The sequence below is a fragment of the Alteromonas sp. ALT199 genome, from assembly GCF_018619335.1.
GTDB lineage: Bacteria > Pseudomonadota > Gammaproteobacteria > Enterobacterales > Alteromonadaceae > Alteromonas.
In genome coordinates, this window is the sequence record NZ_JAHHDX010000161.1 from 1 (window position 1) to 52,122 (window position 52,122).

The 52,122-nt window shown below is 43.0% G+C and carries 44 protein-coding genes; 18 read left to right on the forward strand and 26 right to left on the reverse strand.

What is annotated here, in order from left to right:
- Positions 1-399: 399 nt before the first annotated feature.
- From KL866_RS18285 to KL866_RS18295, 3 genes are all read left to right on the forward strand, one after another.
- Complete coding sequence (locus KL866_RS18285) at positions 400-1,044, forward strand: TetR/AcrR family transcriptional regulator (protein ID WP_025254837.1); 645 nt, start codon at positions 400-402, stop codon at positions 1,042-1,044.
- Position 1,045: 1 nt separating this feature from the next.
- Entirely contained in the window at positions 1,046-1,975 is a 930-nt protein-coding gene (puuE, locus tag KL866_RS18290) for an allantoinase PuuE (protein ID WP_025254838.1), read from the forward strand.
- A gap of 451 nt (positions 1,976-2,426) precedes the next feature.
- A complete protein-coding gene (locus KL866_RS18295; RefSeq protein ID WP_251140156.1) occupies positions 2,427-2,594 on the forward strand; it encodes a hypothetical protein in 168 nt (55 codons plus the stop codon).
- A gap of 111 nt (positions 2,595-2,705) precedes the next feature.
- Here the strand turns inward: KL866_RS18295 and KL866_RS18300 are convergent, their stop codons facing one another.
- Complete coding sequence (locus KL866_RS18300; RefSeq protein ID WP_214996344.1) at positions 2,706-4,037, reverse strand: NCS2 family permease; 1,332 nt, start codon at positions 4,035-4,037, stop codon at positions 2,706-2,708.
- 325 nt (positions 4,038-4,362) lie between these two features.
- Here KL866_RS18300 and KL866_RS18305 point away from each other — a divergent pair, with 325 nt between their 5' ends.
- A complete protein-coding gene (locus KL866_RS18305) occupies positions 4,363-5,364 on the forward strand; it encodes an adenosine deaminase (protein WP_214996346.1) in 1,002 nt (333 codons plus the stop codon).
- A 72-nt stretch (positions 5,365-5,436) separates the two neighbouring features.
- Here KL866_RS18305 and KL866_RS18310 read toward each other — a convergent pair whose 3' ends face one another.
- Positions 5,437-5,799: an Hpt domain-containing protein gene (locus KL866_RS18310; protein ID WP_025254842.1), complete on the reverse strand. Its 363-nt coding sequence runs from the start codon at positions 5,797-5,799 to the stop codon at positions 5,437-5,439.
- Between the two features lie 187 nt (positions 5,800-5,986).
- On the opposite strand from KL866_RS18310, the gene KL866_RS18315 reads away from it, so the two are divergent.
- The 3 genes from KL866_RS18315 to KL866_RS18325 all read left to right on the forward strand — a co-directional run bounded on the left by KL866_RS18315 (position 5,987) and on the right by KL866_RS18325 (position 11,386).
- Entirely contained in the window at positions 5,987-8,092 is a 2,106-nt protein-coding gene (locus KL866_RS18315; protein WP_214996348.1) for an EAL domain-containing protein, read from the forward strand.
- 201 nt (positions 8,093-8,293) lie between these two features.
- The gene (locus tag KL866_RS18320) at positions 8,294-9,214 is read left to right on the forward strand and encodes a diguanylate cyclase (RefSeq protein WP_214996351.1); all 921 of its coding nucleotides are present in this window, start codon (positions 8,294-8,296) and stop codon (positions 9,212-9,214) included.
- Positions 9,215-9,382: 168 nt separating this feature from the next.
- Entirely contained in the window at positions 9,383-11,386 is a 2,004-nt protein-coding gene (locus KL866_RS18325; protein WP_214996354.1) for a hybrid sensor histidine kinase/response regulator, read from the forward strand.
- Positions 11,387-11,526: 140 nt separating this feature from the next.
- On the opposite strand, the gene KL866_RS18330 is transcribed toward KL866_RS18325, so the two are convergent.
- The 12 genes from KL866_RS18330 to KL866_RS18385 form a co-directional block, all read right to left on the reverse strand.
- Positions 11,527-12,579: a purine nucleoside permease gene (locus KL866_RS18330; protein WP_214996407.1), complete on the reverse strand. Its 1,053-nt coding sequence runs from the start codon at positions 12,577-12,579 to the stop codon at positions 11,527-11,529.
- A 243-nt stretch (positions 12,580-12,822) separates the two neighbouring features.
- Positions 12,823-15,237: a TonB-dependent siderophore receptor gene (locus KL866_RS18335; RefSeq protein ID WP_025254847.1), complete on the reverse strand. Its 2,415-nt coding sequence runs from the start codon at positions 15,235-15,237 to the stop codon at positions 12,823-12,825.
- A gap of 457 nt (positions 15,238-15,694) precedes the next feature.
- On the reverse strand, positions 15,695-17,053 hold the full coding sequence (locus KL866_RS18340) for a uracil-xanthine permease family protein (protein WP_214996356.1): 1,359 nt from the start codon (positions 17,051-17,053) through the stop codon (positions 15,695-15,697).
- A gap of 10 nt (positions 17,054-17,063) precedes the next feature.
- A complete protein-coding gene (locus KL866_RS18345) occupies positions 17,064-18,509 on the reverse strand; it encodes an adenosine deaminase (RefSeq protein WP_214996358.1) in 1,446 nt (481 codons plus the stop codon).
- 215 nt (positions 18,510-18,724) lie between these two features.
- Positions 18,725-19,090, reverse strand: a complete 366-nt coding sequence (locus KL866_RS18350) for an AraC family ligand binding domain-containing protein (protein WP_025254849.1) — start codon at positions 19,088-19,090, stop codon at positions 18,725-18,727.
- A 36-nt stretch (positions 19,091-19,126) separates the two neighbouring features.
- Positions 19,127-20,371, reverse strand: a complete 1,245-nt coding sequence (locus KL866_RS18355) for an allantoate amidohydrolase (RefSeq protein ID WP_214996360.1) — start codon at positions 20,369-20,371, stop codon at positions 19,127-19,129.
- Positions 20,364-21,632 (reverse strand): alanine--glyoxylate aminotransferase family protein, encoded by a 1,269-nt coding sequence (locus KL866_RS18360; RefSeq protein ID WP_214996362.1) that lies wholly within the window; start codon positions 21,630-21,632, stop codon positions 20,364-20,366. Before KL866_RS18360 ends, KL866_RS18355 begins: the two co-directional genes overlap by 8 nt.
- A gap of 10 nt (positions 21,633-21,642) precedes the next feature.
- Positions 21,643-22,461 carry a sulfite exporter TauE/SafE family protein gene (locus KL866_RS18365; protein ID WP_214996365.1) on the reverse strand — a complete coding sequence of 273 codons (819 nt, stop codon included), beginning with the start codon at positions 22,459-22,461 and terminating at the stop codon, positions 21,643-21,645.
- Between the two features lie 197 nt (positions 22,462-22,658).
- Positions 22,659-24,236 carry a gamma-glutamyltransferase family protein gene (locus tag KL866_RS18370; RefSeq protein WP_214996367.1) on the reverse strand — a complete coding sequence of 526 codons (1,578 nt, stop codon included), beginning with the start codon at positions 24,234-24,236 and terminating at the stop codon, positions 22,659-22,661.
- Positions 24,237-24,407: 171 nt separating this feature from the next.
- Complete coding sequence (locus tag KL866_RS18375) at positions 24,408-25,703, reverse strand: amidase (protein WP_214996369.1); 1,296 nt, start codon at positions 25,701-25,703, stop codon at positions 24,408-24,410.
- A gap of 214 nt (positions 25,704-25,917) precedes the next feature.
- The gene (locus KL866_RS18380) at positions 25,918-26,481 is read right to left on the reverse strand and encodes a DUF924 family protein (protein WP_214996371.1); all 564 of its coding nucleotides are present in this window, start codon (positions 26,479-26,481) and stop codon (positions 25,918-25,920) included.
- A gap of 154 nt (positions 26,482-26,635) precedes the next feature.
- A complete protein-coding gene (locus KL866_RS18385; RefSeq protein WP_214996373.1) occupies positions 26,636-27,469 on the reverse strand; it encodes a MurR/RpiR family transcriptional regulator in 834 nt (277 codons plus the stop codon).
- A 426-nt stretch (positions 27,470-27,895) separates the two neighbouring features.
- Between KL866_RS18385 and KL866_RS18390 the strand changes: the two genes are divergently transcribed.
- Together KL866_RS18390 and KL866_RS18395 are read left to right on the forward strand one after the other, a co-directional pair.
- Positions 27,896-28,522, forward strand: coding sequence for a CPBP family intramembrane glutamic endopeptidase (locus KL866_RS18390; protein ID WP_214996375.1), 627 nt, complete (start codon positions 27,896-27,898; stop codon positions 28,520-28,522).
- A gap of 47 nt (positions 28,523-28,569) precedes the next feature.
- Complete coding sequence (locus KL866_RS18395; protein ID WP_311236163.1) at positions 28,570-30,039, forward strand: mechanosensitive ion channel family protein; 1,470 nt, start codon at positions 28,570-28,572, stop codon at positions 30,037-30,039.
- 12 nt (positions 30,040-30,051) lie between these two features.
- Here KL866_RS18395 and KL866_RS18400 read toward each other — a convergent pair whose 3' ends face one another.
- The 4 genes from KL866_RS18400 to KL866_RS20405 all read right to left on the reverse strand — a co-directional run bounded on the left by KL866_RS18400 (position 30,052) and on the right by KL866_RS20405 (position 33,257).
- Positions 30,052-31,404, reverse strand: coding sequence for a DUF3080 family protein (locus KL866_RS18400; protein ID WP_214996377.1), 1,353 nt, complete (start codon positions 31,402-31,404; stop codon positions 30,052-30,054).
- Complete coding sequence (locus KL866_RS18405) at positions 31,401-32,162, reverse strand: pteridine reductase (RefSeq protein ID WP_214996379.1); 762 nt, start codon at positions 32,160-32,162, stop codon at positions 31,401-31,403. Before KL866_RS18405 ends, KL866_RS18400 begins: the two co-directional genes overlap by 4 nt.
- A gap of 211 nt (positions 32,163-32,373) precedes the next feature.
- Positions 32,374-32,691 (reverse strand): fructosamine kinase family protein, encoded by a 318-nt coding sequence (locus KL866_RS20400; RefSeq protein WP_251140158.1) that lies wholly within the window; start codon positions 32,689-32,691, stop codon positions 32,374-32,376.
- Between the two features lie 14 nt (positions 32,692-32,705).
- On the reverse strand, positions 32,706-33,257 hold the full coding sequence (locus KL866_RS20405; RefSeq protein ID WP_251140159.1) for a fructosamine kinase family protein: 552 nt from the start codon (positions 33,255-33,257) through the stop codon (positions 32,706-32,708).
- A 446-nt stretch (positions 33,258-33,703) separates the two neighbouring features.
- On the opposite strand from KL866_RS20405, the gene thrS reads away from it, so the two are divergent.
- The 4 genes from thrS to rplT all read left to right on the forward strand — a co-directional run bounded on the left by thrS (position 33,704) and on the right by rplT (position 36,963).
- Complete coding sequence (gene thrS, locus KL866_RS18415; protein ID WP_214996381.1) at positions 33,704-35,620, forward strand: threonine--tRNA ligase; 1,917 nt, start codon at positions 33,704-33,706, stop codon at positions 35,618-35,620.
- A 112-nt stretch (positions 35,621-35,732) separates the two neighbouring features.
- Positions 35,733-36,272: a translation initiation factor IF-3 gene (gene infC / locus KL866_RS18420; protein WP_081765825.1), complete on the forward strand. Its 540-nt coding sequence runs from the start codon at positions 35,733-35,735 to the stop codon at positions 36,270-36,272.
- 118 nt (positions 36,273-36,390) lie between these two features.
- Positions 36,391-36,588, forward strand: coding sequence for a 50S ribosomal protein L35 (gene rpmI / locus KL866_RS18425; RefSeq protein ID WP_012518091.1), 198 nt, complete (start codon positions 36,391-36,393; stop codon positions 36,586-36,588).
- An 18-nt stretch (positions 36,589-36,606) separates the two neighbouring features.
- On the forward strand, positions 36,607-36,963 hold the full coding sequence (gene rplT / locus KL866_RS18430; protein ID WP_012518092.1) for a 50S ribosomal protein L20: 357 nt from the start codon (positions 36,607-36,609) through the stop codon (positions 36,961-36,963).
- A gap of 173 nt (positions 36,964-37,136) precedes the next feature.
- Here rplT and KL866_RS18435 read toward each other — a convergent pair whose 3' ends face one another.
- From KL866_RS18435 to KL866_RS18445, 3 genes are all read right to left on the reverse strand, one after another.
- Positions 37,137-37,508, reverse strand: coding sequence for a glutathione S-transferase N-terminal domain-containing protein (locus KL866_RS18435; RefSeq protein WP_214996383.1), 372 nt, complete (start codon positions 37,506-37,508; stop codon positions 37,137-37,139).
- A 319-nt stretch (positions 37,509-37,827) separates the two neighbouring features.
- Complete coding sequence (locus KL866_RS18440; protein ID WP_214996385.1) at positions 37,828-39,237, reverse strand: mannose-1-phosphate guanylyltransferase/mannose-6-phosphate isomerase; 1,410 nt, start codon at positions 39,235-39,237, stop codon at positions 37,828-37,830.
- Positions 39,238-39,266: 29 nt separating this feature from the next.
- Positions 39,267-40,721 (reverse strand): undecaprenyl-phosphate glucose phosphotransferase, encoded by a 1,455-nt coding sequence (locus KL866_RS18445; protein ID WP_214996387.1) that lies wholly within the window; start codon positions 40,719-40,721, stop codon positions 39,267-39,269.
- Between the two features lie 602 nt (positions 40,722-41,323).
- Between KL866_RS18445 and KL866_RS18450 the strand changes: the two genes are divergently transcribed.
- From KL866_RS18450 to KL866_RS18470, 5 genes are read left to right on the forward strand one after another with little or no spacing between them, the layout of a single operon-like run.
- Positions 41,324-42,529, forward strand: coding sequence for an outer membrane beta-barrel protein (locus KL866_RS18450; protein ID WP_214996390.1), 1,206 nt, complete (start codon positions 41,324-41,326; stop codon positions 42,527-42,529).
- Between the two features lie 17 nt (positions 42,530-42,546).
- The gene (locus tag KL866_RS18455) at positions 42,547-43,074 is read left to right on the forward strand and encodes a polysaccharide biosynthesis/export family protein (RefSeq protein ID WP_409173995.1); all 528 of its coding nucleotides are present in this window, start codon (positions 42,547-42,549) and stop codon (positions 43,072-43,074) included.
- Between the two features lie 28 nt (positions 43,075-43,102).
- On the forward strand, positions 43,103-45,295 hold the full coding sequence (locus KL866_RS18460; protein ID WP_214996394.1) for a polysaccharide biosynthesis tyrosine autokinase: 2,193 nt from the start codon (positions 43,103-43,105) through the stop codon (positions 45,293-45,295).
- Between the two features lie 8 nt (positions 45,296-45,303).
- On the forward strand, positions 45,304-46,035 hold the full coding sequence (locus KL866_RS18465; protein ID WP_214996395.1) for a tyrosine-protein phosphatase: 732 nt from the start codon (positions 45,304-45,306) through the stop codon (positions 46,033-46,035).
- Positions 46,025-46,780, forward strand: a complete 756-nt coding sequence (locus KL866_RS18470; RefSeq protein ID WP_214996397.1) for a VpsP family polysaccharide biosynthesis protein — start codon at positions 46,025-46,027, stop codon at positions 46,778-46,780. The genes KL866_RS18465 and KL866_RS18470 overlap by 11 nt, the downstream gene beginning before the upstream one ends.
- Positions 46,781-46,797: 17 nt before the next feature.
- On the opposite strand, the gene KL866_RS18475 is transcribed toward KL866_RS18470, so the two are convergent.
- The 5 genes from KL866_RS18475 to KL866_RS18495 all read right to left on the reverse strand — a co-directional run bounded on the left by KL866_RS18475 (position 46,798) and on the right by KL866_RS18495 (position 51,952).
- Positions 46,798-47,208 (reverse strand): 3-phosphoshikimate 1-carboxyvinyltransferase, encoded by a 411-nt coding sequence (locus tag KL866_RS18475; RefSeq protein ID WP_214996399.1) that lies wholly within the window; start codon positions 47,206-47,208, stop codon positions 46,798-46,800.
- Between the two features lie 33 nt (positions 47,209-47,241).
- Positions 47,242-48,648, reverse strand: a complete 1,407-nt coding sequence (locus KL866_RS18480) for an O-antigen ligase (protein WP_214996409.1) — start codon at positions 48,646-48,648, stop codon at positions 47,242-47,244.
- 44 nt (positions 48,649-48,692) lie between these two features.
- A complete protein-coding gene (locus tag KL866_RS18485; RefSeq protein ID WP_214996401.1) occupies positions 48,693-49,262 on the reverse strand; it encodes a hypothetical protein in 570 nt (189 codons plus the stop codon).
- A gap of 132 nt (positions 49,263-49,394) precedes the next feature.
- Positions 49,395-51,332, reverse strand: coding sequence for an EAL domain-containing protein (locus KL866_RS18490; RefSeq protein WP_214996403.1), 1,938 nt, complete (start codon positions 51,330-51,332; stop codon positions 49,395-49,397).
- Positions 51,332-51,952: a transglutaminase-like cysteine peptidase gene (locus tag KL866_RS18495; protein WP_251140161.1), complete on the reverse strand. Its 621-nt coding sequence runs from the start codon at positions 51,950-51,952 to the stop codon at positions 51,332-51,334. Before KL866_RS18495 ends, KL866_RS18490 begins: the two co-directional genes overlap by 1 nt.
- Between the last annotated feature and the right edge of the window lie 170 nt (positions 51,953-52,122).

Here is a 52,122-nt window from a genome sequence, read left to right on the forward strand (position 1 = left end):
TTCTTGTATTCATTAATATAGCTGTATTTTTCTAAGAAAAGTAGACCATTTGGTCAATTTATTGCTTATAAAAAATGGCCGAGTTATAAAAGGCCATGATTTTGTGCAAATTTAACTGTAAAAAATAGAAGCTAAACCTTTTCAGTTTTTTGCGATGCAAAGCATTACATCAGTTTGTTAATAAAGATTGAGGCAAGATTCGTGCAAGGTTTTAGTTAATCACATAATTTGTATTTTGCTTTGGTTAACACCCTCTTTAAGAGACATGTATGATGAATAACTATGGGCTATAAGGGCATAGCAACAGGTTGGCAATCAATGCTAATCTATCGAAAAGGCATGCAGCATTTATCCTGCCTGCGCGCTTGCAAAGAAGATTGCAAAGGAATTTAAATTATAATGATGAAGGTAAAAAGTGCTGACGCTGGCGTTGGCGCTATGAACAGAAGAAAAATACTCCAAGCCGCTGAAAAGTGTTTTGCGCAGTTCGGATTCAAAGGCACGGCAGTACAGAAGATTGCTGATGAAGCTGGGCTCCCCAAAACTAACGTTTTATATTACTTCAAAACTAAACAAGAGCTTTATGTCGCGGTATTAGAAGAAACCCTTTCATTGTGGAATTCTCGTTTTGATAAAGCGACAGTGGAAGACGACCCTGCAGAAGTACTTGCTAACTATATAGCGGAAAAAATGGAAGTGTCGCGAACGCACCCAATGGCCTCAAAAATTTTTGCCATGGAAATTATCAATGGTGCGCAGAATTTAAATGGGTATTTTGATGAAGAGCACGCGCTTTGGATGAAAGGGCGACTTGCTGTTATCGAAGCATGGGTAAATGCAGGTAAGCTTCCGCCAGTTGAAGGCGAATACTTGCTTTACACCATATGGGCAAGCACCCAGCACTACGCTGACTTCTCAGCGCAAATTACCCGTCTGCGCGGCAAGAAAATGACGAAAGCAGATTTTGAAGACGCGACAAGTCAAGTGGTCAAGCTTGTACTTGGCGGTTGTGGGCTCTCTGTGCCTGAAAGTATTGAGGTGTAGTATGACAGAATCAGTCTATCCTCGTGATCTCGTTGGATACGGTGAGCATGTACCGCACGCGAACTGGCCAAACAACGCCAAAATAGCTGTTCAGTTCGTATTGAACTACGAAGAAGGTGGCGAGAATTGTGTGCTTCATGGTGATGAAGCATCCGAAATATTTTTATCTGAGATTATCGGCGCGCAGGCTTACAAAGATCGTCACTTGAGTATGGAGTCAATTTACGAATACGGCAGTCGCGCAGGTTTTTGGCGTTTGCACCGCCTACTCAATAAGTACGACATTCCTGTAACTGTATTTGGCGTTACTATGGCCATGCAGCGTCACCCAGACGCGGTAAAAGCCATGATAGATTCAGGTTGGGAAATAGCCAGCCATGCCATGCGATGGGTACACTACCAGGATATGAGTGAAGATGACGAGCGCAAACAAATCGATGAGGCGATTATTCTTCACGAGCAGTTAACGGGTAAAAAACCCGTAGGTTGGTACACAGGAAGAACAAGCCCTAATACGCTTAAACTAATAGCAGAGCGTGACGATATTTTATATTGTGCTGATTCTTACGCTGACGATTTGCCATACTACGACTGCCATTACAGCAAGCCGCTATTGATGGTGCCATATACGTTAGACACAAACGATATGCGCTTTGCCACACCACAAGGGTTTAACAGTGGTGAACAGTTCTTTACCTATTTAAAAGACGCGTTTGACGTACTGTACGAGGAAGGGGAAGATGCGCCTAAAATGCTTTCAATTGGTCTTCACAATCGCATTATAGGTCGACCTGCAAGGCTTGCTGCGCTTACGCGTTTTATCGAGTACGTGAAATCACATGACAAAGTGTGGTTAGCCACGCGAGAACAGATTGCGCGTCACTGGTTAGACACTCATCCTAAAGACGGTAGTGACAAGGCGCGTTCTTAGCGTTTACAGTACGCCCATTGTAATTGATATAAAGCAAAGTGAAAGATAAGGGAAGCCAAGTAGGTTGCCTTTACTTTTACTTAGATAAAGGACAAAACCATGAAAACAAAACTAGCCATTATTGCTCTTGGGGCACTAGCCCTGACCGCATGCTCGAAGCTGACTAAAGAAAACTACGATAAGTAAGGGGCTATTAACCTTTTCTATGCAGTTTTGGTCTAAATGGAAGCCTTTTAATCGCGAAACAGTCCTGCAGGCCTAGTGGGCTAAGTTAAAGGGCTGTGACAAAGAGTAAAAGGCTTCCATGACGACCCCTCCGGGCAGCGCCTGTATGTCATCTATACTGCGTTGAATGTTTTCGATTTAGCCCACTAGACCTTCAAACATCCGCCTTGTCTAGACGACATACAGACGCTGCAAAAATGCACAGAAAAGGTTAACAGCCCCTACAATGGGAATGTCTCAGGGTGAAGTTGAAGCTATTTTAGGTTCTGCCGACAACTGCGGTAAAACAATGGGTACCATGGCGTGTACATGGGGCGCTGAAGACAGTAAACATGTGAAAATCGTATTTATGGGTGATAAAGCAGTTACCTTCACATACGACGGATTAAAGTAAACCAATAGCTTGTTTACATTGCTGAATAAAACAAAAAGGTGGCATTTAAGCCACCTTTTTTGTATCTAATCCAAGGCTTTGCGCGCAATATCAGTTACACGCACTGATAGATTATTTTAAATCTAGTAAGTATCTAAGTAAGAAAACGATAGCTAATGCATAAGTAAGTGGGGTCACTTCCTTAAACTTACCCGTACCCACCTTAATACCCACATAGGTAATGAAGCCAAGGGCAATGCCTTCACTAATACTGAAGGTAAGTGGCATAGCAATAAGTGCCACAGATGCAGTAGCCAAGGCGCCTAAGTCGTCGAAATCGACCTGCCGAATTGATTCCATCATTAAAATGCCTACCATCAATAGTGCTGGCGTAGTGGCCATTAGTGGAATCACTTTCATCAAGGGAGTAAGGAAAAGTGATAACAGGAAGCAAACAGACACTACTACGGCGGTAAGCCCCGTTCTTCCTCCAGCCGATACGCCCGTAGCTGATTCAACATAGCTGGTCACTGGCGATGTACCCACGAAAGCGCCAGCAATACTCGCCGATGCATCTGCCGTCATTGCTGAGCCAATTTTGGGTAGTTTACCTTCAGGCGTTAGCAAATTAGCTTTGCGAGAGACGCCAATTAACGTACCTATAGTGTCGAACATGTTCACAAACATAAGTGCGAATATGAGGTCCCACGTCTCAGCAAGGTGATCGATAGGATACCAAAAGTCCATTGCCATAAAAGTGTTCGACATAGATTCAGGCATGCCTACAACCGCAGACGGTGTGGCAGTTAACATTCCGTTTTCAGTGGGGACAAAAGCACCAATTAAGGTGAGTGTTACGATAGAGATTAAGATAGCGCCCGTAACGCGTTTCACCATAAGAACGATAGTAAAAATAATGCCAATGAGCGCTAACATTACTGCGGGCTCTGAAAGGTCACCAAGCTGAACAAAGGTTGCGGGGTTATCAACAATAAGCCCTGCATTTTTAAGGCCGATAAAGGCAATAAATAAACCTATTCCACACTGGACGCCTATTTTGAGCGAAGGAGGTATCGACTCGGCTATCTTGGTTCGTACGCCGGTAAGTGAAAGAATTAAGAAAAGAATGCCGTTCCAAAAAACAATACTAAGAGCAGCTTCCCACGGAATTTCACGCCCAAGACAGATAGTGAAAGCAAAAAAAGCGTTTAACCCCATACCTGGTGCTAATGCAATAGGGTAGTTAGTCATTAACGCCATCATTAATGTGCCGATGCAGGCCGCGACTGCTGTCACTGTAATTAGACCCTCTACCGGCATGCCACTAAGGCCCAAAATACCTGGGTTCACCACGAGGATATAAGACATAGCAGCGAATGTAGTAAGACCTGCAATGATTTCAGTTTTTACAGTGGTTCCGTGTGCCTGTAGCTTAAATAGCCGTTCAATTACATTGTTGGACATCAAGAGTTCTCTGTTTGTGTTTTATGTAGTGTTTTGTGCGTTTGAAAGCAATAAGCTGACCAATTAGTCAACTTGTTGGTGTGTTTTGTGCTAACTTACATTTCAGTATAATGATTAGATAACAATCATTGCGTGACTCAAGGTCACTAGCCAGGCAGCACCATGCAAGCCAAACGGTAAGTAAACAACCTTAGATGATGTTAAAAAAACCGCAAACAAAAATCTAAACGAGCAATAGAACTCGTTTACAGATAGCATTAAAGATAAACTAATACGCACCAATAAAATGCTAATGCATTATTGTGGTGCAAATAAGTGAGGGGCCATGTCGCTGTCATCAATAATTAAAAACATTCCAAAGGCCGAACTGCATCTGCATATAGAAGGTAGCTTAACGCCTGAACTCATGTGGCGCCTAGCTGAAAAGCACAGTGTATCACTTCCTTACGCAAGCGTGGAAGAGATTGAAGCCGCTTATAATTTCAAAGATTTGCAAAGTTTCCTTGACCTTTATTACGCAGGGGCAGGGGTATTAAGAGATGAAGAAGATTTCTTTACATTAATGTGGGAATACTTATCTCGGTGCGCTGAAGAAAATGTCGTTCATACCGAAATCATGTTTGACCCCCAAACCCATACTGAACGGGGTATAGGCTTTAATGTGTTTATGCCTGGCTTTTTACGTGCTATACAAAAAGCAGAAAGTGAATTTGGCATAAGTAGCTACCTTATAATGTCTTTCCTAAGACATTTGCCCGAAAGTGAAGCCTTCGAAACACTAGAAGCAGCAGAGCCTTACTATAAGTATATTACGGCAGTGGGCCTTGATAGTTCGGAACTAGGGCACCCCCCGTCTAAATTCGAGCGGGTTTTCAAAAAAGCGAAGTCTCTTGGCTTTAAGATTGTTGCCCATGCAGGGGAAGAAGGGCCTGCATCTTATATTTGGGAAGCGATTGAACTGCTTGGCGTGGACCGCATTGATCACGGCGTACGCTGCCAGGAAGACCAAGCGCTCATGGCGCTTTTAAAAGAAAAGCAAATACCGCTTACCGTGTGCCCACTAAGTAATTTAAAGCTATGCGTAATTGACGATATGAAAGAGCACAATATCGTGCAACTGTTAGATGCTGGCTTATTAGTGACGGTTAATTCTGACGACCCGACCTATTTTGGTGGTTTCTTAAATGAGAACTTTGAAGCGCTTCACGCGTCGCTTAACATTGATGAAAAGACAATTCGAGTGCTGGCTGCAAACAGTTTTAAGGCAAGTTTCTTACCAGAAGAAAAGAAAAACGCTCTTATTAAGCAAGTAACAGAGACTATATAAGCGATACGCAAAAGCAAAGTATAAAAACTAGCGCGAGCTTATCAATGTAGATATCGGTAAGCGCGCTTCACCTTAAGATTGCATAACAACAAGAGTTTGCTCGATTAAACTGTTTAGTTCTTCTAGATCTTGAGCTATTTCAGTTAGATTACCTTGCTTTGCTTTATTCTCAATAGACGATGCTTTTTCTCGAATAGCGTCAGCCCCAACATCTCCTGATACACCTTTCATAGCATGGCTTGTAAACTTTACTGCATCAGTGTCTGACTCAGTTGCAGCCTTTTGTAAGGCTTCTTTTTTCTGTGTTATTTGAACTAAAAACATTTCAACAATGCGATTCAATAACCCTTCGTTACCACCAAGCCTACTTATAGCAGCTTCTTTATTCCATAATTGGCTTTTTGAAAGCGTGTAATGAGTATTTAACGTATCCATTCTTATCACCAAGCAGTAAAAACACGGTTTAATCGTATATCAATTGTGCGTTACCAAAAGCACTTGAGTCAATGAGTTACCTTTTTAAATACGCTTTTATTAACCAAAATAGACTAAAGGTTAATGTCTTTTCGCGTATGTCGGACGATACTACAAAAAGGACTTATAATGTAGTGTGGTAAATCTCATGGAAAATGAGACACAGAAAGTGGTCATCATTGACGATGAACCAACAACACTCTTGCTACTGGAAAATGCGGTAGAATCTTTAGCAGACGTTATTACAGTGTCGCGAAGTGCAACCGCATTCTCTGTAATACAGGCGCAGCAGCCTGATTTGGTTGTCTTGGATATCAGCATGCCAGAGCTTTCAGGCTTTGATGTATGTGAGCAACTTAAATCCTGTTCAAGTACTGCTTCTATCCCAGTAATTTTCGTTACTTCTCACAGTGATTCTGAAAATGAACATAGCGCACTGTCGCTAGGCGCAATAGATTTCATCTCAAAACCTATCGATACAGAGATGTGTCGAATGAGGGTGAGAAACCATCTCACGCTCCAGTCTCAAAAAGCTCTATTGAAGAAAGTTAACCAAGAACTTGAGGCTGAAAAAAAGCAACTTGCTATTACTTTAAGATCGATAGCGGACGGCGTTATTTCAATTAATGCGGCTGGCGAAGTGACGTTTATTAACCCTGTTGCGCAAAGACTGACCGGCTATAGTGGGCAAGATGCATTGGGAAAACCTATCGATGAGATAATGTACCTGCGCGATGCCTCAAGCCACGAGCCATTGTTAAATCCCGCCCTTTATGCGCTTGAGGTAAAACGCCCCGTAGCTATGTCTTATAACGCAACCCTCGTTAGTAGGCACAACCAGATTTTTAGGGTTGAGGATACTGCATCACCGATTATCGACGATGAGGGCAAAATAAACGGAGCCGTCATGGTGTTTCAGGATGTATCTGAGGCCGAAGAGATGGCGGTGAAGATGACTCATCTGACTCACCATGACCAACTAACAGGTTTGCCAAACCGTGTGTTGCTTCACGATCGCGTTGTTCAAGCAATAGCGCGAAGCTTCATAAGCAAACAAAGTATCGCGCTACTGTTAATTGATATTGATAATTTTAAATATCTTAACGATAGTTTGGGACATCAAGTGGGCGATTTTGTCATTTCAACTGTAGCAAAGCGACTCGCAGACACGCTAGGGCAAGATACCACTCTCGCTAGAGTTGGTGGTGACGAATTTGCTTGTCTTTTACCTGATATAGGTTCTGGATTTAGTGCAGATAGCATTGCTATGGCTTGCCTTCAGGCGGGAAGGCAACCAATAGAGATAGACGGAAAGGCACACCAATTGAGTCTAAGTATAGGGATAAGCTTGTACCCACAAGATGCAGTGAATGCAGAAGAGATGATGCGTCATGCAGATTCAGCGATGTATCGCTCTAAATCGAAAGGCAAAAACACCTTTAGTTTCTTTTCGAAAGACTTGCAGCACGCCATGCATCACAGGGTCGAGATGGAGATTAAGCTAAGACAAGCTATTGAAAAAAACAGTTTAGCTATCTATCTTCAGCCAAAATACGATTTTAATAGTGATGAAGTCATCAGCGCTGAAAGTTTGGTTAGAATGTTTGATGAAAACGGTAATATTATAGGGCCTGATGAATTCATTCCACTTGCTGAAGAAACCGGATTAATACATCAGCTCGGTAAACAGGTACTCCAGAAAAGCTGTGAATTCATTGCGCGTTGTAACGAACGAGGAAAGCAGTTTAAAGTCGCGGTTAATGTCGCAGCCAAACAACTAACAAACCCAGGGTTTGCAAATGAAGTTGCAGAAATCATCCTTTCAACGGGTATTGAAGCATCTTCAATAGAACTTGAGGTGACGGAGTCGGCGCTAATGCACGATTTTGAGCAGACTCGTGATATCCTCAACGCGTTATCTTCACTAGGCGTTACTATAGCCCTTGACGATTTCGGTACTGGCTATTCAAGTTTATCTTATCTGCGCCAATTTCCGCTTAATGTGTTAAAAATTGATCGGTCGTTTGTTATTGATATGGATAAAGAGCAACAAGCTCATGATATTGTTACCGCAATTGTGCACTTAGCTCTAAGTTTGGAGCTAACCATAGTTGCCGAAGGAATCGAAACCCGATCACATTTTAACGGATTAAAAGAGCTAGGTTGCCATTTAGGTCAAGGCTATTTTATGTGTCGGCCCATAGCTATGAACGATTTTTTTGCACAGTTTATAAGTAATGAAGAAGTCGCCTGATTCAAGGCGGCTATCTCATCCACTTAATCTCCTCTCGCTATAGGTGTTTGTTTTATACCCATAGCGTGTTCAAAGTTAGCCTTTTCAATATACATATTCCTTGTAGATGTTAAACTGCGTAGTAACGCTAAAAACATAAAAAAATCCCTATATTACAATGCGAGAGCTCTTGTACTGCTAGTAGCTCACGTTAGAAAAACAATGGACGGAAATCAAATTAAACCCTTCTCACAGTGCAATATACTTATTGTCGATGACGAACCTATTAGCCGATTGCTTTTGGAATCGATACTCGAAGTCGAATTTCACTGTACGACGGTCGATTCTGGAAGCGATGCCATTTCTTATTGTGCCGAAGCGCTACCAGATTTGGTTTTACTCGATATGAATATGCCTGATATCGGCGGTCTTGACGTGTGTACAGCATTAAAAGATTCCCCCGAAACTGAAGATATTCCTGTAATATTCGTGACATCAACCATGGATATTGAAAGTGAAAACGCATGCTGGGAGGTGGGGGCATCTGATTTCGTTATGAAGCCGGTTAACGCATCAACACTAATACATAGAGTGAAAACACACCTTCAAAATAAGTTGCGCACCGAATATCTTGAGAATATGACATTTCATGATCAGCTTACCGGTCTTTACAATAGAATGTACCTAACTAAGGAAATCCCCCTATTGATAAAGCAGGTGGCTAGAGATAAAGGCTCTCTGGGCGTAATAATGCTTGATATCGATTACTTCAAACTTTTTAACGATACCTACGGCCATCTTGAAGGTGACTTGTGTCTTCAGAAGGTAGCAAAGATCGTGTCCGAAACAGTCAAGCGACCTAAAGACGCTGTTATACGTTTTGGCGGCGAAGAGTTTTTAATTATTCTTCCTTACATTGATCGCATTGGAACAAAGCTTGTGGCAAATCAGTTGGTAGAAGCGGTCACTGAAGCAAAAATACCACACGAAAAGGGTATCGGAAATTGCGTTTCCGTTAGCGCCGGCTTTGCGGTTTGGAATGCTACTGAAGTTGTAGAAGACGACCTAATCTCTCTAATTGAAGATGCAGATATTTCGCTATTTGAAGCAAAGGAATTAGGTAGGAACCAAGCAAAAGGCTAGCTATTTAAAAAAGATTAGCGGCTATTTTACCCACGCTAAACTATCCTATTGTTTAATGTCACAAGAGCTAATACCACGCTACTATTGAAGTAACGACTTACTATTCTAAAATTTTCAAAGGCAGTGAATAGTGAGCTTTTTTTAGATTTGAAGCTTGGGTAGCAAACAGTGGTTTATTTTGACGATCAATCTAGCTTAAATGTAAAGCTAGAAGAGCAGCTGCAAGTATCGCTTACTCGTTTATTACAGCGTGGTTGTGACTCTCTTGGTATTTTTCAGGGGCTGCTTTTGCATCTTGAGGACGATACCGTCAACATCCTTGTTAAAGCCTCATCTGCTTATCCGCCTAGCTTTAAATCTATTCCCTCGTTTGCAAGTTGCTCGCCTGTCGATAATTGTTTTCCGGTAAACAGTGCTAAATGTTCCTCTGCATTTAATCAGTGGTTTACAACTTATTTCAACGCGGAAAAATACGTTAGAGGGCCGGTTCACAAGCTCGACGGGGGACATGTTTGTTTATTGTTTATCAATGCATGCCCTGAGCAACCTAATAACCTGGACAAAGTGGCGCTAATCGATGAATGGTTGTCGGCTACCTTGGACAAATTTCACGTTGAAAAAGCCGAGACTAAGCAAAACACGCTTTACGAAAAACTGCAGAATGTGGCGAATATAGGGACATGGGAAATAGACCTTGTTACCAATGAACTTACGTGGTCTTCTCAGACCCGACGTATTCACGAAGTAGAAGATAGCTACACGCCTACACTAGATACGGCAATCAACTTCTACAAAGAAGGGTTCGATAGAAATGAAATAGGCCGTATTGTTTCAAACACTATCCAGACCGGTGAGTCGTGGAGCGCCACACTGGAACTTGTTACCGCTAAAGGTAATTCCGTTTGGATTGAAACCCACGGAATGGCAGAAATGGTACAGAGTAAGTGTATCCGTTTGTTTGGAACGTGCCAGAATGTAAATAAATCGGTTCAGCTCAGATTAGAGCTAGATGCGCGACGCAAAGAGGCAGAAGCCGCGTCGAAAGAGCGTGGAATGTTACTATCAAGAATTAGCCACGAGCTTAAAACACCGCTTAATGGTATTACCGGTATGCTTCAAGCCATAAAGTTCGAAACGAAAGACAACGTAAGAATTAGAAAGGCTGATATTGCTTTGCACAGCGCAGACCGTTTGCTATCTCTCATTAATGATGTTCTTGATTACACGTCCATAATTAATGGTGAATTTGCCCTGAAGCATACCGATTTTTGTTTGCGCTCATTATGCGAAGACATCGTAGACGAGTTTAAAGCAAAGTGTGCGGAAAAAGGCGTGCGACTTTACGCCGTGCTGTCTTTTGATGAAAGAACTTATGTACATGGCGATGCTGTAAGGATAAGCCAAGTAATAACGAACTTGTTGTCTAACGCTTTGAAGTTTACTGCTAAAGGCTATATTTCAGTGCAGGTTACGCTAAAACAACAAGTCGATGTTCCCATTATTCTGGCTTCTGTCGAAGACACGGGAGTGGGTATGAGTGACGATCTCTTGTCAAAGGTTTTTAGTCCTTTTCAAAGTAACACCGGTAGTGCTTCAGAAGAGCTAAACGGAAATGGACTTGGCCTTTCGATAGTTAACCAGTTAGTTGAAAAGATGAATGGTGAGCTTGAAGTGCGCTCAAATGTAGGTAAAGGAACCTGCTTTGATATTGCGATCCCTATTGTAATGGCAGCGCTAGATGAAAAAGCAAAAGTGGATGTAGAACTTTCTTCAGAGCTTTTGAGTGTGCCTTTAAACATATTAGTTGTAGATGATAACGACATAAACCGCTTGGTTTTGGCTTCCATGCTAGAGAAGTTTAATTACCAGCCTGATGAAGCAGAAAATGGCGAAGTAGCGGTACAAATGGCGAGAGCCAAGAAGTACGATCTGATCTTTATGGATTGTGCTATGCCTGTATTAGACGGCACAAGTGCAACAAAAATTATTCTTCAAGAAGGCTCGATGCTTAACCACGGACGTATCATTGCCGTTACAGCCAACACAACGGCCGAAGATAAAGCAAGTTGTAGCGAGGCGGGTATGGATGACTTTTTGGCCAAACCCGTTGTGCAAAACGACGTGACCTTACAGCTTAAGTTGGCGTTAGAAGCAAAATCTGTAAAAGCCTAGGGGGGTAACTTGCATTTAAGCGCAGTAGCTTCCCCCTTAGATACGAAAACGCACTATTAAAGGTCTTAGTTTAGAAGTAAGTGTAGCCTTCTTTAACTTCTATTAAAAAAGCCCCCCAAACAACATATAACGTATCGCTCTCACTCAGTTCCTGGAATAGTTTTTTCTACCAAGTCCCAATTTTTAATAATATAGTCGGTAACTTGAGATCCAACGTTATATGCAGCTTCTATTGCTGCTCCCATTGCGGCATAGCCGTCACCTGAACTTTCAAGTTTCAAATTCTGTGCAGCGCTTAGTGAAGGTGGCTGCATAGTGAAATTGCTCGCGGTTCTCAAAATCATCACCCGATTTTTATCTACCAAGCCTGCGTTATCCAAATACGTTAAACTTTGAAGCGTAGCCGAGTCTTCCATTCCCGAGGTAACGAAGTTTCCTTTGCCCTTCGTCCAATATGCCACCCAGTCGTTTGCCCATGTATTTAGTTTTTCTCCGTGCCAGAAGGTAGAGGCAGATAGATGTGCGCCCATAGAAACATTTGGAAGCGCGTTGGCATGAGGGGAGTTTGTATACTTCGCTCGAAGGGCATCCATTGCTTCATTGTTGAATAGCTTTGTGTTCTTTGTCAGTGAATAAGCCCATTTCGCTAAAGGCAGGTTGAGCGCGTAAACCTCACCATTGGGACTATTATTCACCTCTACCAATTTTGCATTTTCATAAGGCGCATGGGTAAAAAGGGGAAAGTAACCCGTTGTCCATTGTGAAGGAATTTCTCGTGCATCTATTTGATGTGCTAGGTCGCCATCTACGACGTAATCAGTCCAAATCGCGCTACCAATGGTATTATCAGCGGGGTCAACTCCCGCAATGCCTGCAACCAACCAATAGGCTTTCGATAAATCGAAGCGAGGGTCGAGCCCTAGTGCCATTATTGCTGCTGAAGCACGCGCAATACCCATACCGGTAACTATACCAATTACACCGGTTTCAGGGTTTGCATAAACATCGTGAAAGCCGTGAGGAAGCGGATATTCCGTTGTAAGCTTCTGACGGGCTTTCCATAGTTGAAATTCACCCGGTGCATCGCCTGCATCATCACCAATTTCAAACATGCTCACCACAACTACTTTAACTTCCATGGGATGCTTTTCGTCATCAGCGAGCGCATTCGCAGATAAAGCACTCAATGCCATACCAACGAGCACGGCCAGCGCGAATGGCTTACTAGTAGAAGAATTGGGACTGTGGTTAGCAGTAGGCAAAAGAGTTAGTTTTTTTGACAGTGCAATGAGAAGAGAACGGTACATAAAATACTCCTAAAAAAAGAGCCCAAGTTTTGAAGAAAACTGAGCTCTTTAGTGAATGTGTTGCAGTGAATTAGATTGTCGAACTTCTACGTTTTATAGAAGTGCGACAACACCACAAACTACGCGTAATTAGAACGAGTAAGTAAATTTAGCATTCCAGTGACGCGGTAGTTCAGGAAGAACAACTTGGCTACCAAACAGATCTGGGAAGTTAGAACGGAAATAACGTTCATCAGTTAGGTTTTTAACGGTTAAGTTAAATGACCAGTCTTCAGCCTGATAAGATAACCCAGCATTAACTAGCGTGTAAGCCGGTAGCGTTACAGCAGCAGAGAAACCTGATGCTACTTCTTCAACATCTACAACACTAACGTTAGCGGCATAACCATTTTGGAAATCGTAAGTTGCTGTTACTGTGTACACGTTTTCAGGAATACCTGCTTTACGTGCATCTGTGTTAGCGAAGCCTTCACCAATTAAGTTCAAGCCAATCACGTTACCACCAAATACCAACGAAGGATCGGTAAGGCTAGATAAGTCTTCAGCGCCTAAGAAACCAAACTGGTTTCCATTTTCACGTGCAGTAAGATTGATAACCTTAATATTAGTGTAGCCCGCAGACACAACTAAGTTTTCGTTCACAACCCAACGAAGTTCAAATTCAGTTCCTTTGTTGTTCGTGGTGTTGTTCGTTACGGTGTTCTGACTGCTAAAATCAGTTCTTTCCATTTCGAACGATGAAAGTGCAAAGTAGAGCGTGTCATCTAACAGTGAACCTTTCACACCAAACTCAAATAGGTCAGACGTATCAAACGCGCCGTCTGCTAATTGATCAACACCAATTTCAGCGCCTTGGCCCGCAATAATAGTCGCTTGCTCAGCGGCTGTGATGTAAGGAATTAAGCCAAACGGTAATTCATAAGAAATACTGGCATTCCAAGACCATCCACCTACAGAATCTTCAGCATACACAGGTGTTTCATCACCCGTTGCGCCAAGTAGTAAGTCGGTACGTGACGTCGTTTCAATATCAATAGTGTCATAACGTGCACCAAGAACAAGGTTCAAGCCCCAATCCCAAGTCAGGTCGGTCATTACACCTAAACCTATATCAAGGTAGTTACCTTCATCGTAGTTATCGTAATTCATGCCTGAACGAGTCGACAATAATCTTCTGTCTAATGCCGAAGAAGGCATAGTCAAATCACGACGGTTAAAGTATTCGTACGTAAAGTCATCACCGTGTAAGAAGTCGGTGTAACGAATTGACGGAGAAATTTGAAGTTGCGCTAACAAACTGTCGTTTTCATACTCTGTAGCGAAAACAATTTTGTCTTCAACAACCCAGCTATCGTGAAACTGAGAGAAACCATACGCATTTTCATTGATGTTATCGTATGAATCGTAAAAGAACTGATTACGAATTTCCCAGTTATCTGAGTAGTAAATAGTATCGAAGTAGAACGTTATCGCTTCGTTACCAAGTTGGTCATCTGGTGCAACCAATACTTGGCTGCCGCTTAATGTGGTAGTGCCAACATTTTCTAGTGCCATTAATGCAGTGGCTTCATCATCGGTAAATGATGAGCCAGGCACGTAGAAGAAACTGTTACCCGCAATGTTTACTGCACCATATTCTTCATGGCTAATTGAACCGTCGCCATCTGTATCTAAAGACTGGGCAGTACCAGTAATATAAGTACCGTCGTCAATAAGTTCTTGTGTTAAGCGGTTCCAACCAGCAACTTGGTTGCCATCGTAATCATGGTACATACCACCGAATTCGAAGCGAAGATTATCGGTAACATCTATGTTGAAAGCGGCTTGTAGAATAGTTTGGTCGGTTTGTGAGTTTTCGTAGTAGCTATCTGAATTTTCTAGCTCACCGTAAATGTAGTAGCCCATTTCTTTGCCAGCTACGCTAGCAGGGCCACCAACCTCTGCTGTAAGAATACTTTTATTCCAAGAACCAGTGGTATATGACAACGCGCCAGTAGGTGCATCTAGATACTGACCGCCTGAAGCGCGGGCAGATTTAGGGTTAAAGTTCAGATAGCCACCAATTTTAGATGGACCATAAATGGGTGATGCTGGGCCACGTACAATGTCAATTCGGCTTGAAGCACCAATAGGCGTAGGGTAGTTACCTGGGTTATCCAGGCGCTTAACGCCACGGAAATAAGTTTCACCTGGTGTACCACGCACGTCTAGTGAGCCCGCAACACCAAAGAAAGATTGTGTGAAAGTACCCGGTGCAAACGCCACTAACTCATCAATGTCAGAAACGTTGAAGCGCTCCATCTGCTCTTGAGAAATTGTCGAAGCTGAACGGGGTGTTTCAAGAATCGATTTACCAAAGCCGAATACCGACTCAACGTCTTGGCCTGGAAGACTACCAAGCGAGCCAGTTACCTGAATCTTCTCAACGTCTTTCTCTTCAACCTCTGACTCTTCCTGAGCAAATGCTTGTGATGATAGTGCAACCGCGGTCGTCATCGCAAAAGCTTTTGCTAGAGGAGATAATTTGAATGTAGTGTTTTTCATGGTTTCCTCATTATTTTTAATTGCCCTGTCTTAGGGCTTTTTTACGCATTCTTTATTGTAATTTTTATTATTAGCAAGAGAGTTAGCAGGATAGATGCCAACTACTTGTCCACTTGGTCAACTTTACTTTTGTTTTTAAGTGGCTGAATTATATGCATAAAAAAAGTTAGGTCTGTTTTTGTGTTGTTACTTTTATGTAAATAATGAAGTTCTAATAAAAGTGTGCACCTTCTAGGTGATTGCTAGCGGCTTTTTGCACCAAAAAGAGCAGGGGGAACATCAGCTTTCCCTTTAATTCCTAAAATAGCGTTGAGGGGTTGTGACAGCGACGCAGAGTTTTTGCCTTTGTGACTTTTTTTAATTGGTTTTTTCGAAGAATGTATATTGTTGGTTATATTGTCTTGAGTCGCAGAGCCCACATCATTTCGCGTTAAATCGCTAGGATGAGCTGAGGACTCTACTTCCGTCGTTTCTTTGTAGGCCAGTTTTTTTTTCCAGGTAGAGTTAACTCTAGAATTACGGCGGTAAGACCGGCTGATGTTACTGGGGAAAGTAAGATATTTTCAAGCCATTTAGGCAACTCAGAAAGGGCTTCAGGTACCATCATTACGCCTATCGCCATACCAAGTGCGCAAGCTGTTATTAGGCTGCTGCGTCTATCAAGTGCGTAACTAGCAAGAAGCTTTAGGCCACCCACTGCAACCATCGCAAACATAACCAGCGTGGCTCCGCCTAATACGGGTTTAGGAATAGCCTGCAGCACACCACCAACAATAGGAAAACATCCAATAAGCACAAACAGCGCGGCAACAAAAAAGCCGACTTTGCGACTAGCAATGCCGGTTAGCTGAATAACCCCATTATTTTGACCAAAGGTAGTGTTCGGAAACGTATTAAACATACCCGCAAGTAGTGAGTTAACCCCGTCTCCCAAAATACCGCCCTTTACTCTGGCTAAGTAAATTGGACCGCTTACAGGCTGCTTACAGAAAAGGCTGTTGGCAGTAAGATCGCCCGCCGTTTCTATTGCACTGAATAAATAAATTAGCGCAATGGGCAAAAATAAGTTGATGTCAAAAGCAATGCCAAATGCAAATGGGGTAGGGATTGCCACTAAAGAAAGCGATGCAAGCCCAGAAAAATCGAGCCCTTTAGTAAAAGCCACATAAGCTGCACCCATAGCCATGCCAATGAAAATAGCACTTAAGCGAAGCCAGTGGTTATTAGATGCATTTAAGAACACAATCACAAGCAAAACACCAAGGCCAACCGCCAAGTTATCAGTACTAGCAAAGTCTGCGGCGTGAAAGCCACCCGCAAGGTCCGTCATACCCACATTGATTAAGCTAAGCCCTATGGCCGTGATCACAATGCCTGTCGTTAAAGGGGTGATGATACGCTTAAGCTTATCGACAAATAGACTGAACACTACCTCAACAAGCGCACCTGCCATGGTAAGTCCAAACAGCAATGCTAAGATATCTTCGGGCGCACCGCCATTTGCTTTAACTTGGTTTCCCGCCAGAATCAGCGCGCTAATAAACGCAAAGCTAGTACCTTGAATAGCAACCAGTCCGCTACCTACCGGCCCTATACGCTTTGTTTGTATTGCAGTACCGAGACCACTCACAAACAGCGCCATACTAATAAGGTAGGGCGTATATTCAGTAAGGCCTAGCGTTGATGTGACAATAAGCGTAGGGGTTATTACGCCAACAAAGCTTGCTAATAAGTGCTGAAATGCCGCGGTAAGAGAAGGAAGAAACGCTGGACTATCATGAAGATCGTAAAGTAACTCGCTGTGATTTGATGACATGGTAATTTCCTTATTGCTGGCAGACAGTGGGGGCGAATTCACAGATGAAACCACTATAAAGTTTCGTGTTACTGTTAAGTGGTAAAGGCTCACTACTCTTAGGTGTTTGATTATCTCTAGCTACAAGAGAGGCTAAAAATTTAGCTAAATCTTTGTTTAACTGAGCCAGCAGTTGCTCTTTTTTCTCGTCTTGTAAGAAGCCGTATTTGATACTGTTTTGGCTTAAGGTAACCAGCTCGCTCCAACTTAAGTTGAATTGGGTAAATGCCAAGTAGTATTCATCTGTTAGCGTGGCATTCCACATCCCTCGGTCGTCAGTAGAAAGCGCTGTGGGCACACCTGTTCTTAAAAGTTGGGGGAACGGGTGGGTACTTAAGTCCTCAATGTATTCCAATTTTAAGTTCGAAATTAAGTTGGTTTCTATTAAGTAGCGGTTATGGCGCATGAGTAAATAAGTTGAAGGGTCTTTTAGCAAGTTAATACCATGACCTATTCGTTCAGCGCCTAAAAGTAAGGTGTCGCGAATATTAGTGTCTGCATGCTCAGACTCTCCTGCATGAAACGAAAGCCGAATGGCTGGATATTGGGCCCTTAATTTTGTTATGGAAGATAAAAAGCGCAGGGGGTGACCTCGGGGATCATCCTCTCTGCCTACCAAATTCACCCCCACATACCATTTTCTGTTAGCGTCTACGAACTTAAAGATCCAATCTAGTTGCTCTTCAATATTATTTGTGAAGCGAACAAGGGCATATTGAAAACGTACCGTAATGCCGGTTTCTTTTGCGGCTTCACTTTCAAGCATATCTGTAACAATTTGAAGTGCTTCATCTGCCGGGAAATTACTACCATCAGCGCGCTTCATGAATCTTATATTTAGCTGCGTTTCCAAGTAGCGCATGTTCTCTAGCTGATACAACTGCATATTTTTAAGCAGCACTTGAGCAATAATGTAAGGATTTTGAGTTAGCTCGTTTAGGCGCTGCCAGTGAAATCCGAAAAACTCATCACGACCCTCTTCTGGTTTATCAAGTTCAACACTATGAATAAACGCACGCTTTTGGTCTTGGCTTAATTCACCTAACGCTTTGTATTGTTTTTGCTCACATTTTGTCAGCGTAGAGTAGGTAGCGTTAGAAATAGTATGAAACGAAGGAGCTGAAACGCACTCGCCATTATCTATTTTAGTGAAGTAGCGATAGCCTCCGTTTAATATTTGGTTTGTCGCTAGTTCATACCACCACTTACCATAGGCAGACCCCGATAAATGATGGTGCAAATCACCACCTTTTGGGAACTGCTGGAGTAGACGATAAGTCTGCGAATCAGTTAGTGAGTGTGCATATTGTTTAAACCACGCATTGGTCTCTTCTTCAGTAGGGAAAGGGCTTGCACGTGCAAAGAGAACGAAAAAAGAGAGAGAGAAAATAGACAAGGTTCTAACAACAAATAACATGAGCAATTTTTATTAATGAAAGTCGTACTTGGGTTGCAAGTTGTTGACCAATTGGTCTGTTGGTTTTGTTGTTTTTAACTTTCTGTTTTATTTGCTTATTTACATAATTTGTAAGTGGGAAAAAGTAATAAGAGTGCGCTTAAGCACTGTTTTGGTGCTTAAATAAAAAAATGCGCCAAATTAGCGCATTTTTGCAGGTAATTTAAACGTAAATTTTAAAGCGTAACGCCTTCATCTAGCGTGACAAAAATGGAGTGGCGCACTTCATTGTACATCGCGCGCGAGCAATGACCTTCACCCTCGGTGTCTTCTAATAGCAATACGTCACCCGCTCCAAAAACATGGCGCTCACCGTTAGACACGGTAAACTCCGCACGGCCTTTTAAAATGAAAAGTAGCTGTCGAGCTGGTGCAGGGTGCCATTTGAAATCGTAGTCGGCAGGCGTTTCGCGAAAGATAATTTTATCGGCGCCAAATTTTTCTGAAAGCATGCCAATAGGGCCGCCGTCTTTTAGCGCTATTTCAACTTCGCCAAAGTGGCTTTTGCCCGCATCATCGTTATAAATCCGTATTATTTTCATTATTGACCCTTTATTAAGACTGTACTGATTTGTACATTACGCGTGCTTGAGCTTACTAACAGTTTTATAAAGCACCGACAAACTGGCGGCCACATCTTCCCCGATGATAGACTCTGCAGGGTGATGGCTTATGCCGCCCTTACAGCGAGTGAATAACATGGCAACTGGGCAAATGTCAGCAATGGCCATAGCATCGTGACCTGCACCTGAAGCTAGAATTCGTGGTGCAATACCGCTTTCTTCCGTACCGCGAATAAGTGCTTCTTTTAGCTGATTGTCGCAATGCACAGCGGGTGCACTATGGGTTTGTTCTTTTGTTAGCGTTACTTGCCTTGCCCGCGCAATGTCATCGAATTTTTGCAATATTTCTGCCAATACAGAATCACGTAAGTCATCATCTTCACTTCTAATATCAAGGGAAAAACGCGTGCGTCCAGATATCACGTTTACGCCGTTTGGCGCATTTTCAATTTTACCCACGGTAGCCACAACTCCCGGGCGCTGAAGGCTGATGTTCTCTACTGCCAAAATCATTTCTGCGCTCGCGCACAACGCGTCCAGTCGCATAGACATAGGAACTGTGCCAGCGTGTCCAGCCATGCCTTCAGCGGTAAAGTTGAAGCGTTTTGCACCAGCTATAGCACTCACTACCCCTACAGGCAGATTTTCTTGCTCTAAAACAGGGCCTTGTTCAATGTGGAGCTCTATATAGCCCAAAATGTCGGTACGTGAAATGGCAGCACTGTTCACAGCATCGAAACTAAGCCCAAAGTTAGCCATGGCTTGCTCTAGACTCACGCCGTTTTCATCTTTTAAGTGGCGCCACTGCTCTTGCCATTTACCTGTTAGTGCGCGGCTTCCTAAAAGCGTGGTGCCAAATCGTGTACCTTCTTCATCACAGAAGCCCACAATATCTATGTGAAAAGGGAATTTGGTCTGCGTGCCATCAAACATGGCAACCATTGAAATAGCGGCGACTACACCGAGCATTCCATCGTATTTACCGCCATTAGGTACGGTGTCTAAATGACTACCTAAAATTAATCGCGGTGCATTAGGTACGCTGGAGGTGTAGCGCCCCCAAATATTACCAACGGCGTCTTGCCAAGTGGTCATGCCCGCTTCAATCATCCAGCCAGAGGCCAGTTGATTTGCAAGTTTGTGTTGTTCGGTTAAATAGCGCCTGTCTAAACAGGTTGGGTCTTGGCTTAAGGAGCCTAACGTTTCGCACCTTGCCATAACCTGGGTCGCTAATTCACTAAATTCTGCGAACTCACGCATTCACGTCTCCCGTCGCTTTAGCGTCAGCATAAACGGCAAGTGCGGCATCGACGCCTTTACCAGCAGGCAGAGCGAAACCTTGCATGCGAAGTGCTGATTCAAGCGACTGAAGGGTATGAAGTACGGCATCTTCTCTGGCGTTATAGCCCATAGTGCCAATACGCCAAATTTTCCCTTTTAGCGGCCCAAAGCTGGTGCCAATTTCAATGTTAAAGCGCAAAAGTAGGGTTTCTCGTATTTCTTCGCCGTGAACACCCTCGGGAATGTGAACACCTACTACGTTGTACATTTTGTGCTTAAGGTCACCGAATGGTTCAAGGCCCATAGCTTGAATACCCGCAAGCATGGCGTCGCCAGCCACTTTATGACGTGCAATAACGTTTTGCTGACCTTCTTCTAAATGCAGGCGTGCACACTCACGTGCGCAATAAAGCATACTGGCCGCTTCGGTATGGTGGTTTAAGCGCTCTTCGCCCCAGTAGTCCATGATCATAGGTAAGTCGAAGTAGTTAGAGCGAATCTTTGGTCCGCGCGCCGATTCGTGGTGAGCATCGCGAATACCGGCTTCAACGTGATGGCGCGTGCGTACGGTTTTTACAAACTTATCGCTTAACGTAATAGGTGCGCTGCCTGACGGACCGCCTAAACATTTTTGCAGACCAACCGATACAGCGTCTAACTTCCATGCATCTACTTCTAGTGGGTTACCACCTGCTGATGCGGTCGCATCGCAGTAAAACAGAACATCGTGGGCATCACAAATTGCACCAATTTCTGCAAGCGGCTGCAGCATGGTGGTAGATGTATCGCCTTGTACTATGGCAAGCAACTTAGGCTTTACTTCTTTTACCGCCGCTTCAATTTGCTCAGGCGTAAATACTTCGCCCCAAGGCACTTCAATGGTGTGAACCTCAGCGTCAGCTCGCTCGGCAATTTCAGCAAGCAAATGCCCAAAGCGCCCAAAAATAGGCACAAGCACTTTATCGCCGGGCTCTATTGCCGATACCAAAACCGCTTCAATACCAGCTCGCGACGTACCATCAACCAAAAAGGTTTGCTGGTTTTTCGTATTAAACACATCGCGATAAAGCTGCATTGTCTCATTCATGTAGCCTGTCATTACCGGGTCGTACTGGCCCACTAATTGAGTTGACATCGCGCTTAACACACGTGGGTAGCAGTTAATGGGGCCAGGTCCCATTAACAATCGAGGTGGCGGATTAAGTGGCGCGAAAGTACTTGTAGACGCTTCTTTAGACATGTGGGCACTCCTAGATAAGCACTTGCGCTAGCATGCGCAAGCCAGTGATGATGAGAACAACAGCGAAGATTTTCTTAAGCAAACCTGCATCTAACTTATTGGCAATGGTTGCGCCGATAGGAGCAAACAGCACGGTTAGCGGAACAATACAGGCAAATCCGAGCAGGTTTACATAACCGTATGTTGCGAAGGGCGCGTCAGCAGGTGTGGTGCCAACGAATAACAGGGTAAGTGCCGCTGGAAGCGAAATGATAAGGCCTACCGCCGCAGCAGTACCTACAGCTTTGTGCGCGGGGTAATTACAAAAGGTAAGCGTTGGCACGGTTAGCGTACCGCCACCAATTCCCACCATAGAGCTAAATAAGCCGATACAGGTTGCCATTATAGACTGACCCGCGCGACCTGGTAGCCCGTTAAATAGCGCGTCTTTTTTACCAACAAGCATATTAATGGCCGATAAGGTCGCGATAATGCCAAATAGCAAGGTAAGAAACGTAGGGTTAACCACTGTTACCGCATAGCTTCCAGCAAGTACCCCAATTAAAATGAATAGTGCCCACGCTTTAAGCAGAGCAAAGTCTACATTGCCTTTACTGTGATGAGCACGAATAGAGCTTATTGAAGTAGGGACGATAGTTGCAAGCGATGTAGCCGTGGCAATAACCATTGCACTTTCAGGCGAAACACCAAGGGCTTGGAACAAGAAAAACAGTACCGGCACAATAACAATGCCGCCACCTACGCCAAGCATACCTGCCAGTATGCCAGCGAAAACGCCCGTTGCAGCGAGCGATAATATAACCGTTAGGTTATCCATTAAAAACTGCATGTGATTTCTATCTCTTTAACTATTGTTGCTTGAACGAATTTGTAAGCGTTGAGCTGTTGCAGATGCGCCTTGGTAGGCGCATCCCAGTTAACGCGATTTAGGCAACGCCCCCAGTTGGATGGACGTTAATTGACACAAGTTAGTTTATGCACGCTAATTAACGCGTATTAGCGCTATATTTAGCTGTAACCAAGAACTTAGCGATGACCTAAGTAGGCTTTGCCATCACTTCTTGGGTCGCTTGCGCCGATAACAGTGCCCTCAGCGTCGCGAATGATGGCTCCGGCGTGACCCATAAGTTCGTTGCAAGGGTCTACTGTCACCATATCGTGCCCCCTTGCTAGTAAGCTCTCGCCCACGTATTCCACCAAGTCACGTTCTGCTTTTAGGTTATGACTTTGATCGCCCCAAGTTCTACCAAGTAGCCAACGGCCAAGAGAAATCGCTTTAGCGATAGGCTGGCCGTGATAAACATGGCGGGCAAATAGCGCTGCTTGAGTTTGAGGCTGACCTTCACCACCCATGGTGCCGTAAGTCATACGGCGCCCGTCGATAAGCTCGGCAAACGCGGGGTTTAGCGTGTGAAATGGCTTTAAACCCGGCGCTAAATACTGATTACTGTTTGGGTCTAGCGAGAATGAGGTGCCTCGATTGTTCCAAACGATACCCGTTTGCGGGCTCACAATGCCCGAGCCGAATTCCCAATAAAGCGACTGAATGTAGCTCACCATGCGACCTTCTGAGTCGCAGCAGCCCATCCATATAGTATCGCCATGCTTGGCCTCATGTGGCCACGGCAGTGCTTTATCTAACGAGATGTTTTTCACCATCTCGTCAAGCACGTCGTCACTTAACAGGCTTTGCAGCGCAACTGGCGTGCGAGATGGGTCGGTGACATTCGCGTTACGCGCAATAAAAGCTTGTTTTGTGCATTCAATAAGTAAATGCACCATGTCGGCATCGGTGTTGCCCAAATGCTGAACTTTGTCATACAGTGCTAAAATAATAAGCGACGCCACACCTTGGGTTGGCGCAGGCAGGTTGTAAAGCTTGCCTTTGCTGGTAGACACTGATAAAGGCTCAACAATGGTTGCTTTGTAGTTGTTAAAATCTTCAAGGCGAATAGGAGAGCCCGCTGCTTCTAGGTCTTCAGCCAGTTTTGATGCTAGTTCACCGTGATAAAAATCATCTAGCCCTTTGTCTGCCAAGTGCTTCAAGGTTTCTGAAAGCTTTGTAAGCTTTAAAATTTTGCCTTTTTTAAGCGCCTTGCCCTTAATTAAAAACTGAGCAAAATTTTCATCCACGCTTAGCTCTTCAAAGGTTTTGTTACTGGCATCCACTAAGCTCTGGGTAACTTCAATTCCCCAATTAGCTTGGCTTATCGCTGTATCGAACAATGTGCTTAAAGGTAAACCGCTTTGCCATTTATGGCTTATATCAAGCGCAGCTTGCCAACCTGCAACGGCGCCCGCCATGGTTAACGCAGCCTTTCCACCCCGACTAGGTATTGCATCGCTGTCTTTATAAAAAGACGGCGTTGCCCCTTTTGCAGCTACACCCGATGCATCAATGCCTATAGGCGCTTTACCTGGCTCACTAATAAGCCAAAATCCATCACCGCCCATGCCATTCATGTGTGGATATTCAACCGCAATAGATGCGGCCGCAGCCACCATAGCTTCAATTGCGGTGCCACCTTTTTCTAATATGTTTAAGCCCACTTGCGATGCTGCAAAGTGAGGGGCGGTAAACGCAATGTTTGGTTTTTCGCTCATAATTATTTCCTTCAAAAACTTAGCAACAACGCCGTCATGTTAAGCACAATTAAGGCAAAATGACGGGCGCTTAGGTCTTACTTCCGCTTTCTACTTTCAACTTGAATGCGATAGCGCAATTAGTGCTTTATTTAAGTGCGACTTAAATTAGCATTGGCGCGCTTTGCACGTTTAGCGAGTGGTTAGCTTTTGGGCTAACGCGAGAAGTGCAAGATCGTTGCCTTTTTTGCCCACAAGCGATAATCCGCATGGAGCATTGTGTAGGGTGAACAGCGGTAAATGAAGTTGGGGTAAACCCGCAAGCCCAGCTATTGCAGTTAGCGCTAGCAGAGCGTTTCTATCATTTGCCAAAGTCGTTTCATCGGCATCACATCGAGGTGCAACGCCAGGTGTTGTGGGAATAACCAATACATCTATTTTTTCAAACAATGTATTTAAATGGTCATTCACTACAGTTTGTTGCGCTTTAGCTTGTTGTACATCTTGTGTTGTTATGGTTTTACACCAATTTAAACGCAACATTATGTCGTTAGCGATATCGGGTTGAGTGTCTTCAATCCATTCGCCATGCTGCTGCCAAATTTCACTGCCTTGTAAGGTGCGAAATGTAGCGGCAGTTTGTAACATATTTAAGTCTAACTCTGCCTGTGTCAACGCGAGACAGTCGGTTCTATCAGCAAGCGCTTTAAGCCAGGTTCTGCATAGCGATTTGTGAGTGGTTTGTTCAAACAAATGTGCTGCTATGCCCAATTTAGGAGTACTTGTTATTTCACTTTGAGCTGCGCTATCTAGGCAAACATTAGCAACCTTTGTCAGGGTAGCTAAATCTCGGGTCATCCAGCCTACGGTATCAAACGAAGGCGCAAGTGCCACCATGTTGTCGCAGGCTACTGCGCCGTGTGTGGTGCGAAGCCCCCATAAGCCTTGGTAGCTAGAAGGTACTCGTATAGAGCCTCCAGTATCTGTGCCTAGGCCAATATCTGCAAGATGTGCGCTAACAGCTACTGCCGAACCTGACGAAGAACCTCCGGGTATATGGGCCGGAGCCGTCGGATTTACGAGTGTTTCGTAATGTTTATTTTGCCCGTGTAAGCTGTAGGCGAGTTCGTCAGTAACGGTTTTACCTTTAAACGTGGCACCTGCGCTTAGCATTTTTGCTACGCAATTGTTTGTTCTCTCTGGTGTCGGGTGCGAGGCTAACCAATCTGGGTTGCCGGCTGCTGTTGGTAAACCTTGAATATGGAATAAGTCTTTTACTGCCAAGCCTAAGCCGCTAAGCGGAACAATTGTTGAACTCTGGGCTGATGCTTGACTTTGAAGCTCGTTGGGCATCTGGCTTGGCGAATTAGTTAAAGAGGACGATACGTCATCTTCAACGTTGTTGTTGCCATTATAAGTGACTTTAAGATTTTTTATTGCCTGTGTGAACCGTGCATCACAGGGCTTCAATACAAAAGGAGAGCTCACAGCGCATTACTTATTTAGTTATTGTTTCTTTATTTGTCTTCACCTCATGAAACAACTGTTTCACTTTAAAGTCAAGAGAAACGATCGTTGCTTTTGGTAAAAAGTAAAAGTATTAGCGACACGGAGGGTGGAAAAGTAAATGAATCAACAAATACAAAATCAGACGAATTAGTTAAAGAGCCAAAAAGCTGTTAGTTGCTTGTAAATAAGAAAACTAAAAGCCTTGGGGGTTCTTTTCAAGAAAAGCAATTTCGTTAGGTGTCGACTCTCTTCCAAGTACTTTATTTCGGTGTGGATAGCGCCCGAACTTTTCAATGACTCTCTGGTGGCGAACTTCAAACATGTATTCCCGCTCAAGCCCTTCTTGAGAGAACAGTTCCATGGCCACGTCGTGTATGGCTAAAGACTCGCTATGCATAAATGGCATGTAAAGAAACGCCAGCTGCTGTGGAGTTAGAACTTTGTCAGCCTCTACGCTTACCGCCTCCTGTGCGAGAATTAAAGCAATGCTGTCTGCACTAAAGGCGCCTGGGTGGTTACGATAGATATTTCGCGAAAACTGATCGAGAAGAATGATTTCAGCGAGACGACCTGTTGCAGTAGCGCGCCAAGGCCAAAGTTCACCGTTCGTTGCCGCAATACGCAACTTAGAAAATCGTGAAGTGATTGTTTTGTCTAGTGCAGCATCTTCCTTAAACCATTGCTCTGGTGAAAGTTCACCAAACCAAAAGTCTAGTACACCGTTAGCCTCTTCCATGACTACTCGCGTTTTATCCATATCTACTCCAACAACACGCTTACAGCAGTAAAATTAAGGTAATTTTAACTTATACCCATATTTAGCAAAAAAGTTCCATTTTCGCTTGCAATATTAAAATTGTCTGCTAATCAATTTTGCATAGTATTGCTCAAAAAGTGTTCTATGGGAAGCCCTAACGTTTTGGGCTTTCTAGTTCATCCATTTGAATGTATATATCGGTAATAGCGTCAACGCGATCGGCAGCCTGGCTGCCTAGTGCTTCGTAGGTAAGATTGCAAAGTGACGCAACAAGACTCATTGGTGCGGCATAGCTATCAAAAGGAGAGTCACTGCCAATGTGGGTTACAACAAGGTGGTCGACATCGTGACGATAACCTTGTCCTGTCGGGTCGGTAATAAGCACAGTTTTACAGTGTTTAATGCTATTTAAAACAAACTTGAATTGACGCGTTCTACGGCGAAAACCAAAAAGCACCACAAGATCGTTTTCGGTTAAGTCAATAATGTCTTCGCTAAGTGTTTGTCCTGGCTGGGGAAGTACGCGAACCGACGCCCTAATTTGTTTTAGCTGTTGTCTAAAATGCAGTGCAATGGGGTAGGCGTTGCGAAAACCAATTAAGGTAACTTGGCCCGCTGAGGCAAGTAATTTCGCAATGTCTTTCAATGCGTCAGAGGAAGTCCCATCAAACGTATTAGCTAAATTCCTGCTATCGCTCTCATGTTGTAAAACACCGCTTGAAGGGCTTACCACTGGCACACCTTGCTCGCGCAGCTGCACAAGTGCTTCTTTTGCCTGCTGATGAGAATCGAAACCCAACTGGCGGAAGAACCGACTTACGGTGGCCTTTGAAGTGCCTGTTTTCTCGGCAATAAGTGATGTGGATTGGCTAAGTACCGCGATAGGATTCTGCTGAATATAATGCGCAATAGATTTGCCCGAAGGAGATAACGAGGCATAGTGTTTTTCAATTTGTTGTAAAACGTCGTTAGGGCTATTTTTTGTCATTGGTATCGCCTTATACATCTTGAGCAATTATTTCACGACTTTTGTGCGATATACAAACACTACGTGAAAACGACACGCTAGTGGCTTTGTCTATGAGCTAAATTTTTGCGGTAAAAAGAGCAATTGACGGTTTTACTTACCCTAATTTCACGCGCAGTGCTTTCGGAAAAACTCGATCATTTTTAAAAAGCCTAAATCTAATAAAGGGTTACGAAAGCTATTCTTCATGTAGGGCTAAAGTAGCACCTAATTACTCGCTCATGTCTTACAAATTGGCACTACACTTTCATATACGTAAACTATAAAAATTCACAAAAGTGTCATTGGTTGGTAATTATTTTGTTGGCGTAGCTTGGTTTCCAGTATCACGAACAACCTGGCGAATCATAAAGCGAGCTTAACATGATCTTAAAAAAGAGGTGAGTTGTGGCAAAGCTGTGGTCTGAATTGATCTTGCTGTTTGTACTAATTCCTTTTGCTGTTCTGTACTGGATTAAGCATTTTGCAGATTATCTCATGCCTATTATTGGGGTTATGGGGCTTTGCTGTTTAGCTGTCTTGTTAGCAGACAAGCAATTTAAGCGTATTAAATTGTGGCATTGGGAAGACTATCGAATACATTTTAAAAGTACGCTTAGGTTATTTTTGCCTTGGGCGAGCTTACTTGCGCTTGTGGTTTATTTTTTAAAGCCCGAGTTATTTTTGCACTGGCCTATGAATCAGCCGTGGATGTGGGTGGCAACGTTACTGATTTATCCCATTGTTTCGGTGATCCCTCAAGAGATTATTTTCCGCACCTATTTTTTTCATCGTTACAAACGCATTTTGCCGTCTAAATACGCGAGATGGGCGCTAAGTACCTTTCTATTCGGGCTAGCCCACTTGGTATACGGTAACTGGATTGCAGTAGTGGTCTCTTGGATTGGCGGCGCTATCTTTGGCTACAGGTATATGCAAACAAACTCAACCCCAGTTGTGGTGATTGAACATGCCATATGGGGAAGCTTCTTGTTCACTATCGGTTTGGGATCTTATTTAGTTATTGCCTCGTAAGAATTTTTGTTAATAACAATTACACATGAACACCAAGGAGTAGGGATATGTTCAGTGCTTTACAAACTTCGCTATTGTCTATTGCAAACAACTGTTTGCAGAATTATCTCTTTTTGAGTGGCTCATTCCCTAGTAACCGGTTTATACAAACCTTGCTTCAACAAGATGGTGAAGCAGGCGCGATAACCAGTTTATCAAGCGCACAGTCTTTACTCTCACAGTTATGGGACAGCTTTGTTTATCGTTTGCCAGGCATGGCGCTAGGCATAGTTATTATGGTGGCGTTTATTCTTTTAGCGCCGCACGTTGCAAAGTTTTTAGTTAAACCATTAACGCGTACTACCACATCTCCGCTATTGCGCTCGGTAATTCAACGAAGTGTTAGCCTAGTCTTAATACTGCTTGGCATTTATCTATTTCTTTTTTTAGCTGGGTTAACTGGGTTTGCCATTGCTGTGGTGAGCGGAACGGGCGTAGTAGGGCTTATTCTTGGTTTCGCATTTCGCGATATTGCAGAGAACTTTATTTCAAGTCTTTTGCTTACCATTCAACGACCTTTCCGAATAGGCGACATTGTTCAAATTAATGACTTCACCGGCATTATTCAAAAAGTGACGGCCCGTGCGACAACGCTGGTGGATTTTGACGGTAATCACATACAAATACCTAACGCGACCATCTACAAAGGGGTAATTAAAAACTTAACGGCTAACCCCCTAATGCGAGGGCATTTTGTTATTGGCGTAGGCTACGACGCTGATATCCAAGAGGCCCAGCACATTGCCCAAGAAATTATCGCGCAGCAAGATAACGTATTAAGCGACCCAGAACCGCAAACTCTTATTGATGAATTAGGTTCGTCTACCTATAACGTTAAGGTTTATTTTTGGGTAGATGTAGAGAAAACCAGCGTGCTAAAAATGGCATCTGTACTAATGCGCAACATCACGCAAGCGTTCCTAGATGCAGGTATCAGCATGCCTGATGATGCACGAGAGCGAATATTCCCTGACGGCATGCACCTTAGTGTTGAGCAAACGGAAGCGACGAGCCCGCAATGCCAGGAAGAAACCTCAGACGAAAACTCAGAAGCAAGCACAGAAGAAAGCACAAAAGGTCAGCAAAGCGTATCTACAGGGTTCTCTGGTGGCCGTGAATCTTCCCATAAAGACAATATTGATGACTTAAGTAATGAGAGTCATCGGGCTAAAGACAGTGAAAGCGCTGCTAATGTGAAGAGCCCGGACAAGGCTCAGATTAAAAGTAATAACCCGTTAGGCCACAGTGCCGCGGGTGACTATACGGGTGAGCCTTCGGGTGATTCTCCGGGTGAACCCAAGGGTACTACAGTGCAAAGTAACGAGCGGAGACAAAGTAACAATCATAGAAGTAGCGAGCACAAAGAAAATCGCAAACACCGGACACCAACGCAAGATGACGTATCTTCAGAAGCGCATGAAATAAGAGAGCAGGCCCGCAGGTCGAGGGATCCAGAGGCAGGTGAAAATATTCTTTAGTGCAAAGTAGTGTTAAACCGGCGCTACTGGCGATAAGTTGCACCTGCCGAGAAAACCTTGCCATAGGTTTACGTGAGCTTTCATGGCGCGACTGTATTTCTCAAAACCATCTTCTGTATGTTGTTTGATATAGCGTTTGAACTCATCATGTAACAACGGCTGTGCAAGCCAGTCTTCCCAGAGCGGTACCAGCTTGTAATGGTATCGATTTACTAAGCTACCAACAGGCTGTATTTCTTCAATAAAAAATAAGTAAAACACGTTGCGCAATATTTTTGCTTTGTCGCTGGCGCGGCCCTCTGGGCAACTTACGGCATCAAGCTCAGTGGTTAGCATATTGGTAAGTAGGGTGAGGTTTTGTGTTAACGTTTGTTGCGTGTGCCACAGCGTGGCGGGCAAGCGGGCCGAACGGATAATTTGCAGTTGTTGTTCAAGCTCGCTGCTGTCGATAAGGCGCTTGTTGCTGTTAGTTAAGCGTTCACTGCTAATGTTTATGTTGTTGGTATCGCTGCCAGAAGCCTTGTTAACGTTTTTCTTATTCGCTACTTCAGTTTTAGCACTGTGTTCTGCAGTCGGCCCGCCAAAAGAAAATTGCGTATTGTTTAAGCTGTTTAAGTAGTAAAACGCATTAACACTTGAAAGGGCGTCTTTGTTGTTTTCAACCGAAAACAAACGTTCAGGAGTATTCAGCGCCAATCGCAATTCTTGGCTTCCTTGAATAAGGTTTGCCCACGTCTTGCTATAATCTTGTGACTTTTGTTCACGCCAAGAAGCAATAGTTGCGGCCAGTGCCTGGTTGTTTTTACTCGCGTTTTTATTCGCGCTTTTGCTTGCGCTTTGTTTCGCAATGTCATCTTCCGCTAGTGCTGCCTCGCAGCTTTTTAAAACGCTAAGTAGCTTGCTTTCATAAGCTAGCCTTTGTGAAAGCAGTTGACTTTTTCCTAACGATGTATTGCGCTCGGCAACCACAGAGCCTAATTCACAATCTTGAAGCGCATAAAATTCGCGAAGGTTAATGCTTACACCTTCAATGGAATGTTTGAGCGTTGCCGAGTCGGCTAGCTTAGGAAGTGGCGTAGTGATCTTGTCGTTAAATGTGTCAGGTAGAGGGGCATCAAGTACGCGAGAAAGCCGTTCTGCATAATCTTCAATACTTTGTTTTACCGTATTGCCCCCAAAACAGCCAAGCAAGGTAAACACGCTGGCGCTGATAATGCCAACGCGACATAAGCTTATGAATCTGACGCTGCAGACGTTTACGACGTTGACGCCACAGGCTCTATTATTTCCACCGCCACAGGCTCTATTATTTCTACCGCCACAGGCGTTTTTTAAATGTAAAAGCTTGCTTCGTAGCGCTTTCATGCTGACGCACCGGTGTGAAGGCCGCGGCCACCGTCAACATAAATAATTTGCCCAGTAATGTAGGGCGCCGATATTAAAAACGATAGGGTGTTAGCGATATCTTCAGGCGTACCTAGTTCTCCTAATGGGATGCTTGATAACAGCTTGTCTTTTTCTGCATCATCCATTTCCCGCTCTGGCCATAAAATGGCGCCAGGGGCGATACCATTTACTCGCACTTTAGGGGCTAAATCTATGGCTAACGATTGAGTGAGCGAGGCAAGCCCCGATTTAGCCATTAAGTAAACGCTATGTTTAGGGAGGGGGCGGTCAATATGCATGTCGACCATGTTGATAATGCATCCTTTGTTCGCTTCTAACGCTGGGGCCAGCGCCTGCGATAAAAACAACGGCCCTTTTACGTTACTGCCTACTAAAGAATCCCAATCGTCTTGTGAAATATTGCCCACTGGCGTAGGGTAAAAGCTTGAAGCATTGTTTACTAACACGTCTAGCTGGCCCCACACATTTAACGCACCCTGGCCTAGCGCGTTCACCTCGTCTGAATCGCAAAGGTTGGCTTGAAGGCAGGTGGCAGAATTCGCTCGCTGGCTATTTAATTTTTCAGCCAGCGCAAAGGCATCATTTTTCGAATGCCCGTAGTGAATGATAACGCGATAGCCTTCGCTATGAAGCTTGCACGCCATGGCGGCGCCTATTCGTTTCGCTGCCCCAGTAATCAGTGCTACAGGAAGTGCAACAGGGCCTGAATTTGTCATAATAACAGCTACTCTCTATTTTAAATCGTTTGGCGGCGTTAATGCTTGCGTAGTGCGGTTACCGTAATGCAGCAGGGCATGTTTCAGTTCACACGCCAATGCATTTTTTTGCATCTAGCTAGGCGTAATCGCTATGAACCCGCTATAAATCGTAAAAAACAGCCGTTTGATAAACAAGCAACGCTAGTTAATCTACATCCTGCGGACGCCGTCAGTGCCTATTAATGTCGTCTAATATTTGTTTGGCTTGCGCAATATAGTGCGCGCCGAATAATAACCCGTGATTTAAAATATGGTAAAGCTGGTAAATTGGTTTTCTTAAACGGTAGTTTTTTTCAATTGGTGTGTGCTGGTGGTAGCCTTCAAAGAAAGTGTCGGGAAAGCCACCAAACAGCTCAGCCATGGCAAGGTCAGTTTCACCGTCGCCAACATACACTGCAGGGTCGAACAAAATAGGGCCTTTCTTGCTAAAGCCAGCATTACCCGCCCATAAATCGCCGTGAAGCAGTGAAGGGTGGGGTTGATGCAAGCTCAGAAGATGCCTTACTTTCGTGACGATATGATCAATATCACCGTTTCCTTTTGTCCATAAGCCATCGATGCCAAGCGTTCTAACATACTGCCAATACGTTTTTCGGCAAAAAAGTCGGCCCACGATGCCATGCGCCCGTTAGTTTGTGCACTGGCACCAATATAATTATCGTGGGGCCATCCATAGCTGCTATAGGCGTTAACGCTATGCAGGGCAGCCAGCTGTTGCCCTAGTGTAAAATAATCGCTTATGGCAGGTTCAACAAACCGAATATGAGAAAGTACTAAGTACTCCATATTGGGCGATTCGTTAGCCGTAATACCGTGGCATATCACCTTTGGCGTAGAAATGGTTTGTGTGTTGGCAATAGCGGTAAGCCCTTCAGCTTCGTGCGAAAGTTGCTGGGTGTCGTCGTAGCGCCTTGTTTTGACGAAGTACCTATGGGTCTCGTCTTTTACAATGTAGCTTTCGTGAGTATCGCCACCGCTTACACGCTCTGCTCTCTGGCAGCTAAAGAATTGCTGGGTCTCATCTGAAATATGCTCGCTAATAAAATGCCACATATTACACACTCTGTTTGGTTTTATACTTAACCCCACGGCAGGAAGGATGTTTTGCAACTATTGGCCTGATGCAATCTTGAACGCATTCAAGGGGGGAGTTTATTCACCGTAATCGCCCTCAACTAAAGTATGGGTTAAAAATGACGAAATGCATAAATTCTCGTCTCTAATCTAATTAAAAAGCCGGTTAAAATTGAACAAAGCGTCACTAATTGGCCAATAAAAGCTTTTCAATATTGAAGTTGACCATACACTGGTTATAATCCACCACTTGCTTTAACACGGCTTGTTTTATAAGAGTTTAATAAACAAGCGCAGCGCGTGAGTTTTATTGTTACGCCGACGTGGTTTACGTGAAGCAAGTTTCGAGTGCTAAAAGCACGATTAAATTTTTCAAATATATGCACGTGGCGCAGAGTAGGCGTCACCACTGTAAAGGAATTAAAATGCCTGTAATTACCCTTCCTGATGGAAGCCAACGCGCTTTCGATAACGCTGTTTCTGTATTAGATGTTGCAAACGACATTGGCCCTGGTTTAGCCAAAGCAACCATTGCGGGAAAAGTAAACGGTGAATTAGTTGACGCCGTTGATATGATTGACGCAGACGCACAACTGCAAATTATTACTGCCAAAGACGATGAAGGTTTAGAAATTCTACGTCACAGTTGCGCGCACTTGTTAGGTCACGCTATCAAACAACTTTGGCCTAACACCAAAATGGCTATCGGCCCAGTTATCGACAACGGTTTTTATTACGACGTTGATATGGAAGAAAGTCTAACCCAGGAAGATTTAGCCAAATTAGAAAAGCGTATGCTTGAACTGGCTAAAACTAATTACAACGTGGTTAAAAACAAAGTGAGCTGGCAAGAAGCACGCGATGCATTTGAAGCACGCGACGAAAGCTATAAAATGGAAATTCTTGATGAGAACATTAGCAAGGACGACCAACCAGCACTTTATCACCACGAAGAATACACAGACATGTGTCGTGGCCCTCACGTGCCTAACATGAAGTTCTGTCACCACTTCAAACTAATGAAAGTGGCAGGGGCTTACTGGCGTGGCGACAGCGACAACAAAATGCTTCAACGTATTTATGGTACTGCATGGGCTGACAAGAAGCAGCTTAAGTCTTACCTACAGCGCTTAGAAGAAGCGGAAAAGCGCGACCACCGTAAAATTGGTAAAGCACTTAACTTATTCCATTGGCAAGAAGAAGCGCCAGGTATGGTGTTCTGGCACAACGATGGTTGGTCAATTTATACCGAGCTTGAAAGCTTTGTGCGTAAGAAGCTTCGCGAATACGGCTACGATGAAGTAAAAGGCCCATTAATGATGGACCGTACGCTTTGGGAAAAATCAGGGCACTGGGACAAGTACGCTGAAAACATGTTCACTACTGAATCTGAAAAGCGTGAATATGCTGTTAAGCCGATGAACTGCCCGGGTCACGTTCAAATTTTCAACCAAGGTTTGAAATCGTACCGCGACCTACCGCTAAAAATGGCGGAATTTGGCTGCTGTCACCGTAACGAACCATCGGGCGCACTACACGGTCTAATGCGTGTTCGTGGCTTTACCCAAGACGATGCTCATATTTTTTGTACAGAAGAACAGATCCTACATGAGGTAAGTGACTGTATCAAAATGGTGTATGAGACATACGCTGCATTTGGTTTTGAAGATATCAAAGTTAAGCTGTCTACTCGCCCAGAAAAGCGTGTAGGTGCTGACGAGATTTGGGATAAATCTGAAGCTGCGCTTGCAGAAGCACTTAAAGCCAACGATATCGAATTCGATTATCAGCCGGGCGAAGGTGCGTTCTACGGGCCGAAAATTGAATTTACGCTGCACGATTGCTTAGACCGTGCATGGCAGTGCGGAACCGTACAGTTAGATTTCTCAATGCCAGGTCGTTTAGGCTCTACTTATGTTGCTGAAGATGGCGAGCGCAAAGTACCGGTAATGATTCACCGCGCTATTTTGGGTTCACTAGAACGCTTCATTGGTATTTTGACCGAAGAATTTGCAGGTTTCTTCCCACTTTGGTTGGCTCCTCAGCAGGTTGTGGTAATGAATATTACCGACAAACAAGCTGACTACGCCTCAAATTGTGTAAAAAAACTGCAAGAATTAGGGTTTAGAGCAAAGTCTGACTTGCGTAATGAGAAGATCGGCTTTAAAATCCGCGAGCACACTTTGAAGCGTATTCCATATATGCTAGTTGTGGGCGATAAAGAAATGGAAGCGGGCGAAGTAGCAGTACGCTCTCGTCGCGGCGACGACCTAGGCAAAATGCGCCTGGAAGACTTTATTGCCATGGCTCAACAAGAAGTTGTAGAAAAGACAATTAAATAGTTGAGCAAATTGTGTATAATGCACATCGAAGGTGTCTGCTTTTGGTTTTACTTTAGGTCAATCGACCGCCCCAAAAGCAGACAAAAGAATTAAATGTTTGGAGGAATAGCACATTAAAGGCGCTAATAACAAGGCTCAGGGCGACAAAGCCCGCATTAACGATGAGATTAAAGCCAGAGAAGTAAGATTAATTGGCAAAGACGGTGAACAGGTTGGTGTGGTTTCGCTAGCAGATGCTACGCGTGCCGCTGAAGAAGCGAGCCTAGATCTAGTAGAAATCAGTCCGAATGCCGAGCCGCCAGTCTGTAAAGTTATGGACTATGGCAAATTCCTCTTCGAAAAAAGTAAAGCTCAGAAAGAGCAGAAGAAAAAACAGAAGCAAATTCAGGTCAAGGAGATTAAATTTCGCCCTGGCACTGATGAAGGCGATTACCAGGTAAAACTGCGCAACCTGCGTCGCTTTCTTGAAGGTGGTGACAAAGCCAAAGTTACGATCCGCTTCCGCGGTCGTGAAATGGCGCACCAAGACATCGGTATCGATTTGTTAAACCGCGTTAAAACGGATTTAGATGAAATCGCGACCTGCGAGTCTTTCCCACGTCGTGTGGAAGGCCGTCAGATGATCATGGTGCTAGCCCCAAATAAGAAGTAGTAACGGTCTAAAGTTTTAAGGAATCTGCACCCTTAAACACCTTGCTGCTAAACATTAGCCGGTATGAAGTGACTGCAACACGAAAAATACCGATATTAAACAATGCGGAGTTTTAGCAATGCCTAAAATGAAAACTGTAAGCGGTGCCGCCAAACGTTTCAAGAAAACGGGTTCTGGCCGCTTTAAAAGCAAACAGTCTCACTTACGTCACATTCTGACTAAGAAGAGCTCTAAGCGTAAACGTCACCTTCGTGGCAAAAAACTGGTTCATGACTCTGATACCAAATTGGTTCAGCGCATGTTGCCTTACGTATAAGACTTAGGAGACTGATTAATGGCTAGAGTAAAACGCGGCACTATCGCACGTGCTCGTCACAAAAAAGTCCTCAAGCAGGCAAAAGGTTATTACGGCGCACGTTCACGTGTATATCGCGTAGCGGTACAAGCTGTAACTAAAGCTGGTCAATATGCTTACCGTGACCGTCGTCAGCGCAAGCGTCAATTCCGTCAACTATGGATTGCACGTATTAATGCTGCTGCTCGTCAAAATGGTATGTCATACAGCCGTTTCATTAACGGTTTGAAGAAAGCGTCTGTTGAAATCGATCGTAAGATCCTTGCCGACATCGCAGTACATGACAAAGCAGCTTTCAGCGCACTAGTCGAAGCGGCTAAAGGCGCATTAGCTTAATTATTAACTAATTAAGTTTAAGTTCTTTCGGGAAAAGGCGAGCAGGATGCTCGCCTTTTTTCGTTTTTAGTATTGTTAAAAACAAATCACTCTCTTTATAGTAAACCTTTACCCTGTCGCCAATTTTGTATTCCTTTAAACGGCGAATATAAATCACTTACTGTATAAATCACTTAATGAAAGCGTTGCTGCAAGTATTTAATAATTTCTGAAGACTCGTACAACCAAATGTCCTTTTCAGGGGTTTGTATGCGTAAGCAAGGAGCTTGCACTTTTCCGCCGCCTTGCACTAATTCATCACGATACGGAGACCCATTCGATACGCTGCGTTTACGAATAGGCAGATTCATTTTATATATAGCGCGTCGTGTTTTAATACAAAAGGGACAAGCAAAAAATTGATAAAGTGTTAATTCTTGTACGGCTTTTTCAACCTGCTGTTGTTCTTGTGGCAATCGTTTAAGTTTTGTGCCGCGAGTAATTAAATCAAGCAAGGCGATAACACCGCCAAGTGCGTTGCGAATTAGGGAAATGAATAAGCTCAATTTTATGACTTTTTAGGTTAAGAAATAGAGCGGCGCAGTATAGCAAAAATTCTACAAAGGATCTTATATGGAGGTTATATGAAGGAAAATGCGAATAAGCACCAGATGTAGACCATAGCAATAGAGTAAATCGCAACAACCCATACCGATAAGCCAACAATTAACCTTGTCGATAGCGCGTTTTCCAACAAGCGACACCAGATCCGAAAAAAACTTCTTATTTCGGGTGAACAACCTGTTGCTGTGTTTTCAATTGTTTTAAACACAAAAAAGCAGGGCTGAAGCCCTGCTTATTATAGCGTGTTGGCCAATGGTATCGTTATGTCTTCTCTACACGGCCATAGCGGTCTGAAAACCTAACAATATCATCCTCGCCTAAATAGGCGCCAGATTGCACCTCAATAAGCTCTAGCGGGATTTTTCCTGGGTTTTCTAACGCATGTACAGCACCAATTGGGATATACACTGATTCGTTCTCAGTAACTAGCTGAGTATCGTCATCGATAGTGACATTGGCACTGCCTGACACCACAATCCAGTGTTCGGCACGGTGGTGGTGCATTTGAACAGATAGCTTTTCACCTGGTTTTACCGTAATACGTTTAACTTGGAAGCGCGCACCACTATCAATAGAATCGTAACTACCCCAAGGGCGGAAAACTTCACGGTGGAATTCAAATTCAGGGCGCTTTTCAGCTTTTAATTTATTTACAACGTTTTTAATACTCTGGGCGTCGTCTTTATGAGCAACCATGACAGCATCTTTAGTTTCAACTACAATGACGTCTTCTAAACCAATGACCGAAACCAAACGCTGCTCTGCGTTTACATAACTGTTTTTAGTATTTTCTAAAATAGTATCGCCTACACAAACGTTCCCGTTGTCATCTTTATCTGCTGTTTCCCAAAGTGACGTCCAACTGCCTACATCACTCCAACCTGCATCTAAGGGAACCATTGCAGCGCTGTCAGTTTTCTCCATAACTGCATAGTCAATAGAGTCGTCAGGACAAGTTGCAAAAATTTCAGAATCAACGCGAATAAAGTCTAAATCTGGCGCTTCAGTTTCAATGGCGCGACGGCAAATCTCTAGCATTTCGGGGTTATACTTACTTAACTCCTCGATATATCGGCTAGCCTTAAACATAAACATACCGCTATTCCAGAAGAACTCGCCAGATTCAATATATTGTTTAGCTGTTTCAAGTTCCGGCTTTTCAACAAAGTCAGCTACCTCAAACCCAACATTGAGTACATTTCCAGCTTTAATATAGCCATAGCCCGTATGTGGTTGGTCTGGAACTATTCCGAATGTAACAAGCTTTCCTTCATTTGCTAGAGCTTCTGCCTTAGTAATAGCACTGTGAAATACGCTCTGATCTTTTATTAGGTGATCTGCAGCTAGAACAAGAAGAACGGGGTCATCGCCATTTTTTGTTGAGTGTAATGCAGCAAGCGCAATAGCAGGAGCAGTGTTGCGACCAACAGGCTCTAGTAAAATACCACCATGCTTAATGTTCTTTTTACGAAGCTGTTCCGCAACTAAAAAACGGTGCGCATCATTACATATAAAGACCGGTTCTTCGGCATTAGTCCCGCTTAAACGTGTAATGGTGTCTTGCAACATGGTGTTGTCTGAAGTTAGTGACAAAAATTGCTTTGGTAAAGCGGCGCGTGATTTTGGCCAAAGGCGACTACCTGTACCGCCGGCTAATACAACAGGTTTCATTGTTGATTTCCCTTTCTTATAAGTTAAATTTAGTAAGCGTTCTTATTAATGAATCCATTGAAAACGGTCATAAACACGATTTTGATATCAAACCATACCGACCATCTATGAATATAATCTAAGTCATATTCTACACGTTGAACCATTTTATTAACTGTTTCAGTTTCGCCTCGCAAGCCATTAACTTGTGCCCAGCCTGTAATACCAGGCTTCACCTTGTGTCGTAGCATATAGCCGGTAATAATTTTGCGGTATTGCTCGTTGTGAGCGACCGCGTGTGGTCGAGGGCCTACAATAGACATACGGCCTTGCAGAACATTAATAAATTGCGGAAGTTCATCCAAAGAAGTTCGTCTTAAAAATCCACCAATCTTTGTTAAACGGGCGTCATTCTTAGTGGCTTGTTTTACAACAGCACCATTATCTTGCGTGGTCATAGACCGGAACTTGTAAACCGTAATTTGTTTACCATCTAACCCGTAACGCTTTTGTTTGAAAATTACGGGGCCTTTAGAGGTAAGCTTCACTGCTGCTGCAATGCAAAGCATAGGTATAGATATCATCAGTAATATTAGCGAGCTTAAAACGATATCTTCGAATCGTTTTAAAATATCGCTCGCTCCTTGGAATGGGGTGTCGTAAACGCTAAGCGCTTGTACGTTGCCTACCGTTTGCCAACGAGCATTTAATAGATTGTACATGAAGAAGTTTGGTACCACATAAACGTTTGCTGTGCTATCACTGCATTGCTCTAAAATTGAGCGAATTCTATTTTCTGCGCTCATCGGCAGTGCAATATATATGTAATCAACTTCATTTCTTTTAGCCATTTCTATGGCCTGTTCAATGTTTCCTAATACAGTGTTTTGCATTTCATGAGGAAGGCGACTCGTATCTCTATCATCAAATAAACCATTAAAGCGAATGCCAAGGTGTTCATTTTGCTGTATCTGAAGAGCAACATTTGCTCCGAGGTGTGTTGCGCCAATAACAATTGAGCGGCGTGAGTTCATTCCACTTTTTCTAATATGGAACAGAAATTTACGCATTACGAAACGCCAAGCAATCAGGCCCACAAACGATGTTGCAAACCATGCTAGGACCACGAGGGGAGGGGTATTAATGTTCTGCACAAAAAAGTACCCTATTGTTAAGGTACCTAAAATACTTAGAGCCCATGTAATCGCAGCAGCCCTCAGCATTTCAGGTGTACGATGTCCGCGCCAAGAGCGATAGAGCTCAACACCCTCGGCAGAAATTTGAAAACAAATAACGTTAACGAATAAAAGGATTAGACTGGTTGGGTCGATAATAGACTCGAAATAGGCGGCGCACGAGTAATAAAGAAGTGTTACCAACGATAAATCTATAAGTCGGTAAAGTGTTGAAAATCCACTCTTATTGCGTACTGCTAGGCCGTCACTGGCGTTAGAATCAACAGGGTGTGATTTTAGAACTTTATTAGATTCTGCTTGATTGTCCATTGGGAAAGTCTCTAAATCGATAAGATAAAAGGTGTTAAATTACTTGCTTTAATTTCGACAACTCTAGCATCTGAAAGTTACAAGCTAGTAACTAGTATAATGCCTAAAGCAAAGAGTATGCCTACAAAAGAAAAATATATGCCTACATATAATCGGGCTAGTAAAGAAATGATGTCTCTAATAGCGACACGAGCCCATGACTCTATAGTTTAGCAGTAATATATAGTACCTCTGTTGTAATTTTATTACAAAATAAGCTTTATGGTTTTTTGAATATTGGTATCATTAGAATTACTTTAGAGTTCTGTAAAACTCAGTAATAAAAAATAAAGTTGAAACAATTTGGTGTTAGAGTGTTTGTTTTTTATGGCATGAATCTAGCTTCACGTTGAAAGAAGCTGAACAAGCTAGATAGAAGTTAAACTTATCTCTTACATCGAATACTGCATGCGCTACTAAGCGAAAAACGTATCGCCGTCCACATTTCGATGCTTGGGAGCCAGTGCTTCATAGGGCCTTTATTGGCTTTGATTAATGTTTAAAGAAACATCTAAGTGAATCTAAACTATTTTTGAATAGCAAAGTGGAAGTAGGGAAAGGAAATGAAATATCAGAACAAGCTATTGCTATCTGCGGTGGCCATTTGCGTTGCCAATTCTGTAGCAGCTCAACAACAAGGAAGGATTGACGCAGGGCAATTCGACATTATACCTTCTTTTAACACTTCCATGAGCTACATAGACAATGTTGCTCGCGCAAGAGATGGACAAGCGAAAATATACAGCTGGCGCTCAATTTTATCTCCTGAAATTATTGCTGCCACAGAAGTTGATGGAAACCCGGTGCAGTTTGGTTATCGATTAGAACGCGGTACTTACTTTTCAAGTAGCGCAGATGACTATACAGACCATTTCGTTGAAGCACTCACTGATTATGAGTTAAACAGTCGTCACGCAATTAGTGCGGTTTTACGTCACGAAGATGGGCATGAGGACCGAGGTACGGGCTTTTCATTAGGCGGGGGAAGTGACCTAATTTCACCTGACACTTATAAAAGCTTGTTCTACGGGGCCGAGTACATATACGGAAGCTTGAGTTCTGTTGGTGAAGTCGTATTGAAGGCAGACAGAACCACTCTAGACTATGACCGTAGTGAACTTGCGTATCTTATTAGAGACAGAGCAATAAATAGAGTTGGAGCGGAGTTCAATTATCAAATTGCCCCTTCTACTGAATTAGTCTTCGATTTCACGCGTTCATTTATACGTTACGATAACAACTTGCTTGAAAATTCTTTAGAGAGTAATGAAAACCGCCTTTTAGTGGGTATTGCATGGGAGAACACTGCTGCAACTTCCGGCTATGCAAAAATCGGGTATAAAGAAAAAGACTTCGCGGCAAGCAACCGTGATAACTTCTATGGAACCGATTGGGAAGTGGGAATAGAATGGCAGCCACTCGCTTACTCAACTGTAAATTTTTCTACCTCCGCAGATACTAATGAAACTAATGGTGAGGGGAGTCTAATTCGTGGTAGAAACTACAGCCTATCTTGGACTCACCAATGGCTTGAACGCTTAAGTAGTAGCTTGCGGTATGTAAGAGAAAATGATGAATATATTGTTGATGATGAAGAGTTTTCTAATAGAGACGATAAATTAAATACTTACACGGCGGCAATGAATTACAAAGCTAGAAGGTGGCTCAGTTTTTCACTTTTCTATAAATTACAGGATAGAGATAGTAATAGGGAAACGATAAAATTTGACCAAAGTACGATTGGGGTTTCAGCTGAGGTTACGTTGTGACGACTAGTTTTAAAAAGATATCAGTTCTGGCTCTATTTTTCTTTTGGAGTGTATTTTCCTGTGCTCAAGAAGGAAACTTGAGCATGAGTCAATATCAGCTTGGCTCTGGCGACAGAATAAACATTAGCGTTTTTGGGCAAGATGATCTTTCGATGGAAATTCGCTTGCCCGATGTCGGCACTATAAATTATCCATTTCTTGGAGAATTAAAGCTAGTTGGTATGACCGCTGCAGAAGTGGAGAGCTTAATATATGATGGTTTGCTGGGAGACTATTTAGTCAATCCATCAGTTTCCGTTTCAATAGTTGAGTATCGCCCGTTCTTTATAGACGGAGAAGTAAAGCGCCCCGGCGGATATCCATATCAGCCCGGACTATCTGTTAACAAAGCCGCTGCGCTTGCTGGTGGTTATACCGAACGTGCAAACAAAGATAAGATAACAATAGTGCGAGAGACTGACGGGCAACAGTTTGAATTTAGCGTCTCTGTGACAGACATGATCCAGCCTGGCGACATTGTGACAATTAATCAGCGTTTCTTTTAAGTATAAGACTATTTTGTGAGCTAACTAAATGGCAGTAAAAATTACGGAAGATACAGATAACAACGAGCTCATTGACTTAGGGCACTATCTGGGAATTATTAAACGGTACAGCTTAAGAATATTACTTTTGGCGCTCGCTTTTACAGTATTAGTCGCTATCTTAGTAATGAAAATGACGCCCCTCTACACATCTTCTACAACTCTGTTAATAGAAGCTGAAAAAGCTAACGTGGTGTCTATTGAAGAAGTATATGGGATAGACACTAAAAGCAAAGACTATATGGCAACGCAATTCGAAGTATTGAAGTCGCGTCAGATTGCTGAAAAAACGGTCGAAAGCCTGTCCCTGTATGGCAACGCTGATTTTATGCCCGAGGAAAATGAAACTTCTTTTGTTTCTGAAATCGCCGAAGTGTTTCCATTTCTTCCTCAAACGGAAAAAGTAGAATTAACTGAAGAGCAAAAGGTTGCAAAATTAAAGCGAAAAGCCACACAAATACTTATGAGTGCTACAGATGTATCCTTAATAAAAGGTACTCAGTTGGTAAGAATATCAGTAACTACTGAAACGCCTTCTTTATCAGCACTTATCGCTAACACCATTGCTGAAGTTTATATCGAAAACTACCTTCAAGCTAAGCTAGATATGACAGCTAAAGCAACATCATTTCTTACTGATAGTATTGACGGGCTGAAAACTAAGCTGGATGTTGCTGAGCGCAATCTAGTAAGGTTCTATGAAACAAACCAGGTGGTAAATATTGACGGTGTTGTAGGCCTCGCCTCAGATGAACTGGAAAGACTCAATATCCAGCTTTCTGAAGCGGAAGTAGAGCTGAAATTAAATAGTGTTATTTTTAACCAAATTAAAGATAGTAAAGCTATTGAAGATGTTGCGAGAATTCCCGAAGTTTTAAATCACCCGGCTGTAAGAGATGTCAGAAGAGATGAAGGTAAAGCGTTAGCAAGAGTCAGTGAGCTAAGCAAGGTTTATGGTCCAAAGCATCCTAAAATGATAGCAGCCAATGCTGAATTGACCGCAATTAGAGATACGTTGAATACCCAAATTACGGATTTAATAAGCAGTATCACAACTCAGTATGAATCATCGAAACAAAAGGTAGCTCAATTACAAAGAGAAGTCGAAACGTCTAAAGCTGCGTTCAGGTCGTTGGCTGAACTGGATAATAAACGTAAGGCTTTAGAGCGAGAAGTAGATATTAACCAGCAGCTTTACGACTCATTTTTTACTCGATTAAAAGAAACTGATGAGCTTGGTGGCCTAGAATCGGCCAACGCGCGCGTTCTCGACACTGCGCTTCCCAGCTATACGCCTTCTAAACCCAATAAAAAGCTATTTATTGCTGCTGCTTTTGTGCTGAGTTTAAGTTTTGGTATCGCGCTTGCCATTGTTATGGAAACGCTTAATAGTGGTATCCGCTCTGTAGAAGATGTAGAGAAGAAGTTAGGGCAGCGCATGCTAGGGTTAATTCCGTGGCTTGCCCACAAGAAAAAAACAGACCTACCTATTCGTTCTTTCTTTGATGGCAAAAAGCATCAATTTGCTGAAGCGGTTAGAACACTACGAACAAGCCTTTCTTTGTTGAACATTGAAAAAGAAAACCAAGCAATTTTGGTTACATCAAGTGTTCCCAAAGAGGGTAAAACCACAGTGTCAATTAACTTAGCTTTTGCTTTGGGTCAATTAGATAAGACTATTCTTATCGATGCTGATTTACGGCGACCGAGCATAGGTAAACAGTTTAATATTCCTAGTTATCAACCTGGTGTAGCGAACCTAGTGTTGAAGTCGCATAGTTTTGAGGAATGTTTGGTTCGAGATGAAGAGTCAAATATTGATATCCTTTCAGCTGGAACCATCCCTTCAAATCCACAGGAGTTATTAGCAGACAAAGGGTTTGAAGAGCTTATTACAAAGCTAAAATCTGAGTATAAATATGTTGTTGTAGATACTGCGCCTACACAGGCAGTAAGCGACTCTATGATTGTCGCAAACTCCTGTGACTCTGTTATCTACGTTGTTAGGGCTGACAGCACAAGTGACAAGGTAATCAATAATGGCTTATCAAGATTCCTTCAAGTGGGTCACCGTCTTGATGGAGTGGTACTGAATCAAGTAAACTTGCGCAAATCAGATGTAGCACAAAGGTACGCAGGCTTTTATGACCAATATGGATATACCAGTCACAAAAGCAGCTAAAAAAATTATTGATAGATCTTCATAGTCATATACTTCCTGGCATCGATGACGGTGCCAGGACTTTAGATATTGCGCTAGAAATGGCTCAGCAGGCAGTAAGCTGTGGCATTAGCCATATGGTATGCACCCCGCACATACATAGGGGCTACTTCGACAACTCTCAAAGCTCAATAGAAGCCGCTTTTCACTCTTTCAATGAGCACGTAAAAAGCGAGTCAATTCCCCTTTCACTTTCATTTGCAGCCGAAGTTCGTGTAAACGAATTACTACCTATATGGTACAAAAAAGGTGAATTACCTTTCCTAGGCAAATACAATGGCAAAAACATACTTCTTCTTGAAATGCCTCATAGCCATATCCCACAGGGGCTTGATGTACTTATAAAATGGTTATTGCGCAATAATATTCAACCACTGATTGCTCATCCAGAACGTAATAGAGAATTAATTGCCGAAAATCACAAATTTAATTGGCTGCAAAGACAAGGTTGCTTGTTTCAAGCCACCGCGGGAGCCTTTGTTGGTCGCTTTGGTGAAAAAGTAGAAGAGTTTGCTTTCAAGTTACTAGAAAAAAGAGCGTTTCATGTTGTGGCGTCAGATACTCACGACTTAGTCAGACGACCCAATGATATGCAAGCAGCTTATGAAGTGATCGCGAAATTTGACTACAAATATGCGCAAGAAACTTTCATAGGCACCCCTGGTATAATAACAGCTCTGGTGCAAAAGCATGTCGATTGACTACCAGTTTGCGCATTGGAAGAAAAAACTCAAATGGCGTGGCGCCGTTACTTTCTTATTTGCTTCTATAGCTTTATTTAGCTTTTTAGGAAGTACAAATCAGTTTTTCGTTAGTAATACCTATTATAGCGTTAAGAATAGTTTAGATAGTTGGAATAGTGCCCCTTCGTCAGTTTCCGTGCAAGATGTTGCAATAGCTCTTAAAAAGATTCAAGAGGTAATTGATAAAACACCTAACAATGCGCTTTATTATCAATTACAAGGGCAACTTTATGAGTGGTTACATTTCAGTACGAACTTAGAGAACGATTTAGAAGCTGCACCTAAAGCGAATAATAGAACACCCGAACTGCATAAAGCGATTCTAAGCTATAAAGAGAGCTTAAAACTAAGACCCAACTGGAGTGGGGGCTGGATAGGCTTAGCATCGGTAAAATGGAAGCTCGGTGAACTAGATAGCCAGTTTTATCAATATTTAGATAACGCAGTTAGCGTTGGGCCACAAGACGCCATAGTGCATAGGTTCATAGCAGAGTTCGGCCTTACAATGTATATTAATAGGTCAGTACATTACGCTAAAATTTTAAAACGACTAAGACACCATTTAGATTTAGGTATAAAGAACCCATTAAGTAGAAAATTCATAGTCAAGTTTATCAACGAAAATAATCTTAACGAACCCGCGTGTCGCTGGCTTGGAGTATCAAACTATGCTGCAAGTACAGGCTTATTAAATTGTAAATAAAACTAAGAGTTGAATTTCTAAGTATTACCTTTCAGCCAATCCCACAAGCCTAACGAAAACCCTTCGAAAAGGTTTATACCCAGCCAACTTTTTAATATATAAAGCAACACTAAGCCCAACACTAATGAAACGCATAAGAATAAAGCAATAACAGCTGCCATCACCAGTTTGCCCATACGGCTTTCGGTACGCGATAGGTCGCGCTTATCTCGGCCTGCCAGTAATACGAAGTAATATCGGCTTTTTAGTAAACCTATAGTGCCTCTTACATCAACTTTGTGGCTACCCCATCGCCGACCGGCAAGGGCTGTGTTTAAGTGAAACAGTTGGTCTTCAGTAAAAGAATCGGCAACATTTTTAGGCATACGTTCCAGCATATGTTGAACGTTTGGCTCTTCTTTTATCGGTCGCTTTATCTTTAATACCACACAAATCCCCTTGTGTTATAAAACCAATGTTGGTTATTTATCTTGTCTTCCCATAGGTATATCGCGGCTTAACGCACCTAGCGCTAACAGTATAATAAATATAGCGGTATTTGCTGGTGCTTGTAGAGGAAAGTCTACCGTACTGTGTAATGCCATCCCTATAACCGCCATAACAGCTGCAAAGGCTGTTCCCCTTGGCAGTGGATGTCTTCGGTTTTGCATTGCGCTTAAGGCGCTTTTCGCGCACAGCAATACAAGCATGGCTATAATGGCTGCGCCTACTATGCCAAACTCAATAGCAAACTGGAGGTATTCGTTGTGAGCATGATCGTAAAAGTGCTGAATAGATTCACTTTGTACCTGAGGGTATACCGTATAAAAAGTACCCCCGCCTGTACCAATAACCCCATATTGAGAAAGAAGGGGCAGGGCATCAGTAACAACTTCGTCACGGCTTTCTTGGGTTAAGTTTGTTTGCTCTATGCGTTGCTGTACTTGTTTAAGCCCAAAAAGGCTACTAACAATAAGGATGTCGATTACCAGCATACTAATAAACAGCACTACATAGCTTTTTTGACGCGGTTTAAAGTAAATTAAGCCAAGTGTGGCGGTAATAGTCATAGCAATAAAAAAGGCGCTGTTACCCATTCTAGAACGAGACATAACTAACGCGATAACCATAATAATAATGCCAATACGAAACAGCACTTTATTGCTTAGCCAAAAACGCACTATTCTACGTAATCGCTCTCTAGGGCTGGAACCGCTTCGAACACGTAGGCTAGCTATCATGTAACCAATAGCAGCGCTCAAACATAGCAAAAGAAAATTAGCGTAGTGGTTCTTATACACAAAACTTCCCGTAGCGATATGCGAAACAGGTAACTTAAACACCAAGCTATATTGCAAACCAGACAATACTTCTAACGAGCCATATATAGCCTGGAATACGCCGGCAGCACTTACCACTATCAGTATGTATCTAAGTCGCTTGCCTGTATTAACCAATGTCAGCGTTATAAAAAATAAGAAACAATAGGCGAGGGATTTAAAGAATATTACGTCGCTTTGGCCCACGTCGAAGCTAAGAGGTAGCCATTGCGAACTTAAGCTTTCCATGCTCTGTGCATTTTCATTAAGGAGGAAATTAATACGCTCGGGGCGCAGTGCTTCAACCAAAGAAAAGGGCAGAGGGACTATATTGATAAGCTGCCACGTTAAAAATACTAACCACACAATGACTAGTAGTTTGTATTGATTGTATAGCTTTGAAAGTAAAGATTCGTGGGTGAGTAGTAAAATGCCGCCAAGAAAGAAAACCGACATTTGCATTAGTGCCCAAGCCCATGGGCGGTTGGCACCTAATGATAAAGGTAACCAAAACAAGGTGAACAAAAGAAAACCGAAAAGAAACTTTTCGGTTTTCTGGGTATTAAAAATAGGCACTTACAACGTACTAGCGCAAAATTTGAATGTAATAGGCTTTAGTTCGCTGAAATGGTGGTGTCGCCACCGCCAGCGCCAGCAGCTCCCGTACCTACACCTAACGGAGAAAACGTATTGCCCGCTGCGCCTGCTGCAGTAGCAGTTAATGTGCTAGGGTCTACACCCGCATTAATAACTGCTAACAACGCATCTTCTTCAGTAATGACCTGCATCTGAAGGGCGATATTGTAAATCTCATTAGCATCTTCAGGGAACATTAAAATGGCAATGGTAACAACTTGCGTTGGCAAGTCAGGCATTTCGCCAAAACCTGCTATAGCAATTTCAAACCCAGTAGCGTTGTCATTTAGAAGGGCAACCATCGATTGATATGCTGCATTATTTTCGGTTAAGTAAGCTAACCCCGAAGCATCAAAAAACATACCTTCACTAAGTACGGTCTGGCTTACTTCAGTAGCGGCTTGCTCAACCGCGGCGCCTTCTTCAATTTCAGTAACTAAAAGGTTTCTAACTTGTAGGCCTGGTACGCTACCATCTTGGGCAAAAGAAACTGTCGAAAAAGCGATTAAAGCGCTTAAAAGCACAGATAAAAAAACGTTGCTACGCATAACTTATCCTTAGATTAAAAACGTCGGGTTAGCTTCTTGCTAACGCCATATGGCCATATTGTACAACAAGTGAACGTACAAGATCTCGCTTTTGTTGTACATCTATTCACTTAAATTCATTTGGCGCTTGTATTAATACTGCCACAAAGAAGGCTTTGCAAAATAAAAACCTTGTTGATACGAAACATCCAATTTAGATAAAGCAACAGACTCTGCTTCATTTTCAACAAGTTCTGCAATAATGTTAATACTTAACCCACGAGCGATACTCAATAAACTACTTACAAATAACTGACTATCTTTATCTGAGTGAATATCTTTCGTAAGTTTGCCGGAAATTTTTACAAAATGAGGCTGAATAGCCCTCAACCCAGCTAGTGATGCAAGATTGTTTCCAAAATGTTCAACCGTAATCTTGCAGCCTAAGCTAATTAGCGACTTGCAAAATGATACGGCGTCATTTTTGTGATGAATTAATGCAGAATCTTCTATTTCAAAGATCAAATAAGTGCACAGCGCTTCATTTTGGTTCAGTAAACCTAATAGCCACTGCCTAAACGCAGTGCTGGATAACGACGCGTTTGCAATATTAATGGCAACGGGGCGTTTATCTTTTGCTAGCTTGTTAAGCACTAGGCTTACCACCAACTTATCAACCTTAGGGATCAAGTTTAAGCGCTCTGACGCGGGAATTAATTGAGACATAGGGATAGCGCTGCCACTGTCTTTGTCTTTAAACCGTGCAAAAGCTTCATAATAAGTAGGCGTGTTCGTTTCGACGTTCATTATTGGCTGAGTGAGTATGTCAGCGTACTGCTGCTCTAAAATTTGATTCAGCCGTTCTTTCCACGCCGTATTACTGTGAATATGGGAAAGTTCAGATGCGAACTGCCAGCCATTGGGTTGTTTGGTGGCGGCCATAAGTGCACTATCAGCGTTTTCCATAATGTCAGAAAACGATTGCTGGTCATTAAATTGAGCTGCACCTATCCATACTGCTTTACTGCCATCTTTAAGCGGGTTGTAGTGAGAGAGAGTGGTATTGAGTACCTGCAGGTGAGCTTCGCACTCTTGCTTTGTCATAGCTTCTGTAACCAAAACAAAATCTGCGCCCGATACTCTAAACAAAAATGATGTTTCTTGAATGCTAGATGAGAAGTTTTTAAGCTCTTCAGCTACTCCAGTAACATACTTATCGCCATCTTGTGCGCCTAACGTCATGTTAATAACGTTTAGTTGTGCAAGGCGTATTAAAATTACATAGCCTTCATCTGAGGTGGCTGTTTTACTTAACAGCGCATTCATATGCCGGGTAAACGCGTTTCTATTTTGTATACCGGTAAGGCTATCTTCAAAAGCTTGAATTCTGAACTGCTCGGCCTTTTGTGTTAACTCTTTAAACATTACTTCAACAGACGAAGAAAGCTTATTTACCGCCTGAGTTATAAAAGAAAGTTCTTTCGTAAAAGGTTTGTAGTTAATGTGGGAAAACTTTTGATTTTGAATATCTTCAATTTTGTTTACCACAATACGAAGGGGTTTTGTAATGGTAGTAATAATAAAAAGCAACGCAATATAGGCAAAAACGAAGGCCGCAAAAAACATAAACGCACTTTGTTTAACGCTTTCCCACAAGGTTTCATTGGCAAGCCCTGGATGACTTTGAACCGCTAGTTCACCCGCCATAGTCCAGCCATCGTTTAACTCAGTTTTTTCAACCGGTGGCGTAACTTCCACAATGTTAGTAAACCAGTTTGGCACCGTATCAATGGTATTAGGATTGCGCCTTTCAATCAGTAAATTGCCTTCCATATCTGAAATGGTAATGTATTGGTAAAACCCTCTATCAAAAATAGCGTTTACCATGGTCTCGGCTACAGCAATACCGTTGTCTTCACTTAAATATGGGGTAATAGATAGCCCCAACGAAGTCGCGGTATCTTGCGCGTGGGTGGCAAGCTGCTCGTTTACATACTCACGGGTTAACTTAACGTTTATTATGAAAGAACCAGCAAAAACCAGTATCAAAAAAACGAGTAAGCTTGTACTTAGTTGGGTAGATAGTCTCATTATTCTTCTTTATCTCCGTACATAACGCGGTCTAGCCGCTCTACCATATCGTCCCACATCTTCATCGGGCCGCTTCCCCTAAGCTTGCGGCCTGTTCCCATCGCTTTAGCAGCCCACAGGCCGTTACCATTAAAGCTGTAAATGGGTGACAAATCTCTTCTTTTATTAGCAGGCAATATGCGCCTATTTATATTATCCAAAACAAGTGGAATAGAGGTTGGGGTTTCATAATACGCCAAAACCATGTGGGGTTGGCGTAATTCTAAGGCGGTGACATACATTAATCGCAACTGTTGTTCAGGAACGCCAAGTTCAATTAAAGAGAAGTATTTGGCAATAGTGTAGTCTTCACAGTCGCCAGCACCAGTGGCAATGAACTCTATTGGTGTTGCCCAGTAGTCTTTTTGCCGCCAATGAACAATGTCGTCAACAAAATCAAAACGGTTAAAAAAGCGGTTTATCTCGTAAAGCTTTTCATCTAGGTCTTCGCTTTGTAACTCAGCAACCAATTGTCGCCATTTAGCAACGTCTTCCTTTGCTTCGCTGCCGTAAACTGCACTAATTCGGACATAAACCTGTTCGGTGAAAACCGTTTTTTGTTGAGCGATAATAGCAGTCATGAAACACGAAACTACGAAAAACGAAACAAGAGAAAATCTCGAAGCGATTAAAAGCCTTATCGTGAAATAAACCATATCTGACTTAAAATTGTGTTTTTTATTGTGCAATGTGGGTCAATAATGTGAAGTGAACATGTAGTCTGATTATCTATTTTACTAATGGTAGTAAT

Coding starts and splice junctions, on each gene's coding strand:
- KL866_RS18285 (WP_025254837.1), top strand. CDS start 400: ATGATGAAGGTAAAAAGTGCTGACGCTGGCGTTGGCGCTATGAACAGA.
- puuE (WP_025254838.1), top strand. CDS start 1,046: ATGACAGAATCAGTCTATCCTCGTGATCTCGTTGGATACGGTGAGCAT.
- KL866_RS18295 (WP_251140156.1), top strand. CDS start 2,427: ATGGGAATGTCTCAGGGTGAAGTTGAAGCTATTTTAGGTTCTGCCGAC.
- KL866_RS18300 (WP_214996344.1), bottom strand. CDS start 4,037: ATGTCCAACAATGTAATTGAACGGCTATTTAAGCTACAGGCACACGGA.
- KL866_RS18305 (WP_214996346.1), top strand. CDS start 4,363: ATGTCGCTGTCATCAATAATTAAAAACATTCCAAAGGCCGAACTGCAT.
- KL866_RS18310 (WP_025254842.1), bottom strand. CDS start 5,799: ATGGATACGTTAAATACTCATTACACGCTTTCAAAAAGCCAATTATGG.
- KL866_RS18315 (WP_214996348.1), top strand. CDS start 5,987: ATGGAAAATGAGACACAGAAAGTGGTCATCATTGACGATGAACCAACA.
- KL866_RS18320 (WP_214996351.1), top strand. CDS start 8,294: ATGGACGGAAATCAAATTAAACCCTTCTCACAGTGCAATATACTTATT.
- KL866_RS18330 (WP_214996407.1), bottom strand. CDS start 12,579: ATGGCATTGAGTGCTTTATCTGCGAATGCGCTCGCTGATGACGAAAAG.
- KL866_RS18335 (WP_025254847.1), bottom strand. CDS start 15,237: ATGAAAAACACTACATTCAAATTATCTCCTCTAGCAAAAGCTTTTGCG.
- KL866_RS18340 (WP_214996356.1), bottom strand. CDS start 17,053: ATGTCATCAAATCACAGCGAGTTACTTTACGATCTTCATGATAGTCCA.
- KL866_RS18345 (WP_214996358.1), bottom strand. CDS start 18,509: ATGTTATTTGTTGTTAGAACCTTGTCTATTTTCTCTCTCTCTTTTTTC.
- KL866_RS18350 (WP_025254849.1), bottom strand. CDS start 19,090: ATGAAAATAATACGGATTTATAACGATGATGCGGGCAAAAGCCACTTT.
- KL866_RS18355 (WP_214996360.1), bottom strand. CDS start 20,371: ATGCGTGAGTTCGCAGAATTTAGTGAATTAGCGACCCAGGTTATGGCA.
- KL866_RS18360 (WP_214996362.1), bottom strand. CDS start 21,632: ATGTCTAAAGAAGCGTCTACAAGTACTTTCGCGCCACTTAATCCGCCA.
- KL866_RS18365 (WP_214996365.1), bottom strand. CDS start 22,461: ATGCAGTTTTTAATGGATAACCTAACGGTTATATTATCGCTCGCTGCA.
- KL866_RS18370 (WP_214996367.1), bottom strand. CDS start 24,236: ATGAGCGAAAAACCAAACATTGCGTTTACCGCCCCTCACTTTGCAGCA.
- KL866_RS18380 (WP_214996371.1), bottom strand. CDS start 26,481: ATGGATAAAACGCGAGTAGTCATGGAAGAGGCTAACGGTGTACTAGAC.
- KL866_RS18385 (WP_214996373.1), bottom strand. CDS start 27,469: ATGACAAAAAATAGCCCTAACGACGTTTTACAACAAATTGAAAAACAC.
- KL866_RS18395 (WP_311236163.1), top strand. CDS start 28,570: ATGTTCAGTGCTTTACAAACTTCGCTATTGTCTATTGCAAACAACTGT.
- KL866_RS18400 (WP_214996377.1), bottom strand. CDS start 31,404: ATGAAAGCGCTACGAAGCAAGCTTTTACATTTAAAAAACGCCTGTGGC.
- KL866_RS18405 (WP_214996379.1), bottom strand. CDS start 32,162: ATGACAAATTCAGGCCCTGTTGCACTTCCTGTAGCACTGATTACTGGG.
- KL866_RS20405 (WP_251140159.1), bottom strand. CDS start 33,257: ATGTGGCATTTTATTAGCGAGCATATTTCAGATGAGACCCAGCAATTC.
- thrS (WP_214996381.1), top strand. CDS start 33,704: ATGCCTGTAATTACCCTTCCTGATGGAAGCCAACGCGCTTTCGATAAC.
- rpmI (WP_012518091.1), top strand. CDS start 36,391: ATGCCTAAAATGAAAACTGTAAGCGGTGCCGCCAAACGTTTCAAGAAA.
- rplT (WP_012518092.1), top strand. CDS start 36,607: ATGGCTAGAGTAAAACGCGGCACTATCGCACGTGCTCGTCACAAAAAA.
- KL866_RS18440 (WP_214996385.1), bottom strand. CDS start 39,237: ATGAAACCTGTTGTATTAGCCGGCGGTACAGGTAGTCGCCTTTGGCCA.
- KL866_RS18445 (WP_214996387.1), bottom strand. CDS start 40,721: ATGGACAATCAAGCAGAATCTAATAAAGTTCTAAAATCACACCCTGTT.
- KL866_RS18450 (WP_214996390.1), top strand. CDS start 41,324: ATGAAATATCAGAACAAGCTATTGCTATCTGCGGTGGCCATTTGCGTT.
- KL866_RS18460 (WP_214996394.1), top strand. CDS start 43,103: ATGGCAGTAAAAATTACGGAAGATACAGATAACAACGAGCTCATTGAC.
- KL866_RS18470 (WP_214996397.1), top strand. CDS start 46,025: ATGTCGATTGACTACCAGTTTGCGCATTGGAAGAAAAAACTCAAATGG.
- KL866_RS18485 (WP_214996401.1), bottom strand. CDS start 49,262: ATGCGTAGCAACGTTTTTTTATCTGTGCTTTTAAGCGCTTTAATCGCT.
- KL866_RS18490 (WP_214996403.1), bottom strand. CDS start 51,332: ATGAGACTATCTACCCAACTAAGTACAAGCTTACTCGTTTTTTTGATA.
- KL866_RS18495 (WP_251140161.1), bottom strand. CDS start 51,952: ATGACTGCTATTATCGCTCAACAAAAAACGGTTTTCACCGAACAGGTT.